Source organism: Niabella drilacis, from assembly GCF_900101395.1.
Classification (GTDB): Bacteria; Bacteroidota; Bacteroidia; order Chitinophagales; family Chitinophagaceae; genus Niabella; species Niabella drilacis.
In genome coordinates this window covers 346,029-391,663 of record NZ_FMZO01000003.1, presented here as the reverse complement: position 1 = coordinate 391,663, position 45,635 = coordinate 346,029, and the positions used below count along the sequence as shown (strand labels likewise).

Sequence of the window (45,635 nt, the reverse complement as noted above, 5' to 3'; positions counted from 1 at the left end):
AAAAACAGGTCTATGGCCATAAAATGTAGTATGAATAAGCCTTTGGAGGCCAAAAAAGACCTCATCTTTTGATAGCAGGCGCAGCGCGCCGCAAATAATGGTAACAAGCACTTCCAGGGACTTGCCCGTAGCCGCAGCGCGGCGGGAATCTTTTCGGGGAAAACTTAATATTACCGGTGCGCTGCACCGCTGTTCCATCTCCTGTTCGGTACTAATAAGCGCAACGCTGCGCCGCAGCTTTTGCCATTAACCACTATTCCTAAAATTAACCTGACGCGCATGCGATGGCTATCGGGAGCGCGTCAAGATAAAAAACAGGTCTATTACCATAAAATGTAGTATGAATAAGCCTTTGGAAGCTAAAAAAGACCTCATCTTTTGATAGCAGGCGCAGCGCGCCGCAAATAATGGTAACAAGCACTTCCAGGGACTTACCCGTAGCCGCAGCGCGGCGGGGATATATTGGGAAAGCTTATATTACCGGTGCGCTGCACCTCTGTTCCATCTCCTGTTCGTTGCTAATAAGCGCAACGCTGCGCTGCAGCTTTGGCCTTTAACCACTATTCCTAAAATTAACCTGACGCGCATGCGAACCGTCGGGATTCAAATCTTCAAATTATCACATTCCCCAATTATCCAATTACCGTATAACAACCGGTTTTGCAAACCTCTCTACTTCTGCAGACAGCATTTTTTCGAACCCCTGCCTGGAGGCAAAAGTCTTATCGGTCAGTTCCCAGCCAACATAATAACGGTACACCAGGGGTTGCTCTGCGGATGTCTTCAGATCTACAGTGAATACATTGGTAACGTCGGTACCCGGGGAGCTGATATGGCCAAAACCTATTACATTTTTTGCAGGGGTAAGGATGGCCAGTCCCAATTGGTCTTTGTTCTCACTTTGCCGATCATAGGTATAAAGCCCCGCAATTCCCTGGCGGCTGATCTGGTGGTCCTGCCGGCTGTAAAAATCAATGGTACCGGTTACCAGCGATGCGTTTGCCGGTACACTGCTGAAAGTAACCTTATTTTCAAAAAAGTACTGGCCACCCCAGATACTGATCTGTTCTGTAACTGTAATGGGAGCCACACCCGGCAGATATTGCCAGTTCCTGTACTGCAGCTCAAATACAGAACGCAGGGGCCCGTTGCTGACCTCCCTGTAAACCAGCTGCCCCACATTGCGGCCAAACCGGACCAGGGTATCTTTGCCGTTCACTTTTACCCGCAGTGCCAACGCACCGGCTCCCAGCGATTTTCCCACTTTGAGGATATCCATCCCCCATGCCGATAAATTATGGTAGCTGTTAGCCGGGTTGGCGCCTACTTCATCCAAAACCATATCAGGCACCCGCTTTCCCCAGATATCATTCGCGTTCCTTATATCAAAGTATTTCCGGAAGCCGACTTTATCATTTTCCCAGGCCGGTCCTTCCGTCAGGTAGGGCGGTAATTTTTGCTTTGAAAAATCTGTTGGCAGGTTGTTATAAGGCATTGTATCCCGCACTACATTACCCCCGAAGCTATTATCCGGTAACCGGTGTTTTTGCCGTACGTAGCTCCGCACAACCGCCTTTATAGCTGCCGGATGCGCACTGGCCGTTACGGAAAGCTTTTTCTTTTGCCGGGACGCCAGATCGGACAAAAGCACCGCTTCATCCCAAACGCCATCCCCATCCAGGTCATCGAACTGGACCAGCTGCGGGGTATTTTTATCCTTTATAATAATATACTGATGATCATTTAGCGCCGGCAGCTTACGTTTTAGCCAGGCCCTTTTCAATACCACCAATGCATCCTTCCGCTCGGAAGCAGCAGGATTGCTCACCTCTATCGTTGCGGTCTGCGCAAACACAGCGGCTCCCACAGCCATGCCTATTGCCAAAAAGAATCCCTTCATAAGTCTGTCGTTTTACAGGGCTTTTACTGCCTGGCGGGCTACCAGTAACCATTGACTGCCCACCTTTGTCCAAACAGTCATTATTTTCAGCGTGGTATGCCCCGGTTGTTTGTTATCATTGGTATCGGCATCCAGCAGGTGGCGCACAATAGCGGTATTGTTTACAAAATAGATCGTCTGATCCTTGATATCAATCTTAGTAAAATCACTCGCACCGGTTTTGAACGACGCTAAAAACTCCGTCTTGTCCTGCACTTTGCCACTGGAGTGACCGTAAGTCAGTTTCGGCGATGCCAGTGCGCTTAAAACGGGCACATCACTATCCAACATTGCCCGGGTAAGTTTTTTTACGGCGGCTTCAACCTGTTGCGTATTTTTTCCCTGGGCCGCTAAACGCATCCCGGGAGCGAGGGCAATGAATAACAAAAAAGCCAAAAATCGTATCTGCATAATGATCACTATTTAACCTCAAATATACCTGATAATTTTTCAAAACGAAGATCCCTGCCCGGGGTAAATGCATCCGGGTTCCTTATAATTCCTCATAGCGCTCCTGGGTCCCCCTCCTTTACCCAGTTCGGCCCTATTTGCCCGGGTTCCCGCTACTAAAGGGGAGCCATTCAAACCCTGCTGCCCTGATTTGATCATATCCGGCCTATCTTTGACGAATGAAAAAGCCCTCCTTTTTGCTATACCTGGCAGTATTGCTGATATCCGGTTCCTGTGGCTCTTCAAAAAAGAGTACCAGCTCCAACCGGCCGGTCCCTGCTCCAGGCAGCACAGCAACACCCCGTGAGGTTACCGGACCCAGAGCGGCCCTTTCCATGAACCAGCCATTGGACATTGACCGGGAGGAGCTTGTCCGCTATGCAAAAACTTTTTTGGGCACTCCTTATAAATATGGCGCTTCTGATCCCCAAAAAGGGTTCGACTGTTCGGGCTTCCTTTACTATCTCTTCCGGCACTACCAGGTAAAGCCGCCCCGCAGTTCTTACGACTATGAGCATGTAGGCCAAGCGGTAAGTATACAAAAAGCATTGCCCGGCGACCTGATCCTTTTCCGGGGAGAGCACAGCAGCAGGATCGGGCATATCGGCATGATCACCTCGGCTAAGGATCCGCTGAGCTTTATTCACGCTGCAGGAAGCGGCACCGGTGTTATCATCAGCACATTTTCCGGCTATTATAAAAGGCAGTTCGTAAAGATCATAAGGGTGCTGCAGTAAGGAGTACTTTCCACAAAAAAAGAGGCCCGAAAGCCTCTTTGAATCAATATTGTCGTAATACCGCGCCTTCCCTACCGGTCGATAGAGCCCAGTACTTTCTTTGAAAAAGTGTTCAAGGCATCGGATTCCCGCATACCGCTGTTCACCAGCTCATGCACCTCAATAGCGCCACAGAGATTTGTGATCAGCTCACCCGCTACATCCAGCTCTTCATCCTTTACATTCATCTCACAAAACGCTTCCAGCACCTCTACCGTTGCCTGCAGCTTCTCTGCCGGGGCCGCCTGGTATAACTTTCTAATTATTGGTAATTTCATGGAATAATTCGTTTAAAGATGCAGCCTGGTTCGTTTGCACCTGGTTTAATAACGCGCCGTTCTTAAAAGCAGCAAAGGTAGGCAGGTTATCCACCTTCGCCAGTTTACGGGATTCCGGCAGCTTTTCAGCATCTACATAAATGAATGCTACATTTTCATTTTCGCTGGCCAGTTTTTTGAATTTTGGTTTCATGATCCGGCAGTTGCCGCACCACCCTGCGCCATATTGTACCATTACCTTTTCGTTGTCTGCAACCAGCTGCTGTAAATTATCTTCACTTAATTCTACGTACATAATCCTTTTTTTTAATTGTGGCTAAAATAAGCGGCCACTCCCTCCCGGTCTGCGTTCATGGCCTTTTTACCTTCTTCCCAGTTAGCCGGGCAAACCTCTCCGTGCTGCTGCACGTGGGTATAGGCATCAATTAAACGGAGATACTCCTGAACGTTCCGGCCCAGCGGCATATCGTTTACGCTTTCATGAAAGACCTTGCCGTCCTCATCGATCAGGTATGTTGCACGGTAGCTTACATTTGAACCGCTCAGCTTCACTTCACCGGTTGCCTCATTTACATCATAGTCAGCATCCAGGATCCCCAGCTCGCCCGCCAGGTAGCGATGCGTATCTGCAAGGATGGGGTAAGTAACGCCTTCAATACCGCCATTGTCCTTGGGAGTGTTTAACCAGGCAAAATGCACTTCGGCCGTATCACAGGATGCACCAATGATCAGCGTATTCCTTTTTCCGAATTCCTGGATCGCTTCCTGGAAAGCGTGCAACTCCGTAGGGCATACAAAAGTGAAATCCTTGGGGTACCAGAACAACAGCACTTTCTTTTTATTTTCAACGGCTTCTTTATATACATCGATCTTCAAATTGTCTCCCATATCAGACATAGCATCAATGGCCACACTGGGGAACTTCTTTCCTACTAATGACATACTTTTTATTTTAAAAAATTTATGAAATATGGTTCTATGCTTTTCAATTGCGGTGCAAAGGTATCACAAAAACCGGGGCTGGTCAAACGATAGTATCTATAGACCATAGATAAAATCTATAGTTTTAAACATACCATAGATATGCAAAATATCTTTATTCAGGGTATGCTGTTTAGCGATCATTACTGCTTTAACATTCATTTCCACTTTTGTCTTGGACACAAAAGTGGAGCAAAAAGTCAAGTCCGCCACAAGGCGTATTCCGCCCACAATAATCGGATAAGGAATGGTGCTTACATTAGGCGGAACCGATAAAATCCGCGTTGCAGGCCTGTTGATGACCGCCTGTCTACGACATTTTTTTTGCCATCCATTGTCAGCGTCATCACCGCCATTCCACTTGATTTTATCTTTCGCTGTGCGGCGGACGGCACCGCTACAAAGTATCGGGAACAAACAAAAAGGTACAAAGAGTAACCTTCCTGCATAGATTTTGAAGCATTAGTAGCTTTTTGCATGCAGCATTTGGGCGGGGCTTTCACAGATCCGCCTGGCATTACCAGCGGGCCACTACCGTAACACCGCCCACGGCTACATCCCCGATCTTCACATTAATTTTGGCGTCCAGCGGTAACAGCAGGTCTACCCTGGAACCAAATTTGATAAATCCCATTTCGTCGTTCTGTTTCACCTGGTTTCCTACCTGGTTGTAATTTACGATCCGCTTTGCCAGTGCACCCGCAATTTGTTTGGTCAGCACTTCTTTACCACTGCTGTGCCGGTATACATTGGAATGCCGCTCGTTTTCCGTAGAGGATTTGGGATGCCAGGCCACCAGGTATTTTCCCTTGTGATACTGGTTATACACGATGGTCCCATTTACCGGGTTGCGGTTCACATGCACATTCAACGGACTCATAAAGATGGAAACCTGGATCCGCCGATCGTTAAAATATTCATCAGCATCCACTTCCTCAATTACTACAACTTTCCCATCACAGGGCGCAATAACCGCTGTATCATCCATGGTATAGTTCCGGCCGGGGATCCGGAAAAATGATATGATCAGTCCGAACACGATCAACAGGGCTATTTCCAGTATCCAGAAAAGAACCGGATACGCAGGGCACAGGAAATAGCAGCCTACAAAACTTATGATTAAAAAAAGAACCGTGCTGATGGCAATAGTGGCTTTCCCTTCCCTGTGTAGTGTCATTTGCTTTTATTTAGGCGGCAAAACTACGCAAAACCCGTGGCTTTGTGAATCAAATTGATGCACATTCTCTATAAGCTCATTTCGGAGCTAACAGGCAGGGAGGACCAAATACGCCAGGGCCGTAACACTGAGCGCCTGTTTCAAATTCATTCAAAGATTTTCCTGTGACACTTTTTTTGTGTCAAAAAAAAAAAATTGCCACAGGTTTTTTGCCACAAATTCCGATACCGGAGACCCGGCTTTTTAGGTCCCCGCCCCTTCAAAACCAGCAGAAGGCCGACGAAGCGGCAGTATAGTCCCTTACTGTGCTTTGTGCATCTTATTGAAAATGAAGATCCGGGGGCTGTTGAGCGTTTTAATAGACAAAACCCGGTTTTTTTTATGGCGGGTACCACGCCTGAAAGGAAGGTTGCCCCGGACCATAACCACCCGCAGTATACAAAACACCACGGGTGGTACAATAACGCTTTTTTAACAGTCAGACAGATCCCTGCAGCAGGTTATTATTGTTCCATTACCTGGAATGTGATCGGCTGGCTGCGAAAAGCTTTAACCATGTTCCCGTTTTGTACGGCCGGTTTCCACTTTCCTGATTTTCTGATCACCCGGATCGCTTCTGCTCCCATACCAAAACCGGGATCTTTCAGTACCCGGATATCGCTTACCGCTCCGTTTATATCCACCACAAACTGAACAAGGACCCGGTAGTTGCCCGGGGCTGCACCATTATCAACAGGAACCTCCCCTCTCAGGTTGGTTGTAAGAAAACGTGTCCAGTCGCCTGGGTACTCTGCTTCTTTTTCCACTTTTGTAAATGGCAGGTCATCTTTTTCAACAGGTTTTGTTTCAATCACGCCCCTTCCATCCGGAACGCCTTCCGGAGGCACTGCAATGTCTCCCATCTTCACGCCTTCAACATCCTTTAACCCGATCTTTACATCCGTAAGATCTTCCTGTGAAGGTGGTGGCGTTACCACGTCCTTATCCAGCACAATTTTAGGAACCACAAATTGTTTGATTTCGATCTTCCTGGGCTCCTGCAATTTGGGGGGCGCAGGCGCCGGGGGCTCCACTTTTTTTGTTTCTTTAATTTCGGTAAGATCCACTACCGTGGTGATAATGGGAACCGGGGCTTTTTTGGATGTTGCTCCTCTTAATGCGGAAGCCCCCATAAACGTTGCGATGACCAGCCCCGTTGCCCCCAGTGCTTTTACCAATCGCCGGTTATAGGTGTTGCGCAGCTCGTAAGCGCCGTAGGCTTTGTTCCTGCCATCAAACAAAATGTCCAGGAAGCTGGCAGAAAGGATCTTTGTTGTTTCCATAATTTATTGTTTTAGTTGTTTAAAGACATGAGGGACCCTGTTGCTGAAACGGGCTTCAGCAATACGGTTCATGAGCCCGTAAAAGGATCAGTCAGGGGATGTATTTCAGCTCCTCGGTACCGGGTGTCATTAAAGCATAGCGTGCAATCTTATTAATGATCATCTCATCCAGCACATTTACAACCGATCTGTAATCGGCGTTCCTGCCGGGTTTGATCATGACCATGAGCTTGCCTTGCCGGCAGTCCTCCGGCGAACGTTTCTCAGCAATGGCCTTTGCTTCACAGGCCGCATCCGGTATATACTGCGCCATTACTTCTTTCTTTTTACGCATCAGTGTGGCTCTCAATTGCGCCGGTGTAACGCGGTGCAGGTTCGCTCCGCCCGGTTTCAGTTCGTCTTCATAGCAGGCAACGGCCCCGTTGTTTCCGATCAATACTGTTAATGCTCCCGTGGCGGCAACACCGGTTGGGGGGCCGTCTTTAGGCATAAACAGGTTCATGGTAGCAGGATCACTCATGGCAGCCGTATAAATAAAAAAGGTGATCAGCAAAAACCCGAGATCCACCATGGGTGTCATATCTATTTTCAGACCGGCATGCCGGAAAACCACACCCCTCCTCTGTTTCCGGGCTACCGGTGCCGCCGCGGCTTCTATGCTGTTCATAGTAAATGTGTTTACTTATTAGATCAGCTTTGCCATTAATTCCATAAAATGTTTATCCGCCGTTTTCCGAAAAGCTATCTTTGAATAAAAAGCCATGAGCCGGTACGTTGAAGATGTTGTTTATGAAAAACAGGACTATACACAGCAAGCGCTGCCCAAAGGGGATTATGAGGGATGCCGCTTTAAAGCCTGCGGATTTTCCGGTGCTGACCTGTCGGCGATCAATTTCATCGACTGCAGCTTTGAGGACTGTGATCTGAGCAATGCATGCGTTAAGCAGGCTTCTTTCCAGGATACGGTATTCAAAAACTGCAAGCTGGTTGGTGTGCACTTTGAAGATGCCAACACCTTTTTATTTTCGCCGCGGTTTGAAAACGCGACGCTGACCCTTAGTTCTTTTTACGGAGTTAAAATGAAGCAGGCTTCCTTTCAGGACTGCATTTTGCAGGAAGTGGATTTTGTAGATGCAGACTGCAGTACGGTGGTATTCTGCCGCTGTGATCTTTCCGGTGCGCGGTTTGAAAATACCAACCTGGAAAAAGCAGATCTTCAAACGGCATTCCACTATTCGATAGACCCGGGCAAAAACCGGATCAAAAAGGCGCTTTTTAGCCTGCCGCATATCACCGGTCTGCTGCACCAGTATGATATCGTGATTAAGTAGGGTCTGCTGTTTAACTACCATTACTGTTTTAACCATCATTTCCACTTTTGTCTTAGACACAAAAGTGGAGCAAAAAGTCAAGTCCGCCACAAGGCGTATTCCGCCCAAAATAATCGGATAAGGAACGGGGGCTTACATTAGGCGGAACCGATAAAATCCGCGTTGCAGGCATGGTGATGACCGCCTGCCTGCAACGCTTTTTCTGAAGTCCATTGTTGGCGTCATCACCGCCATTCCACTTGATTTTATCTTTCGCTGTGCGGCGGACGGTCCGGCAACAACGTATCCGGGACAAACAAAAAGGTACAAGAGCGCAAAGTTTCTGCACAGATTTTGAAGCATCAGTAACTTTTTTCATGCAGCATTTAGGCGAGCCTTTGCCCGAAGTCCGGGTTATCATTCTCTGCTCTTTCTTCCTATGGAGATCCTCATCTGCAACCAGCCCCTGCAGGGAATGTAAACGGGCCATCGTATGCCAGGCAGGCGCATGGTTCTAACGTTGAACATTGAACGTTAAACTAAAGAAGGCCCATGGAGCGCACGGACCAGGCGTAAAACGGCAACCCTCAAACAAAATCCTATCTCCCCGTCCAGGTATTATTGGAACGATCCCAGTCGAGGATCTTTTTATCGGGGTCGATCGTTACTTCCATGATCTGTGTGGTTGTGGCCACCTCAAAAGCATAAGTGCCGCTGCGCTGCCATATTTCAACCGGGAGCTGTATGATTTGCTCTTTGCCGTTACGTTCCTTTACCAGGACCGTTACCGGCATCGGCATCTGCTGGAGGTTCTCTATGATGATCTGTGCGCCATTGGCCGGTACACTATTATTGTATTTTACGCTGCGGACCGCCTGATCGGTCTTCCAGTTGTTGAATACCCATCCCCTCCAGAACCAGGCCAGATCTTCTCCGCCTACATTCTCCATCGTACGGAAAAAATCCCAGGGTGTGGGATGTCTGAAGGCCCACCGGTTGATGTACTCCCGGAAAGCAGCATCAAAACGTTTTTCGCCCAGCACCACATTTCTCAAAGCCTGTAACATCAGCGACGGTTTAAAATACGCGGTGTTGCCAAGATTTGCCTGCTGTACCACATCCGGCGCGGTCATTAAAACATCCCCCTTGTCGCTGAAGACCGATTTTACGGTTTCACCTACTGCAGGATCGTCAAAATAACTTTGCTTTTTAAACTCTCCGTTATTAAAGGCGGCGCTGGACAAGCCATTGATAAAGGTATTAAAACCTTCGTCCATCCAGGCATATTTGCGTTCGTTGCTGCCTACGATCATGGGAAACCAGGTATGGCCGAATTCATGATCTGTTACGCCCCACAAGTCTTTTCCTTTCGACTTATAGCTGCAAAATACTATACCCGGGTATTCCATTCCCCCAACAATACCCGCCACATTTGTAGCCACGGGGTAAGGGAATACAAACAAATGCTTTGAATAAAATTCGATACAGCCCTTTACCATTTCCGTACTGCGCTGCCAGCCATCGGCTCCGATGCTTTCCACGGGATAAGCGCTCAGGGCCATTGATTTTTTACCTCCCGGAAGATCGATCTGTGCACCATCCAGTACAAAGGCATTGGATGCGCCCCAGGCAACATCTCTTGTATCCTGAATCTTATACCGCCAGGTTGTGGTTCCTTTCCTGTTGCTCATTCCGCTTTTGCCGATCTCCTCTGCACTCCGGATCAGTACGGTTTTATCGCTCAGCTTTGCCGCGGCGTACCGCCGGGCCTCTTCCGGAGTAAAACATTCCGCAGGATTCAACAATTCGCCCGATCCTACAACAATCATATTTGCCGGGGCCGTAACGCTATAGCTGATATCTCCATATTCAAGATAAAATTCACCCTGCCCCAGATAAGGCAGCACATTCCATCCCTGGATATCGTCATACACGGCCATGCGCGGGAACCACTGTGCAATCTCATATATCCATCCGTTCCGGGTATTCATCCTGCCCATCCGGTCGCTCCCGTATTCCGGTATTTCGAAGGAATATTCAATGGTCAGCTTCAGCTTGCCTCCCGCTGCCTTCAGAGGACTGCTGAGCCAAACCTGGGTGCGGGTATCAGAGGTCATATATTCAGGCGTATACTTTTTCCCGTTCTCTTCTATAACCATGGACCGGATCACGTCTCCTTCCGTAAACATGGTATTGGCCCATCGGCCACCCGATGCCGTGGTAGTGGCCGAGGCGCGGGAGTCCTTACGATAGGTATTCTGATCGGTCTGCAACCAGAGGAACTTCAATGCATCGGGACTGTTATTAGTATAAAGTATCTCCACCTTTGCAGCAACGGTGTGGCCGGCTGTATCCAGTGTACTCACTATATTGTAATCAGCCCGGTTCTGCCAGTACCGGGGGCCGGGCTCACCGGAGGCGCTCCTGTATTCATTTCCTGCAGAAGGATAAAACAGCGGGGCAAAAGCCTCCGCAGGATTATAGTTTGACTGTGCCCCAACTGCAGCAGATACGACCGTAAAAATTGCCAGCAGGCTACTTTTCTTCATATAATAGACATTTACCCCGATGAAAAATGGCAAAATAACCATTCTTTTAGCATCCGGGGTAACAAAATATGACAGGCCGTCTCAAAACGGTACCAATGGTCCGCGGGACTACAGGATATGATCGATATGCTGCCTCCTGAGCCGGCAAGCAAAGGGAAGCAGTGTAAGGAACAGGAATAAACGCATTGTTTTAAGCTTTGGAATGAAGACGGCCGGCAAAAGCATTGCCGCAACAAAGCAGGAGCAAATTAACATTTCGTTTAGGCAATCCTGCCCGGCCGGACCCGGCTACCGGTTTACCAGCTTCATCGCGCCCTCGCTGTAACGGGCGCCGGTGTGGGGATACTTCTTTACCAATGCCTCAATAGTTTCCAGCTCTCCTGCAGTTAAAGCGATTGCCGCAGCACCGGCGTTCTCCTCCAGGTATTTCCTTTTCTTGGTTCCCGGGATCGGGATCAGATCATTTCCCTGTGCCAACACCCAGGCCAGGGCCAGCTGTGCAGGAGTGCAATTTTTATCCTTTGCCAACGCAGCAAACTCCTGTACCAGCCGGTTATTGTTCTCTGCAACATCTTCCTGATAACGGGGCAGGGTTCTTCTGAAGTCATTGTCTGCCAGCGCGGCGGTATCCAGTGTATTGGTCACCAGCCCTCTTGCCAGCGGCGAATAGGGCACCAGGCTGATCCCCAGCTCGCGCACGGTATCCAGGATGCTCCCTTCCACATCTCTCGACAACAGCGAATATTCGCTCTGCAACGCTGCTATCGGATGCACCGCATGTGCTTTACGGATAGAGGCCGCGGAGGCCTCGCTTAACCCCAGGTAACGGACCTTACCCTGTTTAACCAGGTCGGCCATGGCGCCTACCATTTCTTCTACCGGTACATTGGGGTCAATACGATGTGCATAGTACAGGTCAATGGTATCGATCTTTAACCGCTGCAAACTCTTATCCACCGCCTCCCGCACCCATTCAGGCCTTCCATCAAAATAAGTACCTGCGGCATTGCCGGGACCGGCCACACCGTTCTTAAAACGGAACCCGAACTTGGTAGCAATAAATACTTTGTCGCGATTGGGCACCAGCACTTTTGAGATCAGTTCTTCATTGGCACCGTCGGCATACATATCTGCCGTATCCCAGAAGTTAATACCAAGGTCCAGGGCTTTGTGTAACGTAGCAATGCTCTCCGCATCATCAACGGGCCCATAGGCAAAGCTCATACCCATACAGCCCAACCCGATCGCGGAAAGGCTTTCTCCTGTTGCTCCTAATTTCCTGTATTGCATATTTTTCTTTTTTAGTGAGATGTGGAAGGTTTTTTAGTGAGATGTGAAAAGTTTTTTAGTGAGATGTTATTTGCGAAATGTGAATCGTCAATACATTGCGGACCAGATGAGCAATGAAGGGAACGATGAACTGAGCGTAGCAACCCGGATGCCACCGGTACCACAGCTGACTCCATAAAAATCAATACCGTTTAAACCTGCTCCGGTTCTTTTTTGAGTAACAGTTGTAAGACCAAAAAAGCAATGCCGCCCATAATGAGGTACCCATAACCCAATACAGGCTGCGATTGGGGACGCAATATTCCTACCACTGTGTAGCTGGTAACCGCTGTAACAATAAAGTTGGCACCTCCGCTCAGTCCGCTGGCAAGGCCGGCCATCTGCGGAAACCTGCCCAGGCAATACGCAAAATAATTATTGAAAATAAATCCTACACATACGTGGATCAGGAAAGCAAAGAACAGCAGGGTATAGAGATTGTATACCCACACTGCGGTAACGATCATGAGCAGCGTTGCCAGCAGCTGCGCCGCATTGCTTCTCCTCAGTTTGGGCAGGAATGCTTTATTTAAACTGGCTTTGCCCAGGAAGCCTCCACACATCCAGGCCACCCCCATCACGAGTGCTCCATAGCCCGCTACCACGGAAGAATAATGCATCTTATGCTCAATGATAAAGGCCCCTGCCAGACCAAAGATCATGGTGGTACCATAACAGAGACCGCAGATCAGCAGCCCATAAGCGAACACCCGGCTACGCATCATGAACCGGTAATCCTGCAATAGCGCTTTCCAGTTGAAGTTCCGGTATACCGGAACCGTTTCACCGGAAAATGTCCACTCCAAAACCAGCATCAGCAACCCATAAACGGCCAGCACACAGAAATTTGCCTGCCAGTTGAAATACTGCTGCAGATAGCCGCCGATAAACGGTGCGATCACCGGGGCAGAAGACCATACGATAGACATAAGGCTAAGGTAGTGCCGGCGCTCTTCCCCTTCATATACGTCTACAAAGAATGCGCGTTTGGCCACTACTATAAAACCGGTAGTGATCCCCTGCACGATCCGCATGGCATAGATCCATTCGATCTGTTTTGTAAAAATGATCACGATATTGCTGACAATAAAAACGGCCAGGGAAACCAGGGTAAGACGGAACCGCCCATAACTGTCGATCAGGCTCCCGGTTACAAACTGTGCCAGGCCATAGCTTACCAGGAACAGGCTCAATGTCAGTTGCACAGCCGCCTCCGGCTGGTGCAGCTCCAACGCCATATGCGGCATTGAAGGAATATAGATATCGGTTATTAACCCGGATAGGGGGATCAGCAAAAAAGCGATGAGCGTAGCGGCTCTTTTATTTTTTGGCGGCAGCCGTCTTACGCCGGGCCGCTGTTGACGTGATATCATGGATTGTGTAGGGATCATACAGGTTCTTTTCCACCACAAAATTAAGTACCACCGGCTACTGCCCGGCTACTCCAATCAAACCATTACTTACAAAAATCAAACAATTGATCTCCGAAGCGCTGTGGGACTCTGCCCTGTTTTTTTCTTATAAAAACTGGTAAAATGTGCCGGGTACTCGAATCCCAGGCTGTAGGCAATCTCCGAAATATTCCAGTCGGAATGTCTTAAAAGCGCAGCAGCTTCCTTCAGTACCCGGTCCGATATATGTGCAGAAGTGGTTTTACCTGTTTGTTCCCGTACAGACCTGTTGAGATGGTTTACATGCACGGATAGCTGGTGCGCATAATGCTGCGGCGCCCTCAGCTGCAGTACGAGGTCCGGCGCATCGATCGGAAACTGGCGCTCCAGCAGTTCCAGGAAAAGGCTGGTAATGCGCGCAGCCGCATTGACCGGCTTTTCAAACCTGTCGGTAGCGCACCATTTCATAGCTTCATGAATGACCAGGTGCAGGTAGTTCCGGAGCATACTGAATTTGTGGGTATAGTCTGAATGCATCTCCTGCGCCATCTTCCGGAAGATATTGCTGATCTCTACCTGCTGCTCTTCATTTAAAAAATAAACAGGGCGGGCCCCTGCTTTGAACAATGGTGAATCCTGCAAACTGAACATGCGCTCATCGTGGCGGATAAAATCTTCTGTAAAAAGGCAGAACCAGCCCGCCTGATCGGCAGATTCCGCCTCCCAGGAATAAGGCACAAGGGGGTTGGAGAACATCAATGCCGGGCGATCAATATAGACCCATTGGTTGGCATAGTACAGTTTGCCCGTACCAATGATATAGGATACTTTGTAATAATCGCGCCTGGAATAACTGGTGTGCTGAGAACAGAATGATCTTGGAAAGATATTAAAATGCCCCAGGCCCAGGCCTACATTGTGCAGGGACAGTTTTGAAGTATTCTGATTGATCCTTTTATAAAAGGCTTCAATAGTTTCCGGCTTTTCCATAAATCAAAGTTACAGAAATCAAACAAATGCAAGCCAGCTATCACTTATCTCCGCAGGGCAAACGCATTTTATATCAGCATTGATCAGCTCCGGGGGAGCATTGGGTTTATAGCAAACAGGTTGTTTTGATCAACCGGGCTCCAAAGGAGCCTCGTGTTTGTTTAGCCCCGGCAATTTTGCGCGGCTCCTGCAGGAGCCGGGGGATCTCTTTAATACCCTGCTACAAACAGGGGTACTTACAGTGCCTGGTAGTGTTTTTGGTTCCGCTTTTTTCACGCAATTCAGATGCGTTTGCCTTGCTTATCTCTATAAGGCCCGGCCTGTTTTCCGGAAAATATGCGGCAACGATATGCGTGGTCCGTTTCCCGAAGCGTCCTTTGTGCAGGTCCTTTAACAAACAGGTTGGCAGGGTGCCGGCGGCCTTCCCTTACCGGGGAAACATTGCCTCCGCTATGGCCACGCTCTCCGGCTTACCCACATCCACCCAGCGGTCGCCCTTATGCTCCATCCCTTTTATAGTTTGGCTTTTTGCCAGGTGCAGGTAAAGGTCGATAAGAGAAAATTTTCCTGTAAAGGGAATCAGATCCAACACTTCATAGTTGAAAGCCACTACACAATCGTAAGCCAGCGGACGCAATGAGGCCGCCGGTTTTGAGATCCGTTGTTCCCCTGTTGTAATATTCTGCCAGCCGCATAGTGTATTTTCTTCATCAAACAGCAGGTAGCGCGATGTTTTACGGCTGCTTACCATCATTGAGATCAACGGTTTTTGCTTTTTGTGAAAAGCTATAAGCGCATTGATGTCCAGGTCCGTAAGGATATCCGCATTACAGGTTATAAACGGCTCTCCCGGTGTAAAAAGCGCTTTTGCTTTTAAAAGGCCACCGCCGGTTTCCAGCACCGCATCGGTTTCATCGCTGATCAGCACTTCGCTGCCCCAGCCCCGGTTCTTTTCAACCGCTTCAATGATCTGATCGGCAAAGTGGTGCACATTCACGACGATCCGGTCTATGCCATATTGCTGTAAATATTCAATGTTCCGTTGCAGCAGGCTTTTCCCGTTGATCACGGCCAAGGCCTTCGGATGCCTGTCTGTCCAGGGTTTAAAACGGGTTCCCAGGCCGGCACAGAAGATGAGGGCCTGGCCGAAGGGCTGGTGGCTTATAGTCAATGGTCGATGGTCCATAGTTATTTTCGTTGAACAATTACATCGAGGCTCTTAAACTTGTAATCATTTTACAGAGCATCTCGTATTCGTCATAATACTTTTGTTTTATTTCTTCAGTTATGTAATTACGCATCCTGGCTAACAGTAACGCACTGACCACTTCAACAGCTGAACGTAACGAAAAGCCAAGAAACCTCTTGAATTCAGCATTCGTCTGCCCGGTAGACCCCTCTGCAATATTCAGTGCCACCGAATCAGCAGCCTTCTTCATTTGGGTAGAAAGACTATATTTCTCCTCCGGTGGAAACCCCTTTGTTAGCGAATCAATCTGATTAGACAAATTTGCTGCACTATGCCATACTTTTAAATTTTCAAATTTGAATGCCATATCCGAAATTTTACAAAACTATACAGACCCTATCTCTATTATAAAAGTATCCGCCGGAATTCAGTTTTATGGACAATGGACCATGAACTATCGACCCGAGTTTTCCCAGTTCTTCGCATCCTGCACCCAATGGTTCAGCGCTACTTTCACTTTGAACTTATTCTTCAGGTGCCGGGCCAGCGCATCTGCTGCATATACGCTGCGGTGCTGCCCCCCGGTACAGCCAAAGCTGACCATCAGGCTGCTAAATCCCCGCTTTATAAAATCCTCAACCGTTATATCCACTACATCAAAAACACTGTGCAGGAATTCGGGCATCCGCGTTTGCTGTTCCAGGTACTGGATCACTTCCTTATCCCGTCCGGTTTGCGTCTTCATACTTTCTATCCGGCCGGGGTTCAGGATCCCCCTGCAATCGAATACAAAACCGCCGCCATCCCGATCACTATCGGGATCATCGGCTGCCGGAAGTCCTTTTTTAAATGAAAAACTGGATACTTTTACGACCAACGGTGTTGCTGCTGTTGCCTGAACAGGGGTGAACTGTTCAATGATCTCATCGGCTATACACAACTGCAGCACTTTATCAAATTCGGGCACCGAAATACCCATTGCGTTTTCATGAAGGAAGGCGCGCAGGTTTCTTAATGCCAGCGGAATGCTTGTAAGAAAATGTGCTTTGCGCTCAAACAATCCCCTGAACCCGTAAGCGCCCAGCACCTGCAGCAGGCGGATCAGCACATAACCGTTATACTGACTTACAAATGCCGTCCGGTTGAGCGGCTTGTCCAGCAAGGGCTCCAGTGCATGCATATAATCGACCAGCAGCCGTTCTTTCCAGTCTTCAGAAAGGTTGGCTCTTGCCTGCCAAAGCAACGAGGCCACATCATACTGGGGAGCGCCTTTCATACCTCCCTGGTAGTCGATAAAATGTACCGAACGATCTTCCATTACCTGGATATTGCGGCTCTGGAAATCGCGCATCATGAAAAATTTATGATCCGTATGTGTAAGGTAGGTGCTCAGCGCTTCAAAATCATCGATCAGCGCCTGTTTATCGTAGGGCTTACGCAGGGCATCCAGGAAATAATATTTAAAGTACAGCAGGTCCGCCATAATTGCCTGCTTGCCAAACTCCTTGTTGGTTAAACACTTATCATAATCCAGTCCTTTATCGCCCAGCACCTGTACCCGGGCCAGTTCGCCAAGGCTGTTTTTAAACAGTTCATATACGGGCGCCGTTTCCCCCTGTTCCTCAAGATGATTGATCAACGATATATTCCCATAGTCGTCCTGGAGATAATACATCCGGTCCGCACTGATCGCGAGAATGTTTGCTACGGGTAATTGCCGTTTCTGAAAATGATCTGAAAAATAAAAGAACGATTCATTTTCCTTTATGTTGGCACCATAGGTTCCGATAACGGATTGCCCGTTCTTCCAGACCCGGAAATAGCGGCGCTCACTGCCGGCCTGCTGCAGCACATCAACGGAGTCCGGCGTCTGCCCGCTCCACTGGTGATACAACCCGGCTATTTTATCTATTTTATCCTGCATGCGGCAAAAATAGCTTTTAGCGATCAGCTTTCAGCTATGGCCACCTGAGAATTTTCCAGCCATCGATCAGCTGATGCCAGGAGACCGAAACCGCGCACCCGGCCCCCGTATTTTTAAATTTCCGAATGCGCACATTTTCACATTATGCCTCATTCCTGATCCTTTTTGTACCTTAGCGGCAAAGCTTATTTTATGGCAGTAATATTACCGGTAGAAGGAAAATACCCGCAGATCGGCGCTGATTGTTTTGTAGCCCCCAATGCCACCATTGTTGGCGATGTAACCGCAGGAGATGCTTGCAGCTTCTGGTTCAATACCGTGGTAAGGGGCGATGTAAATTTTATACGTATCGGGGCCAAGGTCAATATACAGGATGGGGTGGTGATCCACTGCACTTACCAGAAATGCGGTACCACCATCGGCAACAATGTTTCCATCGGGCATAACGCCATTGTACACGGATGTACGATCCACGACAATGTGCTCATAGGCATGGGCGCCATTATTATGGATAATGCAGTGGTGCACAGCAATTCCATTATAGCCGCAGGTGCCGTGGTGCTGGAAAATACCATTTGCAGCCCGGGCAGTATCTACGCCGGAACCCCGGCGAAAAAGATCAAGGACATTTCGCAGGAATTACTGAGCGGGGAGATCGACCGGATCGCCAACAACTATATCAAATACGCCGGCTGGTTTAAGGAGGCCAACGAAGCAGACCGCTATTATAAAAAGGACCAGGAATAAAGGGGGCGCCTCTATTGGTAAATCCGCACCTCAATCGTTCCATCTTCCCTAACCGCACCCCGATACATTCCCTTTGTGTTAAAAGGCATGGCCATATGCCCCTGCTTGTCCAGGATGATCAGGCCGCCATCGCCGCCCATTTCCCGTACCTTATCCAGCACCTCGCCGGCGGCCCTGCCAACCGTATATCCTTTGTACTCTATAAGATCCGAGACTGTTTTGGCCACCACGTTCCGTATAAAAAACTCGCCCCACCCGGTGCAGGAAATACCGGCTGTTGCATTGTTGCAATAGGTACCGGCGCCGATAATGGGGGAATCGCCCACACGGCCGTATTTCTTGTTGGTCATGCCCCCGGTCGATGTGCCTGCTGCGAGATTTCCCTGCCGGTCCAGCGCCACGCATCCGACCGTTCCAAATTTTTGGTCAACGTTGATTGCCGGCGCTGCGGAAGCCGCTTTGCCATCATGCCCCTGTGTAGTCCGGGGCGTGTCTGTTTTCAGCGCCCGCTGCAGACCCTGCCAGCGCTCTTCAGTACGAAAATACCCGGGATCCACCGGCACCAGACCCGCTTCCTCTGCAAACAACTCCGCTCCTTTGCCGGTGAGCAACACATGTTCTGATCGCTCCATTACGGCCCGCGCAGCAGATATAGGGTTCCGGATAGTTGTTACCCCTGCAACAGCACCGGCCTTTAAGGTACGGCCATCCATAATGGCAGCATCCAGCTCATTGCGCCCGTCGTGTGTAAAAAAGGCCCCCTTCCCGGCATTAAAGAGCGGATCATCTTCCAGCACCCGGATAGCAGCTTCCACAGCATCCAGGCTGCTTCCCCCTGTTTGCAGAATATGGTATCCGCTCTGCAAAGCCCTGGTTAGCGCGGCTGTATACCGTTTTTCTTTTTCGGGAGACAGGTTCTCTTTTACGATAGTGCCGGCGCCTCCATGTACGACCAGTACATATTTTTGCTGCTGGGCAAAAACAGCAAGGTACATTACCATAAACAATGCTATCAGCACTGATCGCCTGTTGCTGTATTCCATAAAACAGATTTAAAAAATTCCTGTCCACAGCATGATGCTGCCGGAAAATGTGTTATAAAATGACTCAGTAATCTTTTTTACCCATGCTCTCAAAAATATTCAGGTAGCTGATATAACGTTCCTCATAGATCATACCGCTTTCAACCGCTGCCTTTACCGCGCAACCGGGTTCATTGATATGCGTGCAGTTATTGTAACGGCATTGATCCAGCCGTTCGCGCATTTCGGGAAAATAATGCGACAATTCCTCCCGTTCGAGGTTGGTAATAGCCAGCTCCCGGATGCCCGGCGTATCAATGATCCGGCCGCCTTCCGGCAGATCGTACATGGTGGCAAAAGTAGTGGTATGCATGCCTTTGCCGCTCCAACCGCTTACATCCTGTGTTTTTATACCCTCCTTCGGCAGGAGCATATTGATAAGCGATGATTTTCCTACGCCGCTATGCCCGCTGATGAGCGTGGTTTTGTCCTGTAACAAGCTACCCAGTGCCTCCAGGCCGCTTTGTTTTTCCACGCTCACGGCATACACCTGGTATCCCAGCGACTGATATACGGCCGATAACGCTTCATAAGCTGCCCATTCTTTTTCCCGGTAAATATCCGTTTTATTAAACAGGAGGATGGCAGGTACATGATACATTTCGCAAACGACCAGGAAGCGGTCGATAAAACCGCGGGAAGTGCGGGGCTCCTTTAAGGTAGCAATCAGTATCGACTGATCGAGGTTGGCTGCAATGATATGCTGCTGGTATTTTACACGGGGCGATTGCCGGTTGATGTAATTAGAGCGGGGGAAGATCTCGTCAATCATTGCCGATCCCTCCGCTCCATCTTCGGCCTCGATATTTACCCAGTCGCCCACGGCAAGCGGGTTAGTGCTGGTGATGCCGTCGATTTTGAAAACGCCTTTTATCCGGGCGTTGTGAAATTTCCCGGTTTCATCTTTAACAGTATACCAGCTACCGGTTGATTTATAGACTAAAGCTTTCAAAGTTCCAAGTTTAAGGTTTAAGGTCCAATGTCAGTTGGACCTTAAACGTTGAACCTTAAACAAAAATTATACGCTGATCTTGAAATCGCGCAAAGCGTCGTTCAGACTGGTTTTCAGATCGGTACTTGCCTTCCGCTTACCGATGATCAGTGCGCAATTCACATGATATTCCCCGGCCGGGAATTTTTTTGCATAAGAACCAGGGATCACCACACTTCTTGCCGGTACCCTTCCTTTTCCTTCAATGGGAATGGAACCGCTTACATCGATGATCTTGGTACTTTGGGTCAATACCACATTGGCACCCAATACCGCCTCTTTTTCCACAATAACGCCCTCCACTACAATGGAACGGCTTCCCAGGAAACAACCGTCTTCGATAATTACCGGGCTCGCCTGCAGGGGCTCCAATACCCCGCCGATGCCCACACCACCGCTCAGGTGCACATTTTTACCGACCTGGGCGCAGCTGCCCACCGTAGCCCAGGTATCTACCATGGTACCTTCTCCCACATAGGCGCCGATATTTACATAAGAAGGCATCAGCACCACATTGGGCGCCAAGTAGGCGCCATAACGCGCTACGGCATGCGGAACGGCCCGTACTCCAATATCTTTATAATTCTTTTTCAGCAGCATTTTGTCGTAGAACTCAAAAGGAGGCACATCCCAGGTCTGCATTTTCTGAATACCAAAATACATAAGGATCGCCTGCTTTACCCACTCATTCACTTTCCATTTCCGTCCATCGGGCTCTGCAACACGCAATTCCCCCTTATCCAATGCCGCAATTACTTCATGAATGGCATCTGTATACTTACTGTCTTTTAACAATTCCCTGTTGGCCCAGGCCGTGGTAATCAAGTCTTGCATAATCCTTTTTTGTTCTTTTTGTTCGGGCAAAGATAGCGTTTTGCATTCCAGGTTTCACGTTTAAAGTTTGAGGTTCGGTTCGGTTTTATGCTTTACGTACTTCCTCCTACTCGCTACTTGCCATTCCCTGTTTCCTGTGTGCTATTGACCAATGGGAAGATCATGGAGCAGGAACGGGACCTTCCCTTTCATAGTTCCACATCTTCAAATTCTCAAATGTTCAAATTCTCAGATTAAAAATGACTTTCTTTGCACTTATGAATATCGGGTTCGACGCCAAGAGGGCATATCATAACAATACAGGGCTTGGTTTTTTCAGCCGGGTGCTGATCCGCCTGCTGGCAGATCAATACCCTGAACACACTTATTACCTGTTTAATCCCAGGCCCGGCAAGTCGTTCCAGCCCAACCAGGCAAATATCCGGGAAGTATTGCCCAAGGCCACATTACACCGGCTCCTTAGCGCGGCCTGGAGAAGCCGCTGGGTGACCAGGGACCTCACCCGTATGGGCATCAACCTCTATCATGGGTTGAGTCATGAAATTCCCGCCGGCCTGCCGCAAACGGGCATTCCTTCCGTGGTAACGATCCATGACCTGTTCCCGGAGATCTACCCCGAGCAGTACAAACCCATCGATGTAAAGATCTACCGCGCCAAACTGCGTTATGCCTGCGGGAATGCTACAAGGATCATGGCCATCAGTGAAGAGACCAAAAACCATATTATAAAGATCTACGGCACTGATCCCGGAAAGATTGATGTGATCTACCAGAGCTGCGCCCCCGCGTTTATGGTGCCGGAACCGGAAGAAAAAAAAGAAGCGGTCCGACAAAAATACCAACTGCCGGAGGCCTTCTTCCTGCATGTAGGCACCATCATTGAACGGAAGAACCTGCTGAATATCTGCAAGGCCCTGAACAGCATTCGCAACGATATTCCCATTCCCCTGGTGGTAGTGGGCAATGATGGCGGTTTTAAAGACAAGGTAAAAGCATACCTGAAAGAAGCAGGGCTGGAAGACCGGGTTTGCTTTTTATCGGAGCAGCTGGCCCTGGCGGGAAAGAAACCCTTTGTTGCCACGGAGGACCTCCCGGCACTCTATCAACTGGCAACCGCGATGATCTATCCTTCCTATTTTGAAGGCTTCGGCATGCCGATCATCGAGGCCATGGCGGGTGGCGTACCCGTTATTACCGCTACCACTTCCTGCCTCCCGGAGATAGCGGGTAATGCGGCCTGGCTGGCGGACCCGGATAGCCCGGAAGAAATGGCCAATGGTTTCCGGAAGATCTATAGCGATGCGGCCTTTGCTGCGGCCATGCGCCAACGGGGGCTCGAAAATGCACAACGGTTCCGCCCGGAAGTGTACGCCGGTGATGTAATGAAACTTTATCAATCGATTTTATAGTATGCATTCTTTTGAACAGGATATCCAAAAAAGCATCTCCACACTGGAACAGGGAGGCGTGATCCTTTATCCTACCGATACCGTATGGGGCCTGGGTTGCGATGCAACCAATGCGGAAGCCGTGGCAAAGATCTATGCCATTAAAAAGCGCAGCGACAGCAAGGCTATGATCGTTCTGGTAACCGGTGAACGGGATATCATGCAGTATACCGCTGCCGTGGATCTCAGCCTGTTCGACTACCTGGGAACCGCCGAACGGCCCACCACCGTTATTTATGAACACGGGATCGGGTTTGCGGAAAACCTTACGGCCGGTGACGGCAGCATTGCTATACGCATTTGCAATGATGAATTTTGCCGGGCGCTGATCAAACGCTTTGGCAAGCCCATCGTTTCTACATCAGCCAATGTTTCTGGAGAAGCTACTCCGGCCCGTTTTGATGCCATTTCCAGTACGATCCGCGACCAGGCTGATTATATAGTGGAGCACCGGCGTGATGACCATACGCCGCACCAGCCTTCATCCATCATCCGGTGGAAAAACGGGGAAATAGAAGTGATCCGGTAGAGACAGCGGTCAGCTATTAGTTTTCAGCGATCAGTTTGTGATGCCTGGTTTTTTGTTTTTGGGATCTTGTCTTTCCCCTTTTAGGATTTAAAGCTTCGGTCCGTACCATTTAAAAAACTGCAGCGCAGCGCCAATCTCACTGTCAAATAATGGTAACGGGTCACGAAGGTGCCACGCACGGATAATCGCGCAGCCCTGAACAGGCGATCAGCGACCTGTGATCCGTTGGCTGTATCAATATTCTGCGATTTGGAAATGCCCCGGGGCATTGAGTATAAACCGGATCTAAGATCGAATCAGAAACCTCAAACAAACACAAGAGCCACCGGTTCTGTGAAAGCGGATCCTTGTTTGCCAAAAGCGGACAATTGATTTCTCAACACTCAATTCTCAAACCTGTATTATATTTGCCGGTCAGATGGATATTCAACTAAGCGACCAGGAGCGGGAAATGATCAACAAAGTAGCCGCCGCTGCACAGGAGCTGGAAATGGAAAGCTACCTGGTGGGCGGATTTGTGCGGGACAAGCTGCTGAACCGGCCTACCAAGGACGCCGACATTGTTACGGTTGGCGATGGTATTGAGCTGGCTAAAGCGGTAGCAGCCAGATTTGAGCCCACTCCCCAGGTCAATTATTTTAAAAATTTCGGTACCGCTCATATTCATACTTCCGGCTTTGACGTGGAATTTGTAGGCGCACGCAAAGAAAGTTACCAGCGCAACAGCCGCAAGCCCCAGGTAAGCCCGGGCACCCTGGAAGACGATCAGAACCGCAGGGATTTCACCATCAACGCTATGGCCATCAGCCTGAATAAGGACAGCTTCGGACGGCTGGTAGACCCCTTTAACGGCCAGCAGCATTTGCAGGACAAAACGATCATTACCCCATTGGAGCCGGATCAGACGTTTAGCGATGACCCCCTGCGGATGATGCGTGCCATCCGTTTTGCCACACAGCTGGGCTTTACCATTGCCCCTCCTACCCTGGAAGCTATTTCCAGGAACCGGGACCGTATCCGGATCATTTCCCAGGAACGCATTACGGATGAGCTCAATAAGATCATCCTGGCAGCAAAGCCCTCCACCGGGTTTGACCTGCTCTACCGGACCGGTTTGCTCCGGATCATTTTTCCAAAAATGGTAGACCTGGCCGGAGCGGAATTCAAGGAAGGGATCGGGCATAAGGATAATTTTTACCATACCCTGCAGGTACTGGATAATATCAGCATAAAAAGCAAGGACCTGTGGCTGCGCTGGGCAGCCATCCTGCACGATATTGCCAAACCTGCTACCAAACGTTTTGAAGAGGGTGCCGGCTGGACCTTTCACGGGCACGAGGTTATAGGGGGCCGTATGGTACCCAAGATCTTTGCACAGTTTAAATTACCGCAACACGAAAAAATGCGGTTTGTAAAAAAGCTGGTGGAGCTGCACCTGCGGCCGATCAGTCTCAGTAAAGAAGACATCACTGATTCCGCCATCCGGCGCCTGCTGTTTGATGCAGGCGAAGATTTTGATGCGCTGATGCTGCTTTGCGAAGCGGATATCACCAGTAAGAACAAAAAGAAAGTACAGCGTTTCCTGGATAATTTTAAGCTGGTGCGCGAACGCTGTAAGGAGGTGGAGGAAAAGGACCAGATCCGCAACTGGCAGCCACCCATCGACGGCCTTGAGATCATGCAATTGTTTAACCTTGCACCCTCAAAACCCGTCGGCATTTTAAAAGATGCACTCAAAGATGCCATTCTTGATGGTGAAATACCCAATACAAGGGAGGCCGGGCTTGAATTTCTGAGGGAAAAAGCAGCAGAGATCGGGCTATTATAGCCATCTGCTATTGCAATAATACCTTGTTGATCGCTTCTGTCAGCAATTGCTCCAAGTCTGCCGAGTAACCTGCCTTGCTTTTGACAATACCTCCATTTTGATCAACGATATAAAAAAACGGGGACCCGGGAGCATGATAGGCGTTCTTTATCTTATCCCCGTTGTATAAAACCGGGAACTGCAGGTGGTTCGTTTTAACATATCGGCCCAGCTTGTCCTTACCGTCTGGAAAAACACCCATCAGCTGCACGGCTTTGCCGCTATATGCTGCGGCCAGCCGGTTCAACACGGGTACCGACAATTCATTGTTCGGGCAACCGATACCACTCAGAAAAAGCAGTAATACCCTGCCTTTAAAGTCCTTTGAAGCATATCTTTTCCCGTTAACATCCGCTCCCTCCCAGTCCGGGGCAACAGCTCCCTCCTGCAAAAGCGGAAGCTCCTTCTCCAAATGATACCCTTCCGGTACCTTAAAATCCCTGAGATCATTTTTGCCCCTGTTCAGCCGGATATTCCGGTATAAAGACTTCCCAAACAAATAAAAAGCACCTATTTTCTGTTCGTCCTTTTTGGCTACGCTATAACCCGTATACCTCATGGCGGCCGGCAAATGGGTACCTTTATCTATGGCCAGGTAGCAGTAAAAAAAATTCCGTTCTCCATCGATCGTCGTGTCGCGATCCCTGATCTCATAATAGGCACAGCGTCTTCCTCCCACTAACGTATCGTTACGCCTCAATATTCTTTCCGGATGCTGCTCTTTATTCCTTCTGACAGCAGCGATCAATCCCCCTTCACTGAACAGGTCGCCAACGGGCCCCAAATAATTTTCCCTTACAACCATGGAGTACGAGCGATCGGCTCCAAGCGAATAAAGCCGTTTGTTACTGAATACGGTTCTCCATTGATGCGTATCCGATTGGGTGACAATATCTGCTTCGCTGACATTCCCGGAACTATCAAAAAAGATTCTTTTTGCATCCTGTAGCCTTATGGTGTCATCATTAAACATACTTTTATCCTCCGAGATCTCATCGTACTGTATACTCCGGGCGCTCCCCAATTTGCCAAGCATGAGCTCCAGCGTGGCGGGTGCATGTTGCTGCGCCCATAATACATGGCTGCAAGCCAGTAATAAGCATATGCCTATAAACCTTATACGAACTACGTTAACCCGAAACACCGGGCCTGGTTTTATTAAATCAAAGATATTGAATGCAATCATCGTTTAAATGTTTAAAAGCACTATGGATCTATTGGTTCATACGTTCCTGTAATATTTTCTCTATGCCCTCCAGGTCAGTTCCCGCCGCCACATTTCCATCCGGTCCTACCAATACATAATGAGGGCGCGCAGCAACCAGGTAATCTTTAAGAAGCGCCGTATCTCCCTTTACATGGAGATAGGGCAGCCGGTTGGCCGTGATCAGTTTACTTACCAGGTCTTCATTTTCTGTAGTAATGCCGATAACTTCCAGCCCGGACCGGTGGTATTTTTCATACAGCAATTTTATTTTAGGAAACGCCATTATGCAATACCCACACCAGGTTTCCCAAAAGTCCAGCAATACATATTTTCCTCTTAGCGCGATCAATGATATTGCAGCCCCGCCTTCTATTGGCTCAACGCGAAACCCGGGGGCCGCTTTTGATAGCAATGGATACGTATACTTTTCATTTTTACGTGGTTGCGGTGCTGACACCCTGTAGCCCGCAAATACAGCGGCTGAAACATCAGGAACAACATGATCATTCCTGTTTTCCCGGATCTTTGAAACCTTCCAGGTCTGCGTTTGCCGGGTTCCGTTAAAAAGCACAACCTGCTGTACCTCTACTACCCGCATCGGCTTTTCTTCCACCCCCAACGTAAAGGTCGTAGAAGCGCCATAGTCATTTGGCGGATAGGCGATGGTTATCATATACCGGCCGCTCCCTCTTCTCAACGACAATTGCGGATGCCTGCCATAGGGATATCGGGATAAAAGATATTCTGACAGGTCCTTTCTGAAAATAAGCGATTGCACCAATCGCAACACCGACCGGCTTTTAGCCGGATTACTGAAGTCATTGGGAAAAATACAGGGATCTACCCGGAGCAGGGAACGATCGCGGTGATTCGCTTCTATATACAATTTTCCATCATAGTAACTGTCAATACTTCCAAAATTCCCGGTGTTTTTGATATGAAACCTGTTTCCAAAGATCGTATCCCTGCTATCCGGTACTAAACCAACATCTCCCTCCCAAACCTGTACAGAATCTTTTACCGAGGCATCATGCCAGGTATGCTGTACATGGTAGGAGATATTCCGGATGGTCTGGTGCATACGGTCAAGCTGATGCAATAATACAGCAGCCGTTAAACTATCCCTGTTTTGCGCATATCCTATGGCACTCAACAACAGAAGATTTACCAGGAACGACAGTCTCTTCATTTCGACTTTTTCATAAAATTACGAATAATTCGTAGAAAATAAGAAATGAAGTTCTATTTAACGACCCCTTAACCAAAACGAAATACACCGGAGGAGACTGAACCCCTCCGGAAACAGGGCCATGGACCGCTCAAAAGCGCGTCGCCCGGGCTCCCTGCTTTTCATTAATAAGGCCGAAAAAACTCCTGCCCTTTTCTTTACTGATGGTACAGGAGTTTTTTCAGCCGGCCCCGGCCTAACCGGGGGCTTATATAAGCGACTGCGTTATTGCGTTTTCACCGGCAGTTCCGGAACGAACAATAATTGAGCAGGTCCTAATAAACCCGATATGCGCAGCAGTTTTTCTGCTTCATCCGTTTCGAATTTAATTACGTTTGTTTTTGTAAGTCTTTTTCCGGCAGGGAGTTTCCGGTCGCCGATCAGCCGGTTGGCCCAGAGATTCACTACTCCTACCGAAAGCGTGTTTATCCCTGGCTTTATGGCTTCGGTAATATCGATACGATAAGGGAAACACCATTTTATAACAGGGTTGACCCCATTTACCTTAATCTCCGCCAGGTCCTGCACATTGCCCAGGTCCAGCAAAATACGCCTGCCCTTCCGCTCCTCTTCCGTAATCCGGAACCGGGTAGTGTACACTCCTTTTCCCGAGTAGTATTTCAGGTCCGGATCTTCAAATGCCGTCCAGGACTTCAGTGCATTCAGCTGGTATACCTTTCCTCCACCCCAGCGCGCATCCAGCTTCAACTGCCAGCTACCGGCCAGGGGCTTTTCCGTTATTCCTTCTGTTGCGTTCAGTGTGGTTGTTCTTCCATCGGACCAGTCCATTGTATAGTGCCCCTTTTCATATACAACCGCATTAACGGTTCCATCCTGTTGGTTAAACGCTATCGGTTCAAAATCCGGAACGGCCCCGGCATGCGATACCGATCGTACAGCGCCGTCCCTTTGAACACCGGTAATATGCGGAGCCCCTGCGTTCTCTTTTTTAAACACGATAAACTTGGAACCTCCCGGCTCAAAATGCAGCGGAATGATGGTTCTTCCGTTTTCCTCCCGGTAATACACGATATCCGTAATGGTACCGGACAGGGCATCCCATAACTGGGGCTGCCGGCCTGAAATGCGGAAGCTGGCTTGTATCTGCTCATACCGGTCCGGAACTTCGGGCAGGTACCGGTATTCAAAATCATTATAGGCACGGTACTCAAACCGGTTGGATAAAAAATAGATATCCGCCTCATCAGAATTGCGGTGTATATAATCGATGGCCGTTTGCGGGCTGGCGCTTGTAAAACTAAGATCCGGCATTACCTCCATTGACTTCAGCACTGCATTGATATCCTTTCCCCAGATAACGGTTCCTTTTCCGTACCGGTTTTCGGTAACAGCAGTTCCATCGATCTTACCCCACAGCCGGTCTGCGATAGCCCGCAGCGCTCCGTCGCTGCCGGGATAACCGGTAAGACCTGTAGCCATGGCGGGACGCGGTCCCCAGACCGTCATACCCTCCTTTACCAACGCTTCTATTTTTTTCAGCACATCCAGGCTGATCGCCTTTTCGGAGGGCAATGCCAGCAACCGGTACTGCATACCATCCGGCAGCACAATGCGCCCATTCTTAACGGAGAGGCGTTTTAAAACCACATCGCGGGAACATTTATCCCAATCGTACCCAAAATGCAGCTGCGGGAATTCCTCTTTCAAAAAGACAAAGTTGGGCACGTCATCCCCATAGTAATATAATACATCTGCCGTAAACAGCCCTTGCTGCAGCAGGTAACTTGCCCGGTTCAGGTAGCCGGTAAAAGCAGCGGCATCATTCCACCAGGTTACGTTAGGATTCATATGGGTTCCCGCAAAATACTCGTTTCCCGGAAGGCCAAATTCTTTTGGAGACGATGTAAAGGTGTGCCACACAATACGGTTTACGCCGGAACAGAAAATGCGGTCGATATTGCTTTTCAGATCCCGGGGCGAGCGTTCCCATTGCGGCCCGATGCTGGTAGGCCCTTCTGCCCCTACAAACCGTTTTCCGTTGGTATGCGCTACACAGGCACTCTGCTTTACAGCCAGCCGCGCTGCGTCTGAAACCCGGTGTGTATTGGCCATTGCCCAAAACTCGCCCTGCGGAAAGTCATTGATGCCCATTACCTGCAAGGCATCGATGGGTGCGGAATGCGGCCCGCCTGATTCCGGGTGGATGCCCATCCCGCCCTGATGCGCGGTATTGTAAAATAGCCGGTAATGATTATCAAGGATACAATCCCCCACGGTTTTCCTGAAATCATATAAAAACCGGTTGGTCTGCTCCTGGCTCTCTACCAGGTACCCGGCCAGTACAGGCATGAACCGGAGGATATCATACCCCCGCCGGGCACGGAATTCTTTTGGAAAATCCTGCGTCCAGTTAACGACTCCCATTTCCCAGCTATCCGTCTGAAGGTACCGTACGCTGTTCCCCGCTTCTTTTGCTGCAGTGATCAGCGGTGTGATCACCGAGCGGTTGAACAGGTTAAAGGCAGCAGGGCTGAGGTGATCCAGCGATAACCCGTTCCAGCCATCACTGGTTGTGGAGGTTACCACACCGGTATTTGTCCAGCCATAGCGAATGATGATCCATTCGCCGGGCGGTGCCTCCCATTTAAGCTGGCGCCCATCAAAGCGGCTGGTCAGGTCAATGATGTTATGCTGCTGCAGGGGCGTTGTTCCGGACAGGGTATCAAAACCGGAGCGGAACTTATACAGCGGGTAAATACCACTGCCGCCCATGGACCGGTTAAATGTTTTTAACGACCAATCGGCAATAGCCGTATCCCTTAAGAGGATCCGGCCCGAGGGCTTACGAACCGCCTGTACCAGCACATCGCGGTACATCAGCTTTTCCGGTGGTTTGGGCAGCAACATAACGATCTTTCTGCCGCCGCTGATCACCGTATCGGCCGTAACCAGTCTTTTCATTGCATATTCGGGCGTCACAAAAGGCCCGCCGGGATTCCAGCCGCTCTGGATGTTCACACTCAGCTCTATGCCCAGGCGGTCCGCTTCTTTTACAGCGTGCCGGTACAGCTCCATCCATTCCGGGCTCATAAATACCGGGCCGGCAGCCGTTTTGAGCGCTACATTATAAGCAGAACTGCCTGCGTCCACCAACGAAGCGCCTCCATAACCTTTTTGCTTCATTTCCTCCAGGTCCCTTGTAATGGAGGCTTTGGTAGCCATACTATTGAGCCACCACCAGTAACAGCGCAGCCTTGCTTCGGGCGGAGGAGCCGTAAAATGCCGGCTGAGCTGATTCAGCGAAATCTGCGCGCTGGTCTGCAGGTTATAGGGAGCTATCTGCCCGTTTGCCGGCAGTACCCCCAGGTATAAAAGCGCCAGCAGACTTTTGATCCAAATCTTCATATTGTGAATGCTGTTATTTATTGATCCAATCCGGGTTTTGTTCGATCACCGCGTCCTTATTCGTTTCGATCACTTTTTGAGGAATCGGCCACAGGTTATAGTTAAAGGTGAGTGTAGCTTTCGCCTCCGGCCAGTATGCATATTTCCTGATCCGGTCAACTGCGATGGTCTTGCCCATTCTCAGCAATGTATTCCAACGGCATTCTTCGTACAACAATTCCCGGGCCCGTTCATCCAGTATCAGGTCAAAATGATCATCCATGTCTGCCGCGGTAACCTGGTAGCCACATTGCGCCCTTGCCCGGAGCAGGTTGATATCGGCTGCCGCACCGGCTTTATCCCCGTTGCGCTGCTTTGCCTCCGCTCTTAAAAGGATCGTTTCGGAAAGCCGGATCACGTATTCATCCCGAAACAGGTTGCTCCTGTTTTCGCCATCTGCAAGCCCGGCATACTTATCGGTAGCTACCTTACAAGACACGGGGTAACACAAACTGCTGTTGTTCATATTGGTGGTATTATCCGCCCCCCCGTTATAAATAACACTCCAGGGAACGTCCTTTTTAAAGTAGGGAGATGTAGCCACATTCCCTTTGAACCGGCGCCGGAAAACGGCATCGCTGTTCCGCATATCCGCACCCCATTTCGCATCAAAGACCTGGTCACGGGCATAAAAGGTGGGTATAATATCGGCAATACCCCGGCCGCCCACATCTTCAAGTGTGCCGGTTAAATGATCTTTTACGCCGTCCCTGAATACGGGTGAGTAGGCTCTTGAATAGCCAAGTTTCGATTCTCCGTCCTCTGCCCGGTATGCTGCATAATCGATCTGCACAGCCCAGATGCATTCTTTATTTCCATTCTGGTAATTTACATTGCCCTCCTGGAAGAGGTCCCAGTAAACATTGGTAGCCTGCTGCAGGGTATCCACAATGGCGGCAGCGGAAAAAGTACCTCCTTTGTATACCGGAAACGAAATAGAGGCTTCGCCGGCGCGTGTCCCATACCTGGCCGTCATTAAAGAATAGGTGCCGCCATCAATAACGTCATTGGCATATTGTATCGATTTCCCATAGGCTTCTTTAGCACCGGAACTGTTCCCGTCTGCATCCAGCTGTGTGCCTTTTGCCAGGTAAAGCTCGGCAAGATTATGCTGGGCCGCCCCTTTAACAATCCTTCCTCCTACCGCTGTTGTTACCGGAAGGTCATTCAGGATGGCCTCCAGCTCCGAAATGGCAAAGTTGTAGGTTTCGCCCCTGGTAGACCGTTTAAAATTAAATACCGGTGTTTGCGTAATCGCCGTTACAATGGGAACGCCTCCAAACAATTCTCCAAGATTTCGGTAAGCAAATGCCCGGAAAAAGCGGGCCTGGGCCAGGGCATATTTTTTATCCTGGTCGGACGACCATTGTACCTGGGGTAGATCCGTAGCATAAATAGCCAGGTTGGCTTTGCTGATCATATCGTACCAAAAACTATACACACTGTAGAAGATGCCATTGTCCGGGTTTATGTTCCCGTAATTATTAAATGTAGCCCCCCTTCTGATGCTGGCGATATCAAACATATCGGTGCCGTTGCCTTTGAACACAAACATCCAGGCCTGTTCGGCCGGGTTTGTCCAGGCCTCCCGGATGTTCGAATAAATAGAGATCAGCACCTGGTCTACCTGCGCAGAGCTGGAAAATGCATTGTCAATGGTATAAAAGGTTTCAGGTCTTTCTTTTAGAAATTCTTTATCAGATTTGCATGCACCCAATAAAAAGAGCGCGAATACAACCGTTAAATTATTTGAAAACCACTTCATGGTATTAAATTTAATATTTTAAAATGTAGCTGAAACGCCAAAAGAATAAGTTGCAGGAACGGGTATGGTATTATCCCTTACAGCATTTCCGAGTTCCGGATCCCCGCCCTCCCATTTGGTAAGAACGGCAAGATTTTTACCGGCAAAATATACCCGCAGGTTGGAAATTTGCATTTGCTGTACCCAGGGCTGGCGAAAATTATAAGACAGTGTCAGATCCTGGAGCCGTACAAAGCTCCGGGCCTGTAATCCTAAAAACCGTGTATCTGCTGAATAGGTAGCCGACGGATACGTGGTACCTGGGTTGCTACTGGTCCAATAGGGCTTATAAGTTGCATTATCATTAAACCGGTTAGATCTTGTAAGATATGCTGCCGTATTGGGCTTAAGATAAAAATCATTTCCCCCGAAAATGCCCGCCACAAATGCATACAACTCAAAGTTCTTGTAGGTAAAGGTATTACCCATACCCATGCTGAAATTTTCTTTTGTATACCCGAGGATCTTCCTGTCGTTTACCGATATTCCCGGCACACCGTCGATATCGTTGTACTTAGGATCTCCGGGCGCCGCTCCGTTTAACTGGATATAATCCCGGTCACTTTCCTGTACGATCCCGATCTGCTCATAACCATAAATGGCACCCAGTGATCTGCCGATGAACAAGCCATTGGCAATATCATCATCCTCCTTCCCGTCTCCGTCGTTATCGGTGCCATAGAGCCGTACCAGTTTACTTCTGTTTAAATAATAGTTGAATGAAGTAGACCAGTTAAACGATTTATGTTGAATGTTCACGGTTGATAAAGAGAGCTCCAGCCCTTTATTATCCACTTCGCCCATGGAGGCATTGATGGATCCGAACCCGGTCATGATCGGAATCTCTCTTACAAAAAGCTGATCCGTCGTTTTTGACTGATATACGTTCAGATCAAAACGCAGCCGCCTTTGAAACCAGGCAGACTCGATCCCTAAATTCCAGGCGGCCGTCTTTTCCCATCCCAGCTGACTGTTACCCAGTGCCTGCTGCGCCAGCCCGTACAGGATATTTGAAGTATTGGAAAATTCATAGCGGAATCCCCCGGATGGGCCATTTACGACCGTTGCCAGCGTGCCATAGGGCTTAATACCCTGGTTACCATTTTGTCCCCAGGAGAGTTTCAGTTTAAGATCATCCAGGAAAGCAATATGGCTCATAAAGTCTTCAGCTGAAAGGCGCCAGGCCACTCCAACAGCGGCAAAATTCCCCCATTTGATGTCATCACCAAAAACGGAGGCGCCATCCCTCCTGATGGAAGCATTGAACATGTACCGGTCTGCAAAATTATAATTGAGCCGGGCCAGGTAACCGATATTGGCTCTCTGGGATACCACCAGGTCATTTCGCTGCACCTTTGCCTTATGCAGCCCCCATATTCCCAGCAGGGAATTGCCATTGGCGGAAAAATCCGAGCCAATCACGTTTACACTTTCACTCCTTAGAAAGTCGCGGGTTGCAACAGCCGTCACATCGAAATTATGGCTTCCAAAAGAATTTTTATAATTGAGGATATTATCAACTACATAACTGAATATGGATTCGTTTCTCTGATTTCCATTGGCATTGGCAAGGAAGCCGTTGATCACCGTTGGCTTATACCGGTCCAAACCGGCACCTTCCGCCACATAATAGCTTTCATAGTTAAAAGCCCCGGACCGGTTCTTGTCTGCGTTTACGCTGTAGTTGAGCCGGTAGCTCAACCCTTTTACCCAGGGAATAGATACCACGGCATAACTGTTTAACCGGAAATTTTGCCGGATATCCAAATTATCGGTGGTGCCGTCCTGTACGCCCCATAGCGGGCTTATCAGCGACTGGGTATAAGGATATTTTTCCAGGTGCCCTAAACTGTCCCTGTACAGCACCCCATAGGGCGACATCAATTGTGCCGCAGACACATTTGCTGAAATACCCGAATAATTCAGTTTGTTATAAGCGCCATCTACCCCTATTTCCAGCCATTTCGTTATTTTGGCATTTACTTTACTTAGAACCGAGATCCGGTTAAACTCATCACCGGTAATGATGCCTTTATTATTGTTATAGGACGAGGACAGGTAGTAATTAACATTGTCTGAAGCCCCGGAAACAGATGCCTGGTAGTTTTCTATGGTTCCCTGCCGGGTTATTGCCTTCAGCCAGTCTATTTCTTTGCCCTTGTTATAGTTTTCCAGCTCACCCGGCTTCATCCAGTCTATAGAGCCTGCTGTATACTTATTCCGGTCATTCACCGACTGGATCCATTCAGCTCCGGACATCATCACCGGTTGTTTCAGCCAGTGCTGCATGCCGTAAGATGCATTCAAATTGATCGTTGGTTTTCCCCTTCTTCCCCGCTTTGTGGTAATAGCTATAACTCCGTTGGCAGACCTGGATCCGTAAACGGAAGCAGATACTGCGTCTTTCAGCACATCAACAGCGGCAATATCATTAGGGTTGATATCATTTAAACTGCCCTGGAAGATAACCCCGTCCAATACGATCAGGGGATTGTTATCACCCTTGATGGAGTTCTCTCCCCGGATCAGCATTGATGGCTGGTCGCCGGCAGAATTTGCAATACCAATGGACAGCCCCGGCACATTCCCCTTTAGTACCTCCAGCGGGTTAGAGTTGGGAAGCAATGCAATGGGCGAGTTCTCCAGCTGCACAGAACTTACAGCCCCGGAAAAATCTTTGCGCTTGGCGGTACCATAACCGATCACAATGATCTCTTCAAGGTTACCTTCTTTTTTCTCCAACACAATTGTAACAGGTGCGCCCTCCCCGGCACTTATCGTTTCTTCAGCCTCCGCATACCCGGTATACGAAAAGACCAGTACTACCGGTTTTTTACTTACCTCAATGGCAAATTGCCCTCCCTGCCCGGTTACTACTCCTTTTTGAGCATTACCCTTTTCAAAAACGCTGGCACCCTGCAAGCCATTTCCCTCTTTATCCACAACGAGGCCTGATACCTCAACCGTTTGGCCCCAAACACTGAATTGCACCAGAAAAAATAAAATCAGCAAAAAAGGCTTCTTCAGCCTGGTAAAGAAAAACGAAAAACAATTAGCCATGACAATCATTTTTTTTTATTAGAAATAGTAACACACTTTCTATCCGGGCAAAACGCATTTGAATGTTACGCCCCGGAGTGTTCTTTTACCGGAAAGCGAATGAACCGTATATCAACCCTTTTCGGTCACCACCGGCCCTGCTTGTTCCGTTTCCGCACCATACCGCTGCAACAACAGGTTCTTCATCCACACATTCAGCCGCCACTGTTCATTCCGGGGAATAAGATCTCTTCCTGCAACCGCCATATAAGGCGGCGGACCAAATTCCGGGGTAATGGTACTGGTCCGGTACCCTTTTTTGCGCCGCATTTCAATCCATTGATCCCAGATCCTCAGATGTTCATTTAATGCCTCGGCGTATTCCGGCAATGCCGGATCCGCCACCTGGGGGCCCTGGTCATACCCCACGCGGGCATGAATATGATGGGCATGTTCTATGGCCATAAGAACAGCCTCCTGCTGATCCGATAAATAACTTTCAGAAACGCAAAACCAATGGGACACATCTAATGTAAAAGCAATATTCCTGCGCCTTTTGATAACCGGGGGCAATAGGTGTACCGCATAGGTCCATTTGTTCCTGTGCGTTTCATGATAGATGCTGATGCCCGTCCGTTCCCGGATCTCGCAGGTCAGCTCATCGCAGATCACAACCTGCTCTTCCGTAAAAAATTCCCGGCCCGTTTGCAGACTTATAAATAATGGCTTAAATGCGAACACTTCTTTATCGGTTAGTTGTACCAGGTGCCGCCGCAGCTGTAACAGGTAATCGTCAAAACCGGTATAAGGAGCAGCCACCGTTGTTACAATAGCATAGTCCAGTTGCATTTCCTGAAGCAACCGGACAACCGCGTTGTTGTCTGCGCCCGTTCCATCCGGATTCCATTCTATACCGGCAAACCCCTCCTCCTTTACGGAATGGAGGAAGCTATGCCAGGGAATAGCTTCGGCGCCCCATCTGGGATATAAAAACTGAATATCCAAACCGGTTACTTTGAGTGATAAATCAAAGGGTTTTGCTCATTGTTATTTAACGGATCGCCTACTTTTAATGCGCTGCAATATTCCTCAGACAGGATATTTTGCTGCCCGTTGAATACATTGCCTTCGGGCATATAAGCGCAGGTCATTGCCCGCCTGTAACCATTGGTCATATTGGCTCCGGCACCATGAATCGTTAACCCGTTATGAAAAGAACAGCTTCCTGCCTTTATTTTTGAGGCAACCGGTCTGTTACTTTTAAATTGCGGGTACACTTCAAAAATACCATCCATATTTTTTCCGATCCCCTTGTTTTCAAATGTTGTTGCTTTATGAGAACCGGGCATGAAGTACAGACAACCGTTTTCCGCAGTAGCATCATCCAGCGCTACCCAAATGGATAATGCCTTTCGATCAGAGAAGGACCAGAACGGGGTATCCAGATGCCATGAGGTAGGATTGGCCCAGGGCTTCTTAAAAAGCGCCTGGTCATGCCAGATCCTGATACCGTCCACACCGGCTAAGGTTGCGGCCATCTTCCCGATACGTTCATCCAGCATGAGTTTCCGCACTTTCGGGTTCGTCTGCCAGAGATTGATCAACTGATCAAATACTTTCGAAAAGTATTCCGCATCTTCATTAATACCATCATCCATGCCTACAAGAACATGTTGTCCGGGAATCTTAAGACCATTCCGTTCAGCAATGGCCTCTGTAACAGCAGTACGCCATTCGGCAAGTTCACTTTCCGATAAAAAATCTTCGATGATAAGGAATCCATTCTCCTGGTAATATAGCACATCATTTTCAGTAAGCTCACATTTCATATATATCGTTTATTTATTGCATTTTCTAAAAAGCACGAACAGCAGATCTTACCCATCTATGAGCGACGGCGCTATACTTCATTGATCGGCTCTCTTACCGCTACCGCCCAAAAGCCTGCTTATAGTGCAGGGTTATGCTTTGAGCGGACCGGTAATGATTCCGCATCTACGGATCCATCTCCTTTTTAATACCGATACCTGTACTTCCGGGGCAGCATAACAAAAGAGGGCGCTTGAGACAGCCCGGGCCCTATGTACCTGCTGTTCTCACCTTCATCCTGCTGCATACTATTTTTTCCTGGCTGATCCGGCGCACTCCTCCAACGCCTTTTCAATATATTTACCGGCGCTTTAACCAATCATTAGCCTCTGTCAGGAGGATAACGTTTTGAATGAGCGATCAAGCCCGCTATATGATGCTACCTGCTGTTACAAACAATTCGTTCTTCGTCTATTTCAAGTGATCGTCTGGTACAAATATATAATGGGGAGTGGCAATTGCAGATATACAAAATAATCTATAATTTGCACTTTTTGACATTTCATTCTTATATCCTATGCAGAATTTTCATAAATACCTTAGCAGGACTGATGCAGAGGAAAAGTGGGGATTTTATATTACAACAGCGGGCTGCTCAAAAACGGAGGGAAATCAGTCTTATCCAATAAACCAGGATCACCCGGACACACACAATTTTACATGGAATAAAGGACGCATTCTAAACGACTACTATATTGTATTTATATCAAAAGGCCGTGGTGTTTTTGAAACAGCAGACCAACAGGTATACCCGATTGATGCCGGCGCCTGCTTTTTGCTCTTCCCCGGCGCCTGGCATCGTTACAAACCGTCTTATAAAACCGGGTGGGAAGAATACTGGATGGGCTTTAACGGCTATTATCCACGAAAACTCTTCAAAGCAGGATTTTTCAACAAAAAAAAACCGGTGGTCTACACCGGGCTTAACGAGGAACTGCTGGCTGCATTTCAGCAGCTGCTGACTAAAATACAGAATGGATTACCCGGTTACCATATGCAAATTACAGGAACCGCCCTTTCTATTTTATCACTCATTTACAACAGCACCCTCTTTGGAAAAGAAAACAGCGATGATGAACTGGCCTACATTTCAAAAGCAAAATTCATATTGTTAGATGCCATTGAAGAAACGGTCAGCATGCCGGCTTTGGCAAAACAACTTGCGGTCAGCTATTCCAAATTCCGGAAAGACTTTAAACAGGTTACTGGGCAGCCCCCCAACCAGTACCATTTGGAGATAAGGTTAAAGAGGGCAGCTGAATTATTATGCACCACCCATCTTACCATTAATGATATTGCCGATCAAACCGGGTTCGCAACTGTTTTTTATTTCTCCCGCTCTTTTAAAAAGGTATACAAGATAAGTCCCAAAACTTACCGGAACCAGTCCAGGGCTTCCCAGTAAAGCGTTTTAGACCGGTGTTCGCACGGAAGGTGCAAAACGCCCCCCGGGGTAATGCAGCCCGGCCATTTACCCATCGTTCCTCTGAGAGCTGCGGACGGTTAATAATGAACCGGAATCAATTCTATTAAAATGCGTAATTACTAGTGGTTTGTGAGGACACAAACCACGGCCCACGCCACGGTCAGTGTCCTCACTGACCGTGAAAAGAAATAATTTTGATGCCGGCTTATTATAAATCCCTGCTTACCTAATGGTGAAATCTCAACAACACGGGAACAATCCAATATACCGGCCCCAATGAATAAAAGCCCCGGCAATGTTTTCTTTGCAGACCGGAATTTTCTTTTGTTACCTGCTCAATGGGTGCTTACGGTTATTTCCCGATACAGAATTTACCGAATATCGTCCCCAATATATCCCGGTCCACTTCCACCTGCCCTGTGATCTCTCCGAGATAATGCAGCGCACGACGTATGTCAATAGAAAGCAGGTCACCGGTTAACCCGGCACTCATACCGGCATCAATGGCTTCGAGGCTATCCATCATTTTCAGCAGCGCATCGTAATGCCGGGCATTGGTTACGATGCTGTTTTCCGTTTTAATGGTATCCCCGATCACCAACTCGTACATCCGGTGCTTCAGCGCTTCTATGCCGATATTCTTTTTAGCACTGATGGCAATTGCTGATCGCTGATCGCTGATCGCTGATGAGTGACTTTCCTCCCGGTCCGTTTTGTTCCATACGGTAATGGTTTTATCCACAAACGGCTCCAGCCATTCGATCACAGAAGTATCCGGATCGGTTACATCTACCAGGTGCAGGATCAGGCTTGCTTTTTCCGCATTCTGCCGGCTGCGCTCGATGCCGATGCTCTCGATCCGGTCCGTAGTATGTTGCCGGATACCTGCCGTGTCAATCAAACGGAACAGCACACCCTGAATATTGAGTGTTTCTTCAATCGTATCTCTTGTGGTTCCGGCGATCTCGCTTACAATAGCACGCTCTTCATTCAATAACACATTGAGCAGGGTGCTTTTTCCTGCGTTGGGTTTGCCGATAATGGCTACGCTTACCCCGTTTTTAATCACATTGCCAAGACGGAAAGAGTTTAAAAGACCGGAGATTTGGGATTTGAGATGGGAGATGAGATCCCGGAATTGCTCCCGGTCGGCAAATTCAACATCCTCATCGCTGAAATCAAGCTCCAGTTCTATCAACGCCGCAAAGTTGATCAGCTGGTCGCGGAGTCTGGCAAGATCACCCGAAAACCCGCCCCGCAACTGCTGAAGGGCCGCCTGTTGCTGAGCCTGGCTATCTGCCGCGATGAGGTCAGCCACCGCTTCTGCCTGGGCCAGGTCCATTTTCCCGTTTAAAAAAGCGCGCTGGGTATATTCTCCGGCCTTTGCCGGCCGGGCACCTGCTTCCGTAGCAGCTTCCATGATCTTTTGCAGAATGAAAGGCGAACCATGCCCGCTGATCTCTACCACATCCTCACCGGTATAACTTTTAGGTCCGCGAAATAATGTAACCACTACCTCATCAACGATCGCCCCGTTGCCGGGTGACAAGATATGTCCAAAATGCACCGTATGGGTAGGCTGGCCGGATAATTTCCGGCCTTTAAAGATCTTATCTGCAATAGCAATGGCATCTGCCCCGCTTAGCCGGATCACTCCTATAGCCCCTATGCCGGGCGGCGTGGCTATGGCAGCTATTGTATCCTGTAAATCTGAAAGCATATTCATGCCTGCAAATTTACAAAACCCCCTCAAGCTTTAGACAGTACGGCCAACAGCTTTGTTTATTGTATAGTACGTGTTATCCCGGCTCATCGGCAACACAAGATCCAAAGCAGCGATGCTGAGACTATAAAACAGAAAACAAGCCATAGCCCGCAACACCCAATACTGCGGCCACCAGCATCATCCCCATTGCCGATCATTGAAATGTTGCGCCTGTGCAGCGGCCTTCCTTCTATTTCAGTTACATCCATTAACTTTACGCTCCACATAATAGCATATCATCCAATGAAACCGGTGTTTATCCTTAGTTTTCTGCTCCTGCTGATCGCGGGCCGGCCTGCGGCACAATCTTCCAAAACAGTAAGGGAATATTTCCAGCTGCAGGTTTTTCATTATACGAGCCCGGAGCAGGAACAACAGCTGGACCGGTACCTGCAAAATGCACTGCTGCCTGCATTGCACCGGCTAAAGTATCAGCGCATCGGTGTATTTAAAGCACTGGCCAACGATACGGCAACCGATAAAAAAATATACGTAATCATCCCCTTCCGCGAGCTGCAGCGATGGCCCCAACTCAGCGACCAGCTGCAAAAGGACCGTACTTATCTGCAAGCGGCAGCAGACGAACAGAACAGCCCCAACAAGGCCGGTATCTACAACCGTATAGAAACCATCCTGCTCAAGTCGTTTTCAAAAGCGCCCCTGCTGGAGGTTCCCCGGCTGGAAGGCGATAAAGCACAACGGGTATATGAATTGCGCAGTTACGAAAGCAGTTCCGGAAAGCGGTTTCGCAACAAAGTAGCCATGTTTAACGACGGCGATGAGATCGGTATTTTTAAGCAGCTGGGATTTAACGCTGTTTTTTATGGCGAAGTACTGGCCGGATCACGAATGCCCAACCTGATGTATATGACCACCCATGCAAGTATGGAGGCCCGGAACCAGAACTGGAAGAACTTTGGCAGCGACCCTGCCTGGAAAAAATTAAACGCTATGGAAGCTTATAAGGATAATGTTTCCCGTATTGATATCAGCTTCCTGAAGGCCACTTCCTATTCCGATCTCTGACCGGGTTTACCCCACTCCGGATCAATAGCCCCGGGATTTTACAGCATAGGGCATCGGCGCCGTTTGTACCTGCCCGGGGCCGGGTTTTTGTTACCACGGGCCTGTGCAGATCTTTGCCAAATTATTTATGGAACGCCTGATCCCCGCTGGTCTGCGGGAAAACGCTATCAACCCGGAAAGTTTAAACAACTTATGCCATAAATTTCAAATTCATATTATTTTCGCGGCAGATGAAAAAGGAAGATTTAAAAAATATTGACTTTGCTGAAGGAGCGGTATTACTGATCGACAAACCACTTGAGTGGACCTCCTTTGATGCGGTACGAAAGGTGCGCAACCTGGTCCGCATCAAAAAAGTAGGGCATGCCGGCACCCTGGATCCGCTGGCCACCGGTCTGTTGATCATCTGTACCGGAAAGTTTACCAAGCAGATCAATGCCTATATGGCAAAGGAAAAAGAATATACCGGCACTTTCACTATCGGGGCCGTTACACCTACCTACGACCTGGAAAGCGAGCCTGCAGACTTTAAACCTTATGAGCATCTTACCATTTTTGATATGGAAGCCGCCACAAAAAAATTTGTGGGCGACATCCTGCAGGTTCCGCCGGCGCATTCGGCCATCAAAAAAGATGGCAAACGGGTATATGAGCTGGCCCGGAAAGGTATCGATGTAAAACTGGATCCCCGGCCGGTTACGATCTCCTCCTTTGAAATAGATGCAACCCACCTGCCCCTGGTCTCCTTCAGGGTTGTTTGCTCCACGGGAACCTATATCCGGAGCCTTGCCCATGACTTTGGACAGGCGCTGGGCTGTGGCGCTTATCTCAGCAGCTTACGCCGCACCCGCATCGGCGATTTTTTGGTGGAAGACGCGCGCTCCATAGAAGATTTTACTGCTGCCATAAAGGGGGAATAGGATTCCAGGTTTAAAGTTCCACGTTGGATCCCTGTGCATGCCTTCACGTTCTGTCGATTGTTATGCTGAGCGCCTGGGGCTGAAGACCAATAGCTAAAAACTGATGACTGACAGCTGACAGCTAAAAAATAAACGGGTACCCGATGCCGATCTGCAGCTGGCTTCCCTTAATAAACGGGTAGGCGAAAAACCTGTTCCGGTAAGAAAGACTTTCCGGGGCAGGACTCGGATCTTTTACCTTATATGCATAATCCAGCCGGATCACGAAGAACCCAAGATCCACCCGAACGCCGGCGCCGGACCCCACGGCAAGGTCCGTTCCCAGCCGGCCCAGCTTAAAGATCTCATCCGGCAACCCGGCATCCTTCTTGAGCAGCCAGACATTTCCGATATCCGTAAATACCGCGCCATTAATAGGAATCCCCCCCATTTTAAAAAGCGGCATCCGGTATTCGATATTGGCCTCGAGCTGCATATCCCCAAAACGGTCCGGGAAACTGTACTCCCCTTCAAAGCTTTTAATGGTAGAACCAGGCCCAAGCCGGCGCAGCTGCCAGGCCCGCATACTGTTGGGGCCGCCGCTGTAATATTGTTTAAAGAAGGGCATCTGGGCTCTCTTTTCCGGGTTCGCCGTTGATTCCAGCTCATAACCGGCCCCTGCAAACCCCCGCAGCACCAATGCCGTTTTTGCCCATTGATACAGTTTTGCATATTCCACATCCAGTTTTACAAAGCGGTACAGATGCTGATCCAGGAAACTGTTGCGGATCATACCGGTCAGCAGGCCCGACTCTTCAAAATTTGCCCGGATCACGTTGGTGCTGTGGCCGGCGATATTGCCCCAGGGCATGATGAACTTCATGATCGACGAGGTGATCAGCCCATCGGAGAACAAATTCTTTATCGAGGGGTTCCTTGCGATCATCCGGTCCAGGCTATCCCGCCGGATCAGGTACGAATACTCAATATTGGGGATCTTAATCGAAAGGTTAAACGTGCGGTTGTTACTGCTGTAATCCCTGCCCCGCCAGCCAAACTCATAACCCCAGGCACTGCTGAGGGAGGTAAGATTAAAAAGATAACGCCGTTCTGTACTGGCTGCGCTCAGGGTAAACAGGGACCGGAAATTCCCGCGAAAATTATTTTTAAATCCCTGCATCCCCGGAAAAATGAACCGGGGATAGGAGATAGTATTGGTGGCGCTGAACTGCTGTGTCTGAATAATATCTCCCGCTGTTAGCTGCCCCAGCTCTATCAGGTAATTCACATTTGTGCTCATGAGGTTAGCAGCCCTGGCAAAATTCCGGTTCTGCAACCCCAGGCTGAAGCCCAATCCGACAAAATTCCCTGAAAGCACGCTCTGGCTAAAGCTGCCTTCTACATTGGTGGTAAAGTTATACTTTTTGGCAGGCAGCAGGCGAATGGCAAAATCCACGGTATCCTGGTTATCCCGCGGCAGCTGCGCGATATCTACCATACGCCATGAGCCGATATTGTTAAACCGGTTGAGGGTACGGATATAGCGGCGCTGATCATAAGGATCTCCTTTTTTCAGATAGATATTCTGGGGAAATATCTTGGGCTTAAAAGTATTCCGGGTCTGGACCACCGTAATATTATTGAGCAGGGTCTCTTTGCGGTTGCTGCCCGAAGTATCGCTGCTGTTAGGATATACCACAAAATTGCCTACATAATATTTGCGGATGGCAGCGCTGTCCTCGATGGGTCTTGTGCGGATCTCAAGATCCGCGGTCGGGTTCAACCGCCTGTTCTTCAGGCGTTCCAGCTGCGCTGCCTGCTCCAGGGGGTCCAGCGTAGGCTCCAGCAGCGAAACATCCAGGGTATCCCAGAGGCCAAACAGCAATCCCCGTGAAAACCGGAGGTACCCGTTGTTGCGATACAGCTCTACCAGCCGGTCCATTTCGGCCGATATGGGCGCCTGAGCGAAAAGGGCTCCTTTTTTGACAAACGCATTCTCAAGATTTTCATCCGTTACCTTTTGGAGGCTGTCGTTCTGGAGCACATATGCAAGCGAATCTATTTTGGTGGCCTGCCGGGGCCATACATAAAACTGAATGGTCCCCCGCAGCTGGTCTTCTACCTTTTTTACACTGGTAAGATAGCCGATGGAGTCCTGGAAATAGCCCTGCGCATTCAGGTAATAATGCATGCTCTGGATCGACTTGCTGATCTGGCTCGTATCCAGCTTTGGCGGGTCTTTTATTACAGCCCACAACACTTTATCCACCCTCCGCGACCGGATGCTGTCATCCAACTGCTCATTGAGCCCTGCTTCCAGCCTGCTTTTTTCTTCTTTACTCACCGCATCTTCTACCTTTATGCGGGTCTCAAAAACAAAGGGGACCCCTGCCGGGTGTTTTTTTACCACTGTAAAAATGCTACAGGAGGATAAAAATAGCATCGTAAAAACGGTGGCTAAAGGAAGAAATGTATTTTTGAATGTTCTTATCAGGACCGTATGGTTTAAATTTCTAATTGATCGAAAATGCTTAGTAAATCTGAAGTCAAATATATTCAAAGTTTGTTCCAAAAAAAATTCAGGGATGCAGAAGGCTGCTACCTGGCAGAGGGGCCAAAAATAGTGGATGAGGCCCTCAATACCCCGGGCATAACTGTTAAAAAAATCTGGGGACTGGAAGAATGGGTTCTCCGGCAGCAGCCATTGCATCCCGGGGTGGAAATGATTCCGGTTGAGGGATTCGAGCTGGAAAAGATCTCCCAGCTCAAAACGCCAAACGAAACAGTAGCACTTATTGCAAAAAAAGACAGTGAAAACACCGGTTGGTATGATGCCGGCACGCTGGTACTGATGCTTGACGGGA

At 48.9% G+C, this 45,635-nt stretch carries 39 protein-coding genes (1 of these 39 only partly in view); 10 read left to right on the top strand and 29 right to left on the bottom strand.

Features of this window, described 5'->3' with window-relative positions:
• From BLS44_RS26785 to BLS44_RS07905, 3 genes are all read right to left on the bottom strand, one after another.
• Nucleotides 1-198: hypothetical protein (locus BLS44_RS26785; RefSeq protein ID WP_218127708.1), on the bottom strand; the 198-nt coding region annotated here is incomplete at its 3' end.
• 442 nt (nucleotides 199-640) lie between these two features.
• Nucleotides 641-1,900 (bottom strand): DUF4861 domain-containing protein, encoded by a 1,260-nt coding sequence (locus BLS44_RS07910; protein ID WP_090389505.1) that lies wholly within the window; start codon nucleotides 1,898-1,900, stop codon nucleotides 641-643.
• Nucleotides 1,901-1,912: 12 nt separating this feature from the next.
• Nucleotides 1,913-2,350 carry a nuclear transport factor 2 family protein gene (locus tag BLS44_RS07905; protein WP_090389625.1) on the bottom strand — a complete coding sequence of 146 codons (438 nt, stop codon included), beginning with the start codon at nucleotides 2,348-2,350 and terminating at the stop codon, nucleotides 1,913-1,915.
• A 218-nt stretch (nucleotides 2,351-2,568) separates the two neighbouring features.
• On the opposite strand from BLS44_RS07905, the gene BLS44_RS07900 reads away from it, so the two are divergent.
• Nucleotides 2,569-3,126 carry a C40 family peptidase gene (locus BLS44_RS07900; protein WP_090389504.1) on the top strand — a complete coding sequence of 186 codons (558 nt, stop codon included), beginning with the start codon at nucleotides 2,569-2,571 and terminating at the stop codon, nucleotides 3,124-3,126.
• Between the two features lie 71 nt (nucleotides 3,127-3,197).
• Here BLS44_RS07900 and BLS44_RS07895 read toward each other — a convergent pair whose 3' ends face one another.
• From BLS44_RS07895 to BLS44_RS07865, 7 genes are all read right to left on the bottom strand, one after another.
• A complete protein-coding gene (locus BLS44_RS07895) occupies nucleotides 3,198-3,443 on the bottom strand; it encodes a DUF6952 family protein (RefSeq protein WP_090389503.1) in 246 nt (81 codons plus the stop codon).
• The gene (locus BLS44_RS07890; RefSeq protein WP_090389502.1) at nucleotides 3,424-3,738 is read right to left on the bottom strand and encodes a thioredoxin family protein; all 315 of its coding nucleotides are present in this window, start codon (nucleotides 3,736-3,738) and stop codon (nucleotides 3,424-3,426) included. The genes BLS44_RS07895 and BLS44_RS07890 overlap by 20 nt, the downstream gene beginning before the upstream one ends.
• Nucleotides 3,739-3,749: 11 nt before the next feature.
• Entirely contained in the window at nucleotides 3,750-4,385 is a 636-nt protein-coding gene (locus BLS44_RS07885) for a peroxiredoxin (protein WP_090389501.1), read from the bottom strand.
• A gap of 96 nt (nucleotides 4,386-4,481) precedes the next feature.
• Nucleotides 4,482-4,841, bottom strand: coding sequence for a hypothetical protein (locus BLS44_RS07880; RefSeq protein WP_090389500.1), 360 nt, complete (start codon nucleotides 4,839-4,841; stop codon nucleotides 4,482-4,484).
• 100 nt (nucleotides 4,842-4,941) lie between these two features.
• Entirely contained in the window at nucleotides 4,942-5,601 is a 660-nt protein-coding gene (locus BLS44_RS07875) for a phosphatidylserine decarboxylase family protein (RefSeq protein ID WP_090389499.1), read from the bottom strand.
• A 503-nt stretch (nucleotides 5,602-6,104) separates the two neighbouring features.
• Nucleotides 6,105-6,923, bottom strand: coding sequence for an energy transducer TonB (locus tag BLS44_RS07870; RefSeq protein ID WP_090389498.1), 819 nt, complete (start codon nucleotides 6,921-6,923; stop codon nucleotides 6,105-6,107).
• A 91-nt stretch (nucleotides 6,924-7,014) separates the two neighbouring features.
• Nucleotides 7,015-7,590, bottom strand: coding sequence for an ExbD/TolR family protein (locus BLS44_RS07865; protein WP_090389497.1), 576 nt, complete (start codon nucleotides 7,588-7,590; stop codon nucleotides 7,015-7,017).
• Between the two features lie 94 nt (nucleotides 7,591-7,684).
• Between BLS44_RS07865 and BLS44_RS07860 the strand changes: the two genes are divergently transcribed.
• A complete protein-coding gene (locus BLS44_RS07860; RefSeq protein ID WP_090389496.1) occupies nucleotides 7,685-8,254 on the top strand; it encodes a pentapeptide repeat-containing protein in 570 nt (189 codons plus the stop codon).
• Between the two features lie 578 nt (nucleotides 8,255-8,832).
• Here the strand turns inward: BLS44_RS07860 and BLS44_RS07855 are convergent.
• The 7 genes from BLS44_RS07855 to BLS44_RS07820 all read right to left on the bottom strand — a co-directional run bounded on the left by BLS44_RS07855 (nucleotide 8,833) and on the right by BLS44_RS07820 (nucleotide 17,605).
• Nucleotides 8,833-10,782 carry a M1 family metallopeptidase gene (locus BLS44_RS07855; RefSeq protein ID WP_090389624.1) on the bottom strand — a complete coding sequence of 650 codons (1,950 nt, stop codon included), beginning with the start codon at nucleotides 10,780-10,782 and terminating at the stop codon, nucleotides 8,833-8,835.
• 288 nt (nucleotides 10,783-11,070) lie between these two features.
• Nucleotides 11,071-12,072, bottom strand: coding sequence for an aldo/keto reductase (locus BLS44_RS07850; protein WP_090389495.1), 1,002 nt, complete (start codon nucleotides 12,070-12,072; stop codon nucleotides 11,071-11,073).
• Nucleotides 12,073-12,263: 191 nt separating this feature from the next.
• Nucleotides 12,264-13,502: an MFS transporter gene (locus BLS44_RS07845; RefSeq protein ID WP_245729141.1), complete on the bottom strand. Its 1,239-nt coding sequence runs from the start codon at nucleotides 13,500-13,502 to the stop codon at nucleotides 12,264-12,266.
• Between the two features lie 78 nt (nucleotides 13,503-13,580).
• The gene (locus BLS44_RS07840; protein ID WP_090389493.1) at nucleotides 13,581-14,492 is read right to left on the bottom strand and encodes a helix-turn-helix domain-containing protein; all 912 of its coding nucleotides are present in this window, start codon (nucleotides 14,490-14,492) and stop codon (nucleotides 13,581-13,583) included.
• A gap of 427 nt (nucleotides 14,493-14,919) precedes the next feature.
• Nucleotides 14,920-15,678: a nucleotidyltransferase family protein gene (locus BLS44_RS07830; protein WP_090389491.1), complete on the bottom strand. Its 759-nt coding sequence runs from the start codon at nucleotides 15,676-15,678 to the stop codon at nucleotides 14,920-14,922.
• A gap of 19 nt (nucleotides 15,679-15,697) precedes the next feature.
• Nucleotides 15,698-16,048: a four helix bundle protein gene (locus BLS44_RS07825; protein WP_090389490.1), complete on the bottom strand. Its 351-nt coding sequence runs from the start codon at nucleotides 16,046-16,048 to the stop codon at nucleotides 15,698-15,700.
• Nucleotides 16,049-16,135: 87 nt separating this feature from the next.
• Nucleotides 16,136-17,605: a RapZ C-terminal domain-containing protein gene (locus BLS44_RS07820; protein WP_090389489.1), complete on the bottom strand. Its 1,470-nt coding sequence runs from the start codon at nucleotides 17,603-17,605 to the stop codon at nucleotides 16,136-16,138.
• Nucleotides 17,606-17,797: 192 nt separating this feature from the next.
• Here BLS44_RS07820 and BLS44_RS07815 point away from each other — a divergent pair, with 192 nt between their 5' ends.
• Nucleotides 17,798-18,352: a gamma carbonic anhydrase family protein gene (locus BLS44_RS07815; protein ID WP_090389623.1), complete on the top strand. Its 555-nt coding sequence runs from the start codon at nucleotides 17,798-17,800 to the stop codon at nucleotides 18,350-18,352.
• 11 nt (nucleotides 18,353-18,363) lie between these two features.
• Here BLS44_RS07815 and BLS44_RS07810 read toward each other — a convergent pair whose 3' ends face one another.
• The 3 genes from BLS44_RS07810 to BLS44_RS07800 form a co-directional block, all read right to left on the bottom strand.
• On the bottom strand, nucleotides 18,364-19,395 hold the full coding sequence (locus BLS44_RS07810) for an isoaspartyl peptidase/L-asparaginase family protein (protein WP_090389488.1): 1,032 nt from the start codon (nucleotides 19,393-19,395) through the stop codon (nucleotides 18,364-18,366).
• Between the two features lie 64 nt (nucleotides 19,396-19,459).
• Nucleotides 19,460-20,386 carry a ribosome small subunit-dependent GTPase A gene (gene rsgA / locus BLS44_RS07805; RefSeq protein ID WP_090389487.1) on the bottom strand — a complete coding sequence of 309 codons (927 nt, stop codon included), beginning with the start codon at nucleotides 20,384-20,386 and terminating at the stop codon, nucleotides 19,460-19,462.
• A gap of 66 nt (nucleotides 20,387-20,452) precedes the next feature.
• On the bottom strand, nucleotides 20,453-21,259 hold the full coding sequence (locus tag BLS44_RS07800; RefSeq protein ID WP_090389622.1) for a 2,3,4,5-tetrahydropyridine-2,6-dicarboxylate N-succinyltransferase: 807 nt from the start codon (nucleotides 21,257-21,259) through the stop codon (nucleotides 20,453-20,455).
• Between the two features lie 239 nt (nucleotides 21,260-21,498).
• Here BLS44_RS07800 and BLS44_RS07795 point away from each other — a divergent pair, with 239 nt between their 5' ends.
• From BLS44_RS07795 to BLS44_RS07785, 3 genes are all read left to right on the top strand, one after another.
• Nucleotides 21,499-22,668: a glycosyltransferase family 4 protein gene (locus tag BLS44_RS07795; RefSeq protein WP_090389486.1), complete on the top strand. Its 1,170-nt coding sequence runs from the start codon at nucleotides 21,499-21,501 to the stop codon at nucleotides 22,666-22,668.
• Nucleotide 22,669: 1 nt separating this feature from the next.
• Nucleotides 22,670-23,236, top strand: coding sequence for an L-threonylcarbamoyladenylate synthase (locus BLS44_RS07790; RefSeq protein ID WP_090389485.1), 567 nt, complete (start codon nucleotides 22,670-22,672; stop codon nucleotides 23,234-23,236).
• Between the two features lie 418 nt (nucleotides 23,237-23,654).
• Nucleotides 23,655-25,064, top strand: a complete 1,410-nt coding sequence (locus BLS44_RS07785) for a CCA tRNA nucleotidyltransferase (RefSeq protein WP_090389484.1) — start codon at nucleotides 23,655-23,657, stop codon at nucleotides 25,062-25,064.
• A 7-nt stretch (nucleotides 25,065-25,071) separates the two neighbouring features.
• Here BLS44_RS07785 and BLS44_RS07780 read toward each other — a convergent pair whose 3' ends face one another.
• The 7 genes from BLS44_RS07780 to BLS44_RS07750 form a co-directional block, all read right to left on the bottom strand.
• On the bottom strand, nucleotides 25,072-26,289 hold the full coding sequence (locus tag BLS44_RS07780; protein WP_090389483.1) for a peroxiredoxin family protein: 1,218 nt from the start codon (nucleotides 26,287-26,289) through the stop codon (nucleotides 25,072-25,074).
• Nucleotides 26,290-26,317: 28 nt separating this feature from the next.
• Entirely contained in the window at nucleotides 26,318-27,499 is a 1,182-nt protein-coding gene (locus BLS44_RS07775; RefSeq protein WP_090389482.1) for a TlpA family protein disulfide reductase, read from the bottom strand.
• 264 nt (nucleotides 27,500-27,763) lie between these two features.
• Nucleotides 27,764-30,904: a glycosyl hydrolase gene (locus BLS44_RS07770; protein ID WP_090389481.1), complete on the bottom strand. Its 3,141-nt coding sequence runs from the start codon at nucleotides 30,902-30,904 to the stop codon at nucleotides 27,764-27,766.
• Nucleotides 30,905-30,917: 13 nt separating this feature from the next.
• Nucleotides 30,918-32,708, bottom strand: a complete 1,791-nt coding sequence (locus BLS44_RS07765; RefSeq protein ID WP_090389480.1) for a RagB/SusD family nutrient uptake outer membrane protein — start codon at nucleotides 32,706-32,708, stop codon at nucleotides 30,918-30,920.
• 18 nt (nucleotides 32,709-32,726) lie between these two features.
• Nucleotides 32,727-35,807, bottom strand: a complete 3,081-nt coding sequence (locus BLS44_RS07760; RefSeq protein WP_090389479.1) for a SusC/RagA family TonB-linked outer membrane protein — start codon at nucleotides 35,805-35,807, stop codon at nucleotides 32,727-32,729.
• Between the two features lie 111 nt (nucleotides 35,808-35,918).
• Nucleotides 35,919-36,791 (bottom strand): xylose isomerase, encoded by an 873-nt coding sequence (locus tag BLS44_RS07755; RefSeq protein ID WP_090389478.1) that lies wholly within the window; start codon nucleotides 36,789-36,791, stop codon nucleotides 35,919-35,921.
• Nucleotides 36,792-36,796: 5 nt separating this feature from the next.
• Nucleotides 36,797-37,615 carry a phytanoyl-CoA dioxygenase family protein gene (locus BLS44_RS07750; RefSeq protein WP_090389477.1) on the bottom strand — a complete coding sequence of 273 codons (819 nt, stop codon included), beginning with the start codon at nucleotides 37,613-37,615 and terminating at the stop codon, nucleotides 36,797-36,799.
• Nucleotides 37,616-38,172: 557 nt separating this feature from the next.
• On the opposite strand from BLS44_RS07750, the gene BLS44_RS07745 reads away from it, so the two are divergent.
• Entirely contained in the window at nucleotides 38,173-39,060 is an 888-nt protein-coding gene (locus BLS44_RS07745) for an AraC family transcriptional regulator (RefSeq protein WP_090389476.1), read from the top strand.
• A 373-nt stretch (nucleotides 39,061-39,433) separates the two neighbouring features.
• Here the strand turns inward: BLS44_RS07745 and mnmE are convergent, their stop codons facing one another.
• On the bottom strand, nucleotides 39,434-40,807 hold the full coding sequence (gene mnmE, locus BLS44_RS07740) for a tRNA uridine-5-carboxymethylaminomethyl(34) synthesis GTPase MnmE (RefSeq protein ID WP_090389475.1): 1,374 nt from the start codon (nucleotides 40,805-40,807) through the stop codon (nucleotides 39,434-39,436).
• A 282-nt stretch (nucleotides 40,808-41,089) separates the two neighbouring features.
• On the opposite strand from mnmE, the gene BLS44_RS07735 reads away from it, so the two are divergent.
• On the top strand, nucleotides 41,090-41,872 hold the full coding sequence (locus tag BLS44_RS07735; protein ID WP_090389474.1) for an NIPSNAP family protein: 783 nt from the start codon (nucleotides 41,090-41,092) through the stop codon (nucleotides 41,870-41,872).
• 230 nt (nucleotides 41,873-42,102) lie between these two features.
• Nucleotides 42,103-42,792 carry a tRNA pseudouridine(55) synthase TruB gene (gene truB, locus BLS44_RS07730; RefSeq protein ID WP_090389473.1) on the top strand — a complete coding sequence of 230 codons (690 nt, stop codon included), beginning with the start codon at nucleotides 42,103-42,105 and terminating at the stop codon, nucleotides 42,790-42,792.
• 121 nt (nucleotides 42,793-42,913) lie between these two features.
• Here the strand turns inward: truB and BLS44_RS07725 are convergent, their stop codons facing one another.
• Nucleotides 42,914-45,181, bottom strand: coding sequence for a BamA/TamA family outer membrane protein (locus tag BLS44_RS07725; RefSeq protein ID WP_245729140.1), 2,268 nt, complete (start codon nucleotides 45,179-45,181; stop codon nucleotides 42,914-42,916).
• Between the two features lie 117 nt (nucleotides 45,182-45,298).
• Between BLS44_RS07725 and BLS44_RS07720 the strand changes: the two genes are divergently transcribed.
• Nucleotides 45,299-45,635: the start of a TrmH family RNA methyltransferase gene (locus BLS44_RS07720; RefSeq protein ID WP_090389471.1), read on the top strand. It continues 401 nt past the right edge of the window; 337 of the gene's 738 nt are visible here — the first part of the coding sequence; it begins with the start codon at nucleotides 45,299-45,301; its stop codon lies beyond the right edge, outside the window.

Bases quoted from the DNA above. Each gene is read 5' to 3' on its own strand.
- BLS44_RS07870 (WP_090389498.1), bottom strand. From the start codon at position 6,923: ATGGAAACAACAAAGATCCTTTCTGCCAGCTTCCTGGACATTTTGTTT.
- BLS44_RS07815 (WP_090389623.1), top strand. From the start codon at position 17,798: ATGGCAGTAATATTACCGGTAGAAGGAAAATACCCGCAGATCGGCGCT.
- BLS44_RS07890 (WP_090389502.1), bottom strand. From the start codon at position 3,738: ATGTACGTAGAATTAAGTGAAGATAATTTACAGCAGCTGGTTGCAGAC.
- BLS44_RS07905 (WP_090389625.1), bottom strand. From the start codon at position 2,350: ATGCAGATACGATTTTTGGCTTTTTTGTTATTCATTGCCCTCGCTCCC.
- mnmE (WP_090389475.1), bottom strand. From the start codon at position 40,807: ATGAATATGCTTTCAGATTTACAGGATACAATAGCTGCCATAGCCACG.
- BLS44_RS07910 (WP_090389505.1), bottom strand. From the start codon at position 1,900: ATGAAGGGATTCTTTTTGGCAATAGGCATGGCTGTGGGAGCCGCTGTG.
- BLS44_RS07840 (WP_090389493.1), bottom strand. From the start codon at position 14,492: ATGGAAAAGCCGGAAACTATTGAAGCCTTTTATAAAAGGATCAATCAG.
- truB (WP_090389473.1), top strand. From the start codon at position 42,103: ATGAAAAAGGAAGATTTAAAAAATATTGACTTTGCTGAAGGAGCGGTA.
- BLS44_RS07820 (WP_090389489.1), bottom strand. From the start codon at position 17,605: ATGCAGGATAAAATAGATAAAATAGCCGGGTTGTATCACCAGTGGAGC.
- BLS44_RS07770 (WP_090389481.1), bottom strand. From the start codon at position 30,904: ATGAAGATTTGGATCAAAAGTCTGCTGGCGCTTTTATACCTGGGGGTA.
- BLS44_RS07830 (WP_090389491.1), bottom strand. From the start codon at position 15,678: ATGGACCATCGACCATTGACTATAAGCCACCAGCCCTTCGGCCAGGCC.
- BLS44_RS07780 (WP_090389483.1), bottom strand. From the start codon at position 26,289: ATGATTGCATTCAATATCTTTGATTTAATAAAACCAGGCCCGGTGTTT.
- BLS44_RS07765 (WP_090389480.1), bottom strand. From the start codon at position 32,708: ATGAAGTGGTTTTCAAATAATTTAACGGTTGTATTCGCGCTCTTTTTA.
- BLS44_RS07760 (WP_090389479.1), bottom strand. From the start codon at position 35,807: ATGGCTAATTGTTTTTCGTTTTTCTTTACCAGGCTGAAGAAGCCTTTT.
- BLS44_RS07875 (WP_090389499.1), bottom strand. From the start codon at position 5,601: ATGACACTACACAGGGAAGGGAAAGCCACTATTGCCATCAGCACGGTT.
- BLS44_RS07750 (WP_090389477.1), bottom strand. From the start codon at position 37,615: ATGAAATGTGAGCTTACTGAAAATGATGTGCTATATTACCAGGAGAAT.
- BLS44_RS07860 (WP_090389496.1), top strand. From the start codon at position 7,685: ATGAGCCGGTACGTTGAAGATGTTGTTTATGAAAAACAGGACTATACA.
- BLS44_RS07845 (WP_245729141.1), bottom strand. From the start codon at position 13,502: ATGATCCCTACACAATCCATGATATCACGTCAACAGCGGCCCGGCGTA.
- BLS44_RS07775 (WP_090389482.1), bottom strand. From the start codon at position 27,499: ATGAAGAGACTGTCGTTCCTGGTAAATCTTCTGTTGTTGAGTGCCATA.
- BLS44_RS07895 (WP_090389503.1), bottom strand. From the start codon at position 3,443: ATGAAATTACCAATAATTAGAAAGTTATACCAGGCGGCCCCGGCAGAG.
- BLS44_RS07735 (WP_090389474.1), top strand. From the start codon at position 41,090: ATGAAACCGGTGTTTATCCTTAGTTTTCTGCTCCTGCTGATCGCGGGC.
- BLS44_RS07745 (WP_090389476.1), top strand. From the start codon at position 38,173: ATGCAGAATTTTCATAAATACCTTAGCAGGACTGATGCAGAGGAAAAG.
- BLS44_RS07810 (WP_090389488.1), bottom strand. From the start codon at position 19,395: ATGGAATACAGCAACAGGCGATCAGTGCTGATAGCATTGTTTATGGTA.
- BLS44_RS07865 (WP_090389497.1), bottom strand. From the start codon at position 7,590: ATGAACAGCATAGAAGCCGCGGCGGCACCGGTAGCCCGGAAACAGAGG.
- BLS44_RS07855 (WP_090389624.1), bottom strand. From the start codon at position 10,782: ATGAAGAAAAGTAGCCTGCTGGCAATTTTTACGGTCGTATCTGCTGCA.
- BLS44_RS07885 (WP_090389501.1), bottom strand. From the start codon at position 4,385: ATGTCATTAGTAGGAAAGAAGTTCCCCAGTGTGGCCATTGATGCTATG.
- BLS44_RS07785 (WP_090389484.1), top strand. From the start codon at position 23,655: ATGGATATTCAACTAAGCGACCAGGAGCGGGAAATGATCAACAAAGTA.
- BLS44_RS07800 (WP_090389622.1), bottom strand. From the start codon at position 21,259: ATGCAAGACTTGATTACCACGGCCTGGGCCAACAGGGAATTGTTAAAA.
- BLS44_RS07825 (WP_090389490.1), bottom strand. From the start codon at position 16,048: ATGGCATTCAAATTTGAAAATTTAAAAGTATGGCATAGTGCAGCAAAT.
- BLS44_RS07850 (WP_090389495.1), bottom strand. From the start codon at position 12,072: ATGCAATACAGGAAATTAGGAGCAACAGGAGAAAGCCTTTCCGCGATC.
- BLS44_RS07795 (WP_090389486.1), top strand. From the start codon at position 21,499: ATGACTTTCTTTGCACTTATGAATATCGGGTTCGACGCCAAGAGGGCA.
- BLS44_RS07790 (WP_090389485.1), top strand. From the start codon at position 22,670: ATGCATTCTTTTGAACAGGATATCCAAAAAAGCATCTCCACACTGGAA.
- BLS44_RS07900 (WP_090389504.1), top strand. From the start codon at position 2,569: ATGAAAAAGCCCTCCTTTTTGCTATACCTGGCAGTATTGCTGATATCC.